Genomic DNA, 55,774 nt, shown 5'->3' on the forward strand with positions numbered 1-55,774 from the left:
ACGTACTCCGAGATCGCGGCGGTCGCGGCGACCCGCTCCGCGCTGTTCGGATCGCAGGGCTCGGCGAACATCACCCGGAACAGGGCCGGGCGGTCCAGCGCGAAACGGACGTAGGCGACGGCGACCGCGGCCAGTTCGTCCGGGGTCGTGGGCGAGGGGTGCGCGGCGAGCAGGTACTCGGCGAGTTCACGGTAGCCCTGCGCGGCGACCGCGGAGACCAGGGCCTCGCGGTCCGCGTAGTGGCGGTAGGGTGCCGTCGCCGAGACACCGGCCCGTCGCGCGACCGCCCGCAGGGACAGCCCGGCACTGCCGTCCTCCTCCAGCAGCTCCCGCGCGGCACGCAGACAGGCCGCGCGCAGATCGCCGTGGTGATAGGTGCTGCCCGCCTGCGACATTTGCCACACTCCCTCAAGTTTACATCGCTTACATCGTCGACCTAATGTGAACGATGCATACATCGTAAGCGGTAAAGATCGAGAGGGGAACTCGGATGACCAGCGAGCTGTTCTCGTCGTTGTCCCTGCGCTCCGGGCAGGTACTGAACAACCGGATCGCCAAGGCGGCCATGGAGGAGAACATGGCCGGCGACGGCCAGCTCCCGGACAAAGCGCTGTTCGGGCTGTACCGGCGGTGGGCCGCCGGCGGCACCGGGCTGCTGATCACCGGGAACGTCATGGTGCACGCCGAGGCGCTGACCGGCCCCGCCGGCGTCGTGCTCGACAAGGCCGCGCCACTGGAGCCGTTCACCGAGTGGGCCCAGGCCGCCAAGTCCGGTGGCGGAGCGGTCTGGATGCAGATCAACCACCCCGGCCGCCAGATCGGGTCCGACATGCCCGGCGTCGTCTGGGGCCCGTCCGCGGTCGCCGTCGACCTGGGCAGGCACAGCAGCCGTTTCGGCAAGCCCGTCGCCATGACGCCGGAACAGATCAAGGCGACCGTCACCCGGTACGCCGTCACCGCCCAGCGCGCCGAACAGGCGGGCTTCGACGGCGTGGAGATCCACGCCGCGCACGGCTACCTGCTCTCGCAGTTCTTGTCCCCGCTGGTCAACAAGCGCACCGACCAGTGGGGCGGATCGCTGGAGAACCGGGCCCGGATGCTGCTGGACGTCGTCCGTACGGTGCGCGCCGCCGTGTCCCCGTCGTTCGCGGTCGCGGTGAAGCTGAACTCCGCCGACTTCCAGCGCGGCGGCTTCGACGCCGACGACGCCCGCCAGGTGATCCAGATGCTCGCGCCGCTCGGCGTCGACCTGGTCGAACTGTCCGGCGGCAGCTACGAGAGCCCGGCGATGTCCGGCCGCCCCGCCGACGCCCGCACCCAGGCCCGCGAGGCGTACTTCCTCGACCTGGCGAGGGACCTGGTCGAAACCAGCCCGCTGCCGCTGATGCTCACCGGCGGCATCACCCAGCGGTACACCGCCGACAAGGTCCTGGAGAGCGGGGTGGCGGTCGTCGGGATGGGCACGGCCCTCGCCGTCACCCCCGACCTGCCCGAGCGCTGGCGCCAGGGCCGCGAGGCCGACGACCAGCTCCGGCCGGTCACCTGGTCCGACAAGGCCCTCGCCTCGGCGGCCGGCATGGCCCAGGTCCGCCACCAGATGCGCCGCATCGCCCGCGGCAGCCGCCCCACCCCCCGCACCCACCCGGCGATGGCCCTCCTCGCCGAGCAGCGAAACCAGCGACGGGCCCTGCGCCGCTACCGTGCCTGGCTCTCCGCGTCACAACGCCCCGCGTGAGCGTGCCGCCGAAGGGGCCGCCGCGAAGACGGGAACGCCTGCGGCCTGGTGCACGACCAGTAGAACAGCGGACCGAGATCCGGTCGCACCTCGCCCCGTCCGAACTACCGGGCTGCTTGGCCGCTTGGCCGTTTCCGACCGCCCCGGCTTCTCGTGGCAGGCCCGCCGTTCACGAGACGTCAGCCGCTACGGTGCCACCCTTCGAAGGTCACTGGTCCACCGCTTCCAGGTCGTAGGGCGGCACCGGCCACTCGGGCATCCAGTCCGTCTCGATCTCACCCGCGAGCATCCGCGGAAGCCATTCGCCGAACTCCATGTCCGTGTCGTGCCAGTCGTGCCAGTTACGGCGGAACGCCGACACCGTCCACCTCCCGCCGCCCTGGTGAACCAGGAACAACTGGTCCCCTTCAACGGTGTTTCCCCAGAGAAGCGCTCCCCCCGGCGACGGAAGCACCTTGCACGGAACCGTGCTCGACTTCTCCATCCGGGCTGCCATGAGATCCGCGTACCCCCGCAGGCTGCGTCCCCCGCAGAGAAGCAGGTACTCGCAGACCACGACATCACCGAAACCACCGGCGATCTCCACGAAATCGCGGGGGAACGTCACACCCCAGTCGGCCGCGACCTCTTCCAGCGCCGCCTTGCTGTCCGGACGACTCGGCCGCCCGAGCAGCCGCGTCAAATCCGGTCCCTGGTGCAACCCGCTCATGGCACATCCCCATCTGACAGGAGCCACCGCAAGCGGTGGCATTGTTCCGGATCACGCGTTCCTCCGGCACGGCACGGCGTCCCGGGTGTCGTACCGCGGCATCCCCCGCCGGCACGTGGGGCGGCTCGGTCCGCGCGGGGTCGTTCTCGCCGGCCCGGTGTCCGAGCCCTGCGGCGGGCCGTGTCACGGCGCGGCGTACCCGGGCACCGAAGGCCAGCGCACGGTCAGGACGACGGACTCGTCCTCCGCGATCCAGGAGTGGTCGACTCCCTGGCCCCAGACGACGTAGTCGCCCTGCTCCTCCAGGAGCACGCTGCGGCCGGGGAACTCCAGGCGGAAGCGGCCCGTGACGAGGACCAGGAGTGCGGTGCGCACCTCGCCCTGCACCCACTGCGTTCGCTGTTCGCCACGTGCGTGGACGCCCCATTTGACCTCGACGGCCTGACTGTACCGGGGGTCGTCGGGCTCCTTGAAGTGTCCGAGCAGCCATCCCCGGTCCAGTGCCGCGTCCTTGCCCGCCTTGCCCACGTACACGCTGTCCGCCATGCGTCGGAACGCTAACAGCCGGCTGTCGTGCCGCTCTGGGCGGAGTGCCGGGCCGGCGCCGCTCAACGGAGCGTGTCGAGAAGCAGGTTCGCGGCCGTCTCCGCTCCGTCGGTGCGCAGTCCGGCGCCCAGTGCCCTGGCCCGCGCCCGCGTCTCGGGTGCGAGGGCCGTCTTGAACGCGACGCGCAGGGTGTCGGCGGCCGGATCCGGTTCGTCCAGTGCCGCGCCGATGTCCAGGTCCGCCACCCGCCCGGCCCAGTACGGGTTGTCCGCCAGTTGGAGGGCCACGACCACCTGCGGCACGCCCGCCCGTGCGGCCGTCAGCGTCGTGCCCGCGCCGCCGTGGTGCACGACGGCGGCCACCCTGGGGAACAGCTGCTGGTGACTGACCTCGCCGATGGCGAAGCAGTCGTCCCGGGCCTCGGGCAGGACCAGGTCCGCCCAGCCGCGGGAGACGAGCACCCGGTACCCCTGGGCAAGGCTCGTCCCGACGGCCTTGCGGGCGATGTCCGGCGACGGGCTGATGCTGCCGAACCCGACGTAGACCGGCGGCTCCCCCGCGTCCAGGAACGCCACCAGGTCGGCCGGGAGCGGGCGTTCGTCCGGCAGCGTCCAGGCGCCCGTCTGTACGACGTCGAGGCCCGGCGCCGGCCACCACGGTCCCAGGACCGGGTCCGCCGCCAGCCACGGCCGGTCGGTGTACACGTGGTCACGGACGTTGTCCACGGGCGGCAGGCCGATCGCTGCCCGGTGGTCGTTGAGCACCTCGCCGAACTGCGCGTTCACCTGGCGGGCGTCCCGTTCCCACAGCGCGAGGTTGTCGTCCGCCGCCGGCTCGGGCCAGCCCGGTCGCGGTGGCGGGGCGTGGTGGGGCGACGGCAGGTTGACCGCCGAGTAGCACGCGTACACGTAGCGGATGCCCGCGGCCTCGGCCACGGACCGCGCGGCGATCTGCGCCAGGCCGGCCGCCACCAGCACGTCGCAGCCGTCGGCCGCCGCGGGGAAGGCGTCGAACTGGGTGCCGACCATCTCGGTCCGGTAGCGGGACAGTTCCGCCGCCGTCGGCAGAGCCGTCCCGCGCATCAGTTCCCGCACCGGCGGCCCCACCGGCACCAGTTCCACGCCGATTCCGGCCAGCCGCTCCGCGAACTCCGCGTCGGGCGGGGCGCACATGCGCACCTCGGCTCCGCGTGCCTGCAACCGCACCGCGAGGGCCACCAGCGGTTCGACATCGCCTCGCGTCCCGTAGGTGGACAACAGCACCCGCATCCAGCGCCCTCTTTCGCTCTGACTTCCCCTGCGTTGCAGCCCTTGCCGTACGTGTGTGACACCGGAGGCGGCGGAGGTTCCGCGAGCACCGTGGTGCTGGATACCCAGGCACGTCGTGCTCCATGCGGGCGCGGTAGGGGCCCTCGCGGGGCGACGGCCGTCTCGCCTGGAGCCGCCCCGGTAATTACGGTGATCGCGAGCATGTCCGCACACAACTGCAAGGCGCGCAAGGTTCCCCGGTCGACAACAGAATCCGAGAGCCACTCCATGCATCGTTCTTCCGCGCCCGTCCCCGATGTCTCGATCATCCTGCCCTGCGCCGGATTCGGAACGCGTTTCAGCGCGCCCTACCCGAAGGAGCTGCACTGTCTGGCCCCCGGGGTCACCGTGCTGGACCGCAGCCTGGAAGCCGTCGTCGAACTGGCCGACAGCGGCCTCAACGTGCGTGTGGTCGTCGTGTTCGGAACACACAAGCTCGACACCGTGGGTTATCTCGCCCGCTATGCCAAGACCTTTCAGATGGTCTTCGTCTACCAGGACGAGTCGCTCGAACCGGGCCTCGAAGGCGCGATCCGCTCCGGTCTGCCGATGACCCGGGGGCCGGTGGCCCTGGTGCTGCCCGACATCGTCCTGACCGGGCGGGACAGCGCCGACAGCCTTCTCGCCGCCCTGCGATGCGTGGAGGTGACGGGGTGGAGCGTGGTGGCCGCCGAAGAGCGGGATCCCGGCACGCTGCGGCAGATGGGCGCGCTCGCCGTGGCCGAGGAGGGCGGCGTCATGACCGTCGGGGCGGCCACCGACAAACCGTCGGACCCGTCGGGCTTCAACGCCTTCTGGGGCATGGTGGCGGCCAGTGCGGACGAAGCGCACCGGTTACCCGACGTGGTGGGCAAGGGAGTGGACAGCCCGCTGCCGGGTGCGATCGCTCTCATGGTGGAGGGGATCGTCAACTACAACACCTCCGCTGGCTGACCGCCCGACTCCGAGGTGTCCGAGGCGTAGGTGTCCCAGACGTAGGTGTCCCAGACAGGAGAGCGTGCGATGGCGGATGACACGGACGGCACAGAGCGCGGCGGCGGGGCCGATGCCGAGCGGTTGCGGCTGGCCGATGCGGACACGGGGCGGGTGGCGTGGCGGCGCTGGGGGCCGTATCTGAGCGAGCGGCAGTGGGGCACGGTGCGCGAGGACTACAGCCCCGGCGGTGACGCCTGGTCGTACTTCACCCATGACCAGGCCCGGTCCCGGGCCTACCGGTGGGGCGAGGACGGCATCGCGGGTGTCAGCGACGACAAGCAGCGGCTGTGCTTCGCGCTCGCGCTGTGGAACGGCCGGGACCCGATCCTCAAGGAGCGGATGTTCGGCCTGACCAACGCCGAGGGCAACCACGGTGAGGACGTCAAGGAGTACTACTTCCACCTCGACTCCACGCCCACCCACTCGTACCTGAAGTACCTCTACAAGTACCCGCAGGCGGCCTATCCGTACGACGACCTCGTGCGCGTCAACCGGGACCGCGGGCGCCACGACCCCGAGTACGAGCTCCTCGACACCGGCGTCTTCGACGAGGGCCGCTACTTCGACGTGTTCGTGGAGTACGCCAAGGCCGGTCCCGAGGACCTGCTGATCGAGATCACCGCGCACAACCGCGGGCCCGACGAGGCCGCGCTCCATCTGCTGCCGACGCTGTGGTTCCGGCACACCTGGTCGTGGGCGGGCGGCAGCGCGGTGCCCGGCCTGCGGCACACGGACGGCGCGATCCTCGCCGGCCACGAGGAACTCGGCTCGTACCGGCTGTACTTCGAGGGTGCGGCGGACACCCTGTTCACCGAGAACGACACCGACAACGAGCGGATCTTCGGCAGCCCCAACGCCACCCCCTACGTCAAGGACGGCATCGGCCGGTACGTCGTCCAAGGCGAGCAGGACGCGGTCAATCCCGAGCGGACCGGCACCAAGGCGTCCGTCCACCACGAGCTCACCGTGCCCGCGGGCGACAGCGTCACCGTACGGCTGCGCCTGACCGGCACCGAACTCACCGATCCCTGGGGCGACTTCCAGCAGGTGTTCGACATGCGGCGGGCCGAGGCCGACATCTTCTTCGAGGGCGTGGTCCCGGACGGTCTCGGCGAGGACGAGCGGCGGCTGGTGCGGCAGGCGCTGGCCGGGATGCTGTGGAGCAAGCAGTACTACTACCTCGACGTGGAGCGCTGGCTCGCCGAGCACGGCGTCGACCCGCTCGCCGCCGACCCGCGCGTCCGCAACAGCGCCTGGTACCACATGGTCAACGACGAGATCATGTCGATGCCGGACACCTGGGAGTACCCGTGGTTCGCGGCCTGGGACCTCGCCTTCCACACCATCGCGCTGTCCATGGTCGACATCGGGTTCGCCAAGTCGCAGCTGGAGCTGCTGCTGCGCCGCCTCTACCTGCATCCCAACGGGCAGATCCCGGCGTACGAATGGAACTTCGGCGACGTCAACCCGCCCGTGCACGCCTGGGCCGTTCTCTTCGTCTACGAGCTGGAGAAGCAGCGCACCGGCCGCGGTGACCGCGTCTTTTTGGAGAACGCCTTCCAGAAGCTGACGAAGAACCTCTCCTGGTGGCTCAACCGCAAGGACGCCGACGGCAACAACGTCTTCCAGGGCGGTTTCCTCGGCCTGGACAACATCGGGGTCTTCGACCGCAGTGCGCCGCTGCCCACCGGCGGCCACCTCGACCAGGCCGACGGCACCGCCTGGATGGCGCTGTACTGCCAGAACCTGCTGGAGATCGCCGTCGAGCTGGCGGCGGAGAACCCGGTCTACGTCGAGCAGGCGCAGACGCTGTTCGAGCACTTCGCGTGGATCGCGGTCGCCATGAACCGCATCGGCAAGGACAACGCGAGCCTGTGGGACGAGCAGGACGGCTTCTTCTACGACGTGCTGCGGCTGCCCGACGGCAGCGCGACCCCGCTCAGGGTGCGCTCCATGGTCGGTCTCGTGCCGCTCGTCGCGACCAGTGTGGTCGGTGCCTGGACCGACCGCCGGTTCCCGGAACTCGTCGAGGGGGCACGGGAGTTCGTGCGCCGGCATCCGGCCGTGGCGGGCCTGGTCGCCTCGCACGACGTCCTCGGGTCGGGGGCGGCGGGGCGGCACCTGTTCGCGTTGTTCGACGAGGACCGGCTGCGCCGGATCCTGGCCCGGATGCTGGACGAGGAGGAGTTCCTCGGCCCGCACGGCATCCGCTCGCTCTCCCGGTACCACGCCGACCACCCGTACACCTTCGACGTGCACGGTCAGACCTACGGGGTCGGCTACCTGCCCGCCGAGTCCGACTCGGGCATGTTCGGCGGCAACTCCAACTGGCGCGGCCCGGTGTGGTTCCCGGTCAACGTGCTGCTCGTGCGCGCCCTGCTGAACCTGCACGCCTACCACGGCGACGACTTCACCGTGGAGTGCCCGACCGGCTCCGGGCGGCAGCTGAACCTGTACGAGGTCGCCCGCGAGATCTCCGGCCGGCTCACCTCGACCTTCCTCAGCGACGCGGACGGCCACCGCCCGGTGCACGGCACCCGGCCCGAGTTCGCCAAGGACCCGCACTGGAAGGACCTGATCCTGTTCTACGAGTACTTCCACGGTGACAACGGGGCCGGCCTGGGCGCCTCCCACCAGACCGGCTGGACCGGCCTGGCCGCGGTCACCGCCACCCTGTTCCATGTCGTCGGCGCGGGAGACTGGGGCGCCCTGCGCGAGGAGCCGCTGTCATGACGGTGATCTACGAGATCAACACCCTGGTCTGGCTGGGCGAGTTGAGCGGTCGGTACGGGCGCCGGGTCACCCTCGGGGACGTGCCCGGCGAGGTCTGGGACGAGGTCGCACGGCCGGGCATCGACACCGTCTGGCTGATGGGCGTGTGGGAGCGCAGCCCGGCCGGGCTGGAGATCGCTCTCGCGGACGACGGCCTGCTCGCCTCCTTCCGCGCCGCGCTGCCCGACCTCACCGAGGCGGACATCGCCGGATCCCCGTACTGCGTGCGGAACTACGTCGTCGACGAGGGCCTCGGCGGCCCGGACGGGCTGGCCGCGGCACGGGCCGCACTCGCCGCACGCGGACTGCGCCTGATCCTGGACTACGTCCCCAACCACGTGGCCCCCGACCACCCCTGGCTCACCGGACGCCCGGACTGCCTGGTCCGGGGCACGCCGGACGACCTGACCCGCGATCCCGGGGCCTTCCTGGCGGCGGGCGGCCAGGTGTACGCGCGCGGCCGGGACCCCTACTTCCCGCCGTGGCCGGACGTGGTCCAGCTCGACGCCTTCAGCGAGCAGCTCCGGGCGGCGACGGTCCAGACGCTGGTGTCGATCGGCGACCAGGCCGACGGCGTGCGCTGCGACATGGCGATGCTGCTCATGAACGACGTGTTCGCGAAGACGTGGGGCGACCTGGCGGGAGCGGCCCCCGAGGCGGACTTCTGGCCGTACGTCATTCCCCGGGTGCGCGAGCGCCACCCCGGTCTCCTCTTCGTCGCCGAGGCGTACTGGGACCTCGAATGGGCCCTCCAGCAGCAGGGCTTCGACCACTGCTACGACAAACGGCTCTACGACCGCCTGGTCCACCAGGACGCCGGGTCCGTCCGCGCCCACCTCGGCGCCGGCCTGGCCTACCAGCGCGGGCTCGTGCGGTTCCTGGAGAACCACGACGAGCCCCGGGCCGCCGCCACCCTGCCGGGCGACCGGGAGCGGGCGGCGGCCGTGGCGGTGGCCACCCTGCCCGGCGCGACCCTCTGGCACGAGGGCCAGTTCGAGGGCCGCCGGGTCCGCCCGCCCGTCTTCCTCTCCCGCCGGCCCCAGGAACCGGCCGACGCGTCCCTGAGTGATTTCTACTGCCGCCTGGTGGCCGCCGCGGCCCCCGTCCGCGAGGGCGACTGGCAGTTGCTGGACTGCACCGGCTGGCCGGACAACGACACCCACCACAACCTGCTCGCCTGGTCCTGGACCACCGCCCGGGACCACTGCCTCGTGGTGATCAACTACTCCGGGGAGCCGGCCCAGGGGCGGGTTCCCCTGCCCTGGACCGGACTCCGGGGGCGCTCCTGCCGGCTGACCGGGCTGCTCGACGGGAGCGCCTACGACCGGGAGGGCGCCGAACTGGCCGACCCGGGCCTGTTCGTGGCGCTCGACGCCTGGCAGTGGCACCTGCTCTCGCTCCCCCGCTGACCGGGAGGCCGCCGACCGTCTGGTCGGCGGCCGGGGCCGGTGCCGAGCACTGCGCCGGGTGCGCTCAGCCGGTGTAGCCGGTCACGTCGCCGATCCAGGTGATGAAGTCGGCCGGGTCCTCGTCGGCGCCGTGGGCGGCGTCCCAGTACATGAGGGCGTTGACGTCGTCGCCGAGGTTCGCCAGGCTCAGGGCCAGGTTGCCGACGATCGTCAGCGCGGTGTCGGTGTCCTTGGTGCCGGTGCGGATCCACCAGTACTTGGCCCGGTCGTCGTTGGACTCGCCGATGAAGTACATCGGGTTCATCATCTCCAGCTTGCCGGGGATGTCGCTGTCCAGGGACGAACCGCCGCTGCCGCTGGTGTCGTTGGCCAGGCTGTAGTCGGTGAAGTGCCGGGCCTCGGTGGTGTCGACGCCGAACTCGTTGTTCTCGCCGGCCGACAGGTCGAAGGCGTCGAAGGCCGGGGCGTCCTTGCCGCGGGATCCGACGTGGTCGAGGTAGTCGGACCAGGAGAACGTGGCCGACGAACCGTCCCAGGTGATGAAGGTGTTGGCGGACAGGTAGGTGGTCCGGTCGTCGTCCGAGAGGTCCGCCAGGTAGCTGGTGGCCGCCGGTTCGAGGTAGGTCGCCAGCAGGTAGTCGTCGAGGTTGTCGGCCGTGACGGTGCCGTAGTCGTCCGCCGTCAGGGCGAGCCCGGACTGGTACGTCTCGAACAGGGTTTTCAGGTCCGCGGAGACGTCCTGGTCCACCTCCTCGCCGCTGCTGAGCGTGTTGGTGCCCCAGTTCCACTCATAGGCGCCGTCGGCGTTCTCCAGGTCGGTGATGGGGCACCAGGCGCCGGTCGCGTAGACGATGTCGTCGGCGTCGGCCGCACCGAGTTCGCTGAGCAGGTCGTCGTAGAGCGAGCTGCCGCCGGAGGCGCCCAGCAGGGCCGACAGGGCGCCGCCGGCGCTGGTCCCGGCCGTCACTATCCGGTCGGTGTCGCCCGGGATGGTGCCCGCGTTGTAGCGCACGTACCGGATCGCGGCCTTGAGGTCGACGATCGCCGCCGGCGCGGTGCCGTAGTAGTCGCCGCTGGAGTCCACCAGGGTCCGGCCGCGCGCGCCCGGCTCCACCGCGACGTACCCGGCCGCGACGGCCAGTTGCGCCCGGCTGCTGCTCACGCCCGTGTTGGTCGACACCGAGGACGGGAGGTAGCCGCCGATCGAGTTGGAGACGAGGATCGGGGCGTCGGTGGCGTCCACGGCGGTGCCGTCGATCGACACCGGGACGCTGACGGTCAGGCTCTGGTAGGTCTCGTCCACCGGGTCGGTGACGTAGGTGACGGCCGACCAGAAGTGGTAGGTGACCTCCTTGTCGCCGTCGTCGGTGGAGATCGTCGTCGTGATCTCGGTGTACGCGTCGGGGTCGAAGGCCAGCGAGTCGGCGGCAGCCGCGCCGGACGACGCGGTCGCCGCCGACGCGGTCGTGCCGCCGGTGATCCCCACTGCCGGAACGGCGACCGCGGCCGCGGCAATTCCCTTGATCAGGGCCCTGCGGTTCATCTTGTGCGTCATTTCGTGTCTCCTTCGCGAGGCGCAGCAGTTTCCGAACCGCGGGCGACGGCATGACGGGATTTCTTCGCCGATGGGAGCGCAGGTGCGGGTGTCCGGAGAGTTCTGAAACTGCTTCACGGGGCGCTTGTCTCGATCTCGGCAGCGAACGTAATTCATTGCCGACAATATTGTCGGCAATTCCGGCGACTCCACGGTCAACCCATAGAGACCGCTGCGCAGCCTGAGATTCCTGAAATCACGCTGCGGGCATCGCGCGATGGTCAAGAGTGCGTCACATGACCGCGGCGGCTGAGCGGGCGGGAGCCGTCCGACGTACTGAAGGAGCAGGTAGACGCGACTCCGACGAAGGGCACCTTCCTTGATCCCGCGACGCATCGGCCCGAGCCTCGCCCTGGGGCTCGCCTCCGCCTTCCTGCTGGGGGCGTGCGGCTCCTCGAACGACACCGGCGCCGGGAGCACCGCACCGGCCGCCCCGGTCACGTCGGCGACCCCGGCCGCGTCGGCTCCGGCCACCGCCACGCCGGCCGCCGGCGCAGGCGACGCGAGCGGGCAGCCTGCCACCACCGCAGCCGTGCTCACCGGGTCGGCCCAGGGCCTGGGCAGCATCGTCACCGACGACAAGGGGCGGACCCTCTACCGCTACGACAAGGACCAGCCGAACCCCTCCAAGTGGACGTGCTCCGGCACGTGCACCGAGACCTGGCTGCCGGTGATCGTGCCGGAGTCCGTGCAGGCCTCGGGGGTGGAGAAGAGCCTCCTCGGCACGGTCCACCGGAACGGCGAGACCCAGCTCACCCTCGCCGGCTGGCCGCTCTACCGGTACGTGGGCGACACGGCGGCCGGGCAGACGAACGGCCAGGGAAAGGACCAGGAATGGTACGCCGTCACCCCCTCCGGCCAGAAATCGACGGCGACGGGCTGACCGGCCGACGGCCCGGCCGGAAGAAGCCGTCCGGGCCTTTCCTCAGCCGCCGGAACGGGCCGCGACAAGCGATTTCCAGGACCTGTTCCGTTTGAACGGAATTTCGAAGACCGTGGAGAACAGCCACGCCGAGAGGACCGAGACCGGCAGGCCCACCGCCAGCGTGAACCAGAACGTGGGCAGTCCCGGCGCCACGAAATGCGGGGCGACCCGGCGGATCACGGCCAGCACGATCGGAAGATGGATCAGGTACAGGCTGTAGGAGAACCCGCCGAGGCCGTGGACGGGGCGCGCGGTCAGGAGCCGTACGAGGACGGCGGGCCTTCCGGTGGCGACCGCGGCGAGCAGCATCGTCATGGCGGGGGCGACGGCGAGGTCGATCCAGAAGTAGTGGTTCACCGTCCAGGCCGAGCCGCGGACGGCGCCGAGGACCAGGACCGGCAGGGCGGCCAGGACGGCGAACCACCCCCACGGCAGTCGTCGTACCCGGTCCGAGGCGGAGACGATGCCCGCGCCCGCGACCCCCGCGGCGAACACCGGGGCGAGGTGGGGTGCGAGCCAGTTGTCGCCCTCCACCGGGTTGGCGCCGGGCGCCGTCAGACCGAGGACGACCACCGGGACAGTCACCGCCGCGGCCAGGGCCGCCGCGCCCCAGCGCCGGCGGACGAGGAGGAGCAGGGGGAAAAGCAGGTAGAGCTCGGCCTCCACCCCTATCGACCAGAACGCGCCGTTCGGCGTCGGGGCGGTGAGGATGTCCTGGGCGACCAGGCCGTACACCAGGACGGTCGCACCGGTGGGCGGCCCGAGGTGCGAGGCCGGCACCACGAACCACGAGACCAGCAGGCTCAGGGCCAGCGCCGCCCAGTACGGCGGCAGGATGCGCCAGGCGCGCCGGCGCAGGAACTCACCGACACCGGACGGCCGCCAGCCGTGCCGGGCCGGGGAGATCGCCAGGGAGAACCCGGACAGCACCAGGAAGAAGACGACGGCGAGGCGCCCGAACATCAGCCCGCCCAGCCACGGTGGCGCCGAACTGTGCGGATAGCCCGGGAAGGTGTACAGCCAGCAGTGGAACAGCACGACGTACAGCGCGGCCAGGCCGCGGAGGCCGTCCAGGCCCCGCACCTGCGGACGAACCTGCGCTCCGGCACCGTTGCCGCTCTCCCCCCGGCGCACGGGGACGACCGGCTCCAGGGTGCTGCCGGCCGGGCGACTCGAATCCACTGAAATGGCGCAACCCTTCCTCCTGGCACCGGCTGCCGCGTGTGTCGGTGCCGTCGGGCAGCACCGCGCCGCCCCCGGGGACAGGTACGTGGCCCCCGGCCGGGCCGTTCAACGGTCCGCCGCGGGGGCGCCGGCCGCCCGGCGCCTTACGGAGTCGTGACGTGCGGGCGTGGGCGCGTGGTCCGGGGGCCGCGCGCGCCTAGCGTGGCCCCCATGCGTGTACTGGTCACCGGCGGTGCCGGGTTCATCGGGTCCCATGTCGTCGAGGCGCTGACCGGGCGCGGGCACGAGGCGCTCGTGTTCGACGTCCGGGACGACCCGGGCGCCGACGTGCGCAGCCCGGTGGCGGTGGCGAAGGCCCTCGCGGGCGTGGACGCGGTCTGCCACCAGGCCGCGATGGTCGGCCTGGGGGCCGGGTTCGGCGACGCGGCGGAGTACGTCTCCCGCAACGACCTCGGCACGGCCGTACTGCTCGCCGCGATGGCCGAGGCGGGGGTGGGGCACCTCGTGCTCGCCGGGTCGATGGTCGTGTACGGGGAGGGGCGCTACGAGTGCCCGCGGCACGGTGTCGTACGGCCCGGACCGCGCGCGGTCGCCGACCTGGACGCGGGGCGGTTCGAGCCGAACTGCCCGGTGTGCGGTGACGAGTTGACGCCGGGGCTGGTGGGTGAGGACGCGCCCGTCGATCCGCGCAACGTGTACGCCACGACCAAGCTGGCCCAGGAGCACCTGGCCGCCGCCTGGGCCCGGTCGACGGGCGGCTCGGCGGTGTCGCTGCGCTACCACAACGTGTACGGACCCCGGATGCCCCGCGACACGCCCTACGCGGGCGTCGCCTCCTTCTTCCGTTCCTCACTGGCCCGGGGCGAGGCGCCCCGGGTGTACGAGGACGGGCGGCAGCGCCGGGACTTCGTGCACGTCCGGGACGTGGCCGCCGCCAACGCGACGGCGCTGGAGGCGGGCTCCGCGCCGGGTGTGCTGACCGCGTACAACACCGGAAGCGGCGAGCCGCACACCGTCGGCGAGATGGCCCGTGCGCTGGCCGAGGCGCACGGCGGGCCGCAGCCGGTGGTCACCGGGGAGTACCGGCTGGGCGACGTACGGCACATCACGGCCGACTCCGCGCGGCTGCGCGCCGACCTGGGCTGGAAGGCCGAGGTCGGGTTCGCGGAGGGGATGCGGGAGTTCGCGCGCGCCCGGTGAGGGCCGGGCCCGGGACACGGAGCGGGACGGGGCACGGGGCGGTCCCGGACACGGGGCGGTCCCGGACACGGGGCGGGACGGGACACGGGGCGGTCCCGGACACGGGGCGGGACGGGACACGGGGCGGTCCCGGACACGGGGCGGTCCCGGACACGGGGCGGGACGGGACACGGGGCGGGACGGGCCCTCGCCACGGGCCGCCGGGAGCCCCGGACGGTCGGGGGCCCGGACGGACGGGGGCCCGGACGGACGGGGGCCCGGACGGACCGGTGCCGCCGCCCGCGACACAGACCGGTGGTGCTGCCCGCGATCAGGAGGCGGCGGCGGGCAGCACCACCTCGAACCGGCAGCCGCCGGGGATGTTGTGCACGGTGGCCCGCCCGTGGTGGGCCTCCACGATGCCGCGCACGATGGCGAGGCCGAGGCCGGCTCCGGCCGGCGGGGTCCGGGCGTGGGTGCCGCGCCAGCCGGTGTCGAAGACGCGGGGCAGGTCCTCGTCGGGGATGCCGCCGCAGCCGTCCGTGACGGACAGGACCACCGCGCCCTCGGCCGACCGCTCGGCGGCGACCGCGACCGTGCCGTCCGGGGGCGTCCGGCGGATGGCGTTCACCAGCAGGTTGCCCAGCACCCGGCTCATCTCCTTGCCGTCCACCTCGACCGGCACCGGCTCCACCCGGTCGCCGACCAGCCGTACGCCGTACTCCCGGGCCAGCGGGTCGACACCGGCGAGGGCGTCGCCGACCAGGTCGTACACGGACATCCGGCTCGGGCTCAGGGCGAGCGTGCCGGCGTGGATGCGGGAGAGCTCGAAGAGGTCGCCGACCATCTCGTTGAGGCGCTCGACCTCGGTGCGGATCTGCTTGTGGTAGCGGCCGGGGTCGGTGGCGACGCCGTCCTCCAGGGCCTCCGACATGGCGCGCAGGCCGGCCAGCGGGGTGCGCAGGTCGTGCGAGATCCAGGCGACGAGTTCCCGCCGCGAGGTCTCCAACGCGCGTTCCCGCTCCCGGGACTCGGCGAGCTTCGCGCTCGTCGCGGCCAGCTCGCGGCTCACCTCCGCCAGTTCGGCGGTGGCCGGGACCGGCGGCGCGGCGAAGTCGCCGTCCTCGCCGAACGAGCGTGCCGCGAGGACGAGGTCACGGCTGCGGGCGACGACCCAGCGGCCCAGTATCAGCGCGGTCGCCAGCGACACCGCGGCCGCCATCGCGACGACCGTCGTCACCACCGACAGGTCGTGCGAGGAGAGGAACATCGCCCAGGCGACGGCCAGGGTGCCGGCGAGCATCGCGACCACGCCGACGGCGGCGACCACCGTGAGGGACGCGGTCAGCGAACGGCGCCGCAGCAGGCGCAGCGCGGCCGCCCCGAGCAGTCCGGTGCCCGCGGCACCGGCGAAGGCGTACAGGGCGATGAGGAGTGTGTCGCGCATGTCAGGCCGCCCCTTCCCGTCCGGCCGGGCCGTGCTGGTGGTTCCGGCCGTCCTGGCCGTCCTGGCCGTCCTGGCCGCTCCGGTCGTGCTCTCCGTTCGGCTCGAAGCGGTAGCCGACGCCCCACACGGTCTGGATCAGCCGCGGCCGGGCCGGGTCGTCCTCCACCTTGGCGCGCAGCCGGCGGACATGGACCGTGACGGTGGACAGGTCGCCGAAGTCCCAGCCCCACACGGCGCGCATCAGGTCCTCCCTGCTGTACGCCCGCCCCGGGTTCCGCAGGAAGAAGGCGAGGAGGTCGAACTCGCGCAGGGTGAGGGCTAGTTCGGTGCCGTCCTTGGTGGCGCGCCGGGCGCCGGGGTCCAGGGTGAGCCCGGCGGACGAGAAGGACCGGTCGGTGGGGGCGGGGCGGCTGCGGCGCAGCACCGACTCCACCCGCAGGACCAGTTCCCGGGGGCTGAAGGGCTTGGTGACGTAGTCGTCGGCGCCGACCTCCAGGCCGAGGATGCGGTCGTCCTCGTCGCCGCGCGCGGTGAGCATGATGACCGGGACGGGGGCGTGGCCGCGCAGCCGCCGGCAGACCTCCAGGCCGTCCATGCCGGGCAGCATCAGGTCGAGCACGACCAGGTCGGGCCAGTGGGCGGCGGCACGGGTCAGGGCGGTGGGACCGTCGCCGGCGTGGTCGACCAGGTACCCGGCGCGGTCCAGGTACCCGGCGACGATCTCGGCGACGGTCGGATCGTCGTCCACGACCAGGACCCGGGCGGCACCGGCGGTGACCCCGGCCTCGGTGAGCTCGTACGGCTGCTGCATGCCTCCACCCTCGCACCGGGCCGTCGCGGGTGTCGCGGCCGGGCGCGGGCCCGGGCCGGGACGTCCCCGTTTCGTAAGAAACCGCGGAGGCGGGGGCGCCGGTGACGCCGGGCGCCGACGTCCGCGTTTCGTAAGCAGTCGAGGCCCGGAATGTCCGGTCTGCGTTCGTAAGGTGAAGGCCGTGACCACCTCACCTTCCTCTCCCTCTCCGTCCCCGGCCCCTCCCCCCGCGGCGGACGTGGACGTCGTCCTGCCCTGTCTGAACGAGGCAGCGGCCCTGCCCTGGGTGCTCGGCCGGATCCCGGCGGGCTGGCGGGCCCTCGTGGTGGACAACGGCTCCACCGACGGCTCGGCGGACATCGCCCGGTCGTACGGGGCGACCGTCGTCCACGAGGCGCGGCGCGGCTTCGGCGCGGCGTGCCATGCGGGGCTGACCGCGGCGACCGCCGGCATCGTCTGCTTCTGCGACTGCGACGCCTCGCTGGACCCGGGCCTTCTCGTGCCGTTCGTGCGGGAAGTCCTCGACGGCGAGGCGGACTTGGTGCTGGGCCGCCGGCGACCCGAGGGGCGCGGCGCGTGGCCCGCGCATGCCCGCGCGGGGAATCTGGCGCTGGCGCGGATGCTGCGGCGCCGCACGGGGCTGCGCCTGCACGACCTCGGTCCGCTGCGGGCCGCTCGCCGCGAGGGGCTGCTCGCGCTGGACCTGGACGACCGGCGCAGTGGGTATCCCCTGCAGATGGTCGTGCGTGCCGCCGACGCGGGGTGGCGCATCACCGAGCACGAGGTGGCGTACCTGCCGCGCACCGGTACGTCCAAGGTGACGGGGACCTGGCGCGGCACCTTTCAGGCGGTGCGGGACATGAGCCGGGTGCTGAAGGAACAGCCCCGGGTGCGGGTCGGCGGGGGCTGATCGCGCAGTCCCCGCGCCCCTCACGGGGCGCGGCGTCCGCCGCGTCCCGAGCCGCCGGCGGCATCGCAGTCCCCCCCCCGACCGCGGGCAGTCGTGCCTCCCCGGCGCCTTGAGTGCCCGGCAGGTGCCCCCGGGGCGGCACGCCGGCAAGCGAGACCCCCAGCCCTCCCCCGCAGCCCCCGAGGAACCCTCACATGACCACCCTCCTAGTCATCGCCAAGGAACCCCGCCCCGGCAGGGTCAAGACCCGGCTCACCCCGCCCTTCTCTCCCGCGCAGGCCGCCGCCCTCGCCGAGGCCTCGCTCGCCGACACCCTGGACGCCGTGGCCGCGGCCCCCGCCGCCCGCCGCGTGCTGGTGCTCGACGGGGAACCCGGCCCCTGGCTGCCGCCCGGCTTCGACGTCGTGCCGCAGTGCGGCGGAGGGCTGGACGAGCGGCTCGCGGACGCCTTCGCGCACTGCTCAGGCCCGGCCCTCCTCATCGGGATGGACACCCCCCAGGTCACCCCGGCCCTGCTCACCGTGGACTTCGCGGAGTGCGACGCGTTCTTCGGCGGCGCCGAGGACGGCGGGTTCTGGGCGCTGGGGCTGGCCGACCCCGACCCGGCCCTGCTGCGCGGGGTGCCGATGTCGACGCCGGAGACCGGCGCCGTCCAGCGGCGGCGTCTCGTCGGCGCCGGGCTACGGGTGTGCGACCTGCCCCGGCTGCGGGACGTGGACACCGCGGCCGACGCGGCCGCCGTCGCCGCCCTCGTCCCGCACGGCCGGTTCGCCGCCCTGCTGTCCCGGTGCGCTGCGCACAGCGGAACGGACCGCCGATGACCACCTCACCGCCCGTCCCCCGGACCGGCTGGACCGGCCGGACCGGCGCCGACCCCTACGCCGCCGCGCTGCACGCCGGGCACGGCCCGCTGTTCCTGCGCCGCACCGACGGGTGGCTGCTGCCCCTGGACGTCGAGCGCTGGTGCGCACGGGCCGACCCGGTCGACCGGGCGGTCCTGGACCGCTGCGAGGGCGCGGTCCTGGACATCGGCTGCGGCCCCGGGCGGCTGGTCGCGGAACTCGCCGCCCGGGGCCGTCCCGTCCTCGGCATCGACGTCAGCGCGGCCGCCGTGGACCACACCGTGCGGCTCGGCGGCCAGGCGCTGCGCCGCTCGGTCTTCGAGCCGCTGCCCGGCGAGGGCCGCTGGGGCACCGTCCTGCTCATGGACGGCAACGTCGGCATCGGCGGCGATCCGCGCGCCCTGCTCGGCCGGGTGGGCCGGCTGCTCGCCCCCGGGGGGCTGCTGATCGCCGAGACCGCGCCGGTGGACGTCGACGAACGCGCCGACGTCCGCCTCACCGACGCCCAGGAGACCGTCGGCGCCCCCTTCCGCTGGGCACGGCTGGGCACCCCGGCCCTGCTGCGGTACGCGCGGGGCTGGGAGCCGGAGGCTCAGTGGGCGACCGGCGGGCGCCGCTTCGCCGCCCTGCGCGACCGCCGTGCCAGCAGGAGCGCCGAGCCGCCGAAGAGCACGGCGGTGATCAGCAGCCAGCGGGCCAGGTAGCCGTCCGTGGAGAGGCCGGTGGCCGACCGGTAGTGACCGGCCACCATCCCGCTGATCAGCGGGAACCACACCAGCAGGAGCAGCGCGGAGAGCGCGGCCGGCACCCGGACGTACATCGTCCACTCCCGGTGCCCGGCGGCGCCCAGCCCCCGCGTCACCGTCCGGTCGGCCAGCGCGTACAGCGGCAGCAGGACGAGGTCGTGCAGCAGCGCCGCGCCCACCACCCACAGCGCCACGCCGAGCCAGTCGCCGGCCAGCAGCCGTACCCCGGCATAGACGGCGAGCGCGAACGAGCAGGCGAGGAGGAGGATCTGCAGGGGGCTGCCGATGACGGGGCGCGGGCGCATCACAGGTCTCCGAAGGTCATCCGGGCCACCCACTTGGTGTTGAGGACACCGGGAGCGGCGGGCACGATCACGCGGGCCGGGTAGCCGTGGTCGGGGGACAGGTCCTCGCCGTTCACCTGGAGGGCGAGCAGGGAGCGCGGGTCGGCGACCTGGTTGGCGCGCAGGGCCGCGCGGCGGAAGGCGCCGTGCCGCTGGATCGACTCGACGAGCACGTCCGGCGGTTCGGTGTCGTAGCCGACGAGCGCGGCGAGGTCGCGCAGCCGCACCCCGCGCCACCACTGGTCGGCGGTCGACCAGCCCTCGACGCAGGCGATCGGCAACGCGGAGCTGTGCAGGGGCAGTCGGAGCAGTTCGGCGCGGCTGAGGCGGACCGTCCGGCCGTCGCGTCCGGTGACGACGAGCCGCCACGCGTCCGCCCCGGTCTCCTGTGCGTCGATCCCGGCGTACGCGGCCGTCTTGTTGATCTGGAAGCCGTCCGGACCGCTGCCCGGGTCGGCGCCGCCGTGCGGGGCGAGCAGCGCGGTGCGGCGCCATACACCCCCGATGCTCTGCCCGGCGGTCGTGACGAGCAGCAGCAGGGACGCGCCGCCCACGAACCACAGCGCGCCGCGCCGGGAGACGGTGGGCGGGTCCGGCCGGGGGGTCGCCAGCTCCGCTTCGTCGCGGTTCCCTCGGCGTTCGCGGACCGCCCGCAGCGCCGTCGGCGTCTTCAGTGCCGCGTGTGCCAGGAAGGCGGCGAAGAACACCCAGGCGCCGTAGAAGTGCAGGGGGTAGAAGGAGCCGGGGAAGACGTAGTCGAGCTGGACGTTGAGGACGCCGGTCGTGAACTCGAAGAGGCCGCCGCCGACCAGCAGCAGCAGCGAGACCCGCTCCAGGGCGTGGGCCAGCGAGCGGGCCGGGGGCAGCGTGAACAGCTTCGGCACCACCGACCACAGCTTGGCGAGCAGCACCGGGATCAGGACGATGCCGAGGGTGACGTGCAGGCCCTGGGTGACGCGGTAGAGCCAGTACGGGTCCGTCGGCCAGGAGAAGAGGTAGAAGCCGAGGAGGCCCTTGTCCGGGGTCTGGTCGTTCACCGGCGCCAGGTCCGGGTTGTACGCGGCGTACGACAGCAGTCCCGTCACGAACAGCACGGTGATGCCGGCGAGCAGCACCAGGCCGAGCACCGAGGTGAACCAGGTGCCGCGCAGCGGGCTGCGCCAGAAGCCGGGCGAGGTGGGGAGCCGTGGATCGTCGGGTCGCATGGTCCGACCGTAGGCCGGGGAAACCCCCGGAACGGGTGCGCGACCCATGACGAAAGTCTGACGTCAGCCGCTTGATCCACACTCCGTGCCGGTGTCCGGCCTAGCGTTCCGGTGTGACCCGCGCCCCGCACCGTGATCGGCACGCCGATCCGTCCGCCGACCCGTCCGCCCGTCCGTCCGCCGGCCTCTCCGCCGATCTGCTCGCCGTGCTCGCCGCCGCGCTGCTGGTGCTCGTCGCCGTACTGGTCGGCCGGCACCTCCAGGACACCTACCGCAACCTGTTCGTGCACTGGCCGCCGCTGTTCGCCGACTGGGACCCGCACGTGGGTCCGGGCACCCCGGCCGCCCTGCTGGTCGCGGTCGCGGTGGTGGCGTACGGGCCGAACCTCGCCGTGCGGCTGCCCTGGCGCGGGCTGCTGGGCGCGGCCTGGGGTGCCTGTCTGGCCTGGACGTGGTCGCTGGCGCTGGTCGACGGCTGGCAGCGGGGTGTGGCGGGCCGGCTCACCAGCCCGAACGAGTACCTGACGGTCATCTCCCGCTTCCACGACATCCCGGCGACCCTGCGGGACTTCACCCACCACATCGTCAGCGGCACCCCGTCGCCGTGGCCCGCCCACATCGCCGGGCATCCGCCGGCGGCCACCCTCACCTTCGTCTACCTCGACCGGATCGGGCTGCACGGCGGCGGCTGGGCGGGCGCCTGGTGCATCACGGTCGGGTCGACGGCCTGCGTCGCCGTGCTGGTCGCGGTGCGGGCCCTGGCCGACGAGCGGCTCGCCCGGCGGGCCGCGCCCTTCCTGGTGATGGCCCCGGCCGCGGTGTGGGTGGGTGCCTCGGCGGACGGGTACTTCGCGGCGGTCGCCGCCTGGACGGTGGCCCTGCTGGCGCTCGCGGTGACCGGCCGGTCCGTGGCCTGGGCGGCGGGTGCGGGGCTGCTGTACGGGCTGACCTGCTACCTGTCGTACGGCCTGACGCTCTTCGCGCTGGTCGGGGCGGCGGTGCTGGTGCTCGGCCGGCGCCGGGTGCGGGCCCGCCCGGTCGTGCTCGTGCTGCTGGTGGCGGGGGCGGTGGTCGTCCCGTTCGTGTTCACCCTGGCCGGGTTCGACTGGTGGCAGGGGTACCGGCTGCTGGTCACCCGCTACTACCAGGGGGTCGGCGGGACCCGGCCGTACGGCTACTGGGTGTGGGCCAACCTGGCCTGCACGGTGGTCATCACGGGCCTGGCGACGGCGGCCGGGCTGCGGCGGGCGGGAGCCGTGCTCGTCCACCGCCGTACCGAGCCCGTCGCGCGGCGGCGGCTCGCCTTCCTCGTGGGCGCCGCCCTGCTGGCCCTGCTGCTGGCCGACCTGTCCGGGATGAGCAAGGCGGAGACGGAGCGCATCTGGCTGCCGTTCGCGATGTGGCTGCTGCCGGCCTGCGCGTTCCTGCCCCGGCCGCGCGCCTGGCTCACCGCGCAGGCACTGCTCGGGCTGCTGCTGAACCACCTGCTGTTCACCGGCTGGTGACGCCTTCGGCCGGGTCCGGAAGGACCGACGGCCGCAGGTCCGCCGTCCGGGCCTCCGCCGCCGCGGAGAGCTGGGCGAGGAGGGTCGCCAGCGCCGCCCCGTCACCGAACTCTGCGAGCAGCCGGGCCTGGTCGCCGTGGACCCGGCGGGCGGCACGTCCGTGCAGGTCCTCGCCGCGCGCGGTGAGGTGGAGCAGGACGCGGCGGCGGTCGTGGGGGTCGGGGCGGCGGTGGACGAGGTTGTCCGCGACCATGCGGTCGACGAGCTTGGTCAGGCTGGGCGCCGGCATCAGGGCGTGCTCGGCTATCTCGGACATGGGGTGCCCCCGGCCGTCCCCGACGAGCGACAGGACCCGCCACTCCTCGACCGTGCAGTCCTCCTCGGCCAGCACCGCGGCCAGCCGCCGCACGACCCGCCGCTCGGCATGGCTGAGGAGGTGGGCGAGGTCCGGCGAGGAGGGTACGGACGGCATTGCCGGTGTCCTTCCGGTAGGTCTACTCTGCGCGCAGAATACGAGTCTTGGCGACGGCGCCGGGGCCCGGGACCGGAATCCGCGTTCCCCATGCCCGCACGGAGGTGGCCGATGCGTCCGGCGCCGCCGAACGACGGGGGCGGCACCCTGCTCCTCGCCCTGGTCGTGCCGTTGCAGGGACCGGCGGGGGTTCTCGGGCCGTCCTGCGAGTCGGCCGCCCGGCTGGCCGTGGAGGAACTCAACGCCGCGGGTGGGGTGTTGGGCCGGGAGGTCCGGCTGGTCACGGTGGACGGCGGGGCGCCGCCGGCCCGGGTGGCGGCCGAGGTCGGGGCGCTGGTCTCGCTGGGTGCCGTGGACGGGGTGGTGGGCTGGCACACCTCGGCGGTACGGCAGGCGCTGCTGCCCCGGATCGCGGGCCGGGTGCCGTACGTCTACACCGCGCAGTACGAGGGCGGCGAGCGGACCCCCGGCGTCTTCCTGACCGGTGAGACCGACGTCGCCCAACTGCTGCCCGCGATGCGGCTGCTGGCGGAGGCGGCCGGGGTGCGGCGCTGGTGCACGGTGGGCAACGACTACGTCTGGCCCCGGGTGACCGCGCGGACCGCACGGGCGTACGCGCGGGAGTGCGGCGGGCGGGTGCGGGACGAGGTGTTCGTGCCGCTGGGGACGGAGGGGTTCGGGCCGGTGCTGCGCCGGATCGAGCGGTGCGAGGCGGACGCGGTGCTGATGCTGCTGGTGGGCGCGGACGCGGCCCGCTTCAACCGGGCGTTCGCCGGGTACGGGCTGCACCAGCGCTGCCTGCGCCTGAGCACCCACATGGACGAGAACATCCTGCTGGCCACCGGCGCCGACGGCACCGACGGGCTGTGGGCGGCGGCCGGGTTCTTCGAGACCCTCGCGACCGCCGAGAGCCTCGACTTCGGCGCCCGGCACGCGGCCCGGTTCGGGGTGCACGCCCCGGTGGTGGGGAGCCTCGGCGAGTCCTGCTTCGAGGGGGTACGGCTGCTCGCGGCGCTGGCCGAGCGGGCGCGGTCGCTGGAGGTGCGGGCGATGTGCGCGGTCGGGGACGCGGTGTCGTACGAGGGACCGCGCGGTGCCGTCCGGCTGCGCGGCAACCATCTCGCCCAACGGCTGTACCTGGCACGGGCGGACGCCTTCGACTTCCACGTCGTCGCCCAGCTCTGAGCACAACTCGCCCCCGGGAACCAATACTTCCCACGGGAAGTATCAAGCTTTGTCTTTTAAAGCAGGTGAAACGTTCGGGAAACAGCGCGCCGCGACTCTTCCGTGCAAACGACCGGGGACGAGAGAGGGCAGAGTCGTGACGGAGATCGTCGGCAAAGAGGCGCCACCGGCCGTGGCGGACGGCGGGACGGACCGCGGCACGGACGGCAAGCGCACGTACAACGACTGGGCGCAGAACGACACGCTCGAGGACTACTCGCTGCGGTACGCGCCGAAGTCCTTCCGCCGCTGGACCCCCTACGTGGTCGCCACCACCGCACTGGGCGGCATCGCCTATCTCGCGGACTTCGCCATCGGCGGCTCGATCGCCATCTCCAACGGCTTCTCCAGCGCGCTGGTGGCGATCCTGACCGCGGCCGTGGTCATCTTCCTCACCGGCATCCCGATCTCGTACTACTCGGCCAAGTACTCCATCGACATGGACCTGTTGACCCGGGGCGCGGGCTTCGGCTACCTCGGCTCGACGCTCACCTCGGTCATCTACGCCAGTTTCACCTTCATCTTCTTCGCCCTCGAAGGCTCGATCATGGCGCAGGCCCTGGAGCTCGGCCTGCACATCCCGCTGGCCGTCGGCTACCTGATCTGCTCGGTCATCATCCTGCCACTGGTCATCTACGGCATGACCGCGCTGTCGAAGATGCAGGTGTGGACGCAGCCGGTCTGGCTGGTGCTGATGGTGGCGCCGTTCGTGTCCGTCGCGATCCAGGAGCCGGGCAGGTTCTCGGAGTTCACGCACTTCGCGGGCAACTCGCCGACCGGGTCGAGCATCAGCATGCTCGGGGTCGGCGCGGGTGCGGGCGTCGCGCTGTCGCTGATCGCACAGATCGGCGAGCAGGTGGACTACCTGCGGTTCATGCCGGACAAGACGCCGGAGAACGGCCGCAAGTGGTGGGGTGCGGTGCTCTCCGCCGGTCCGGGATGGGTGGTGCTCGGGGCCGCCAAGCAGCTCGGCGGCGCGTTCCTCGCCTTCTACATCGCCGGCAGCGTGGGGCTCACCAAGGCCAACGAGCCGATCCAGCAGTACGTGTCCGGTTTCAAGACGTTCGCGGCGCCGATCGCGCTGGGCCTCGCCACGTTCTTCGTGATCCTCTCCCAGATAAAGATCAACTCGACGAACGCGTACTCCGGTTCGCTGTCCTGGTCGAACTTCTTCTCCCGGCTGACGCACCGTCACCCCGGGCGCGTGGTCTACATCTTCCTCAACGTCGGCATCGCGCTGGCCCTGATGGAGGGCGGTGTCTTCGGCTTCCTCAACACCGTACTGGGCTTCTACTCCAACGTGGCGATCGCCTGGATCGGCGCGGTCGTCGCCGACCTGGTCATCAACAAGCCGCTGAAGCTGAGCCCGTCGTACATCGAGTTCAAGCGGGCGCACCTGCACAACTTCAACCCGGTCGGCTTCGGCTCGATGCTGATCGCGTCGGCGGTCTCGATCGCCGCCTACTTCAACGCCTTCGGCGCGTACGGCAAGGCGTACTCGCCGTTCATCGCGCTGTTCCTGGCGATGGTGCTCTCGCCGCTGTTCGCGGTGCTGACCAAGGGGAAGTACTACATCGCCCGCGTCGACGACCTCGAAGAGCCGCTGCTCGGCCCGGACGGGCTGCCGTCGGCGGCCACGCTGACCTGCACGGTGTGCACCACCGACTTCGAGCGGCCGGACGTGGCGAACTGCCCGTTCCACTCCGGGGCGATCTGCTCGCTGTGCTGCAGCCTGGAGAAGGACTGCCACGACTCCTGCAAGACCGGCCCGGTCGCGCTCGCCATGCCGACGGTGCGGTCCGCGGACTGACCCGCCCCCGGAGGACTACCGCTCCGGCTCGTGCCCTTCGGCGCGGGCCGGAGCTCCTGTCTGCAGGCCGTCCATCAGGAGCCTGATCTGGCGGTCGGCCTGGCCCTTCCAGTCGCCGGCCGCGTCCAGCCGCAGCAGACCGCCCATGGCCCGGACCACGTCGGCCGTCTCCATGTCGGACCGGAGCGTCCCGGCGGCGACGCCCGCGGTGAAGAGCGTGCCGATGGTGTCGTAGACCTTCGAGTACGAGCCCTCCGTGCCGCCCGAGCGCAGCGCCTCGGACATGTGCTGCTTCGTGACGAGCAGCCCCGCCAGCCGGCCCATGAACTCGCGCAGCGCCCGGTCCGGCGCAAGGGTCGCGAGGAGGTCGGCCGCGTCGGCGCACACCTGGTCCACCTCGTGCTCGTAGGCCGCGAGGACCAGCGAGTCCCGGGTCGGGAAGTGCCGGTAGAGGGTGCCGATGCCGACCCCGGCCGCCCTGGCGATGCTGTCCAGCGGCACGTCCTTGCCGGTGCGCGTGAACTCCTCCAGCGCCGCCGCCACCAGCTTCTCGCGGTTGCGGCGGGCGTGGGCGCGCACCGGCCGCGCGGGTCCCTGTTCGTTCATGCCGTACTCCCCTCCAGGCCGGTCACCGTACCGGGCATCCTGCCCACTTGCTTACCGGAGGATCCTCCACTAACGTCGTTGCTACCGGAGGATCCTCCGGTAACTGTCATCGTACGCACTGCGCACATCGAACGGAGTCCTGCCGTGAACACGGTTTCTCTCGGTGACCTCACCACCTCCGCCCAGGGGCTCGGCTGCATGGGCATGAGCGAGGGCTACGGCCCGACCAGCTGGGACGACGCGATCGCCACCATCCACCGCGCCCTCGACCTGGGCGTCACCCTCATCGACACCGCCGACGCCTACGCCTTCGGGCACAACGAGGTGCTGGTGGGCCGGGCGCTCGCGGGCCGCCGGGACGAGGTGCAGCTCGCCACGAAGACCGGCATCGACCGCATGGGCGCCGACACCTGGGCACTGCGCGGCGACCCGGGCTACATCAGGCGGGCCTGCGACGCCTCCCTGCTGCGGCTCGGCGTCGACCACATCGACCTCTACTACCTGCACCGGCCGCCGCAGAACGCCGAGATCGAGGAGTCCGTCGGCGCCATGGCGGAGCTGGTCAAGGAGGGCAAGATCCGGCACATCGGCCTGTCCGAGGTGACCGGCGAACTGCTGCGCCGCGCGCACGCCGTGCACCCGGTCACGGCGGTGCAGAGCGAGTACTCGATCTGGTCCCGGGACGTGGAGGCGACCGTCGGGGACGCCCTGCGCGAACTGGGCGTCGCCCTCGTGGCGTACTCGCCGCTCGGCCGGGGCTTCCTGACCGGCACGGTCGACGTCGCCGCACTGCCGGCGAGCGACGCGCGCCGGCGGCTGCCCCGGTTCCGGACGACGGACAACGAGGCGATCGCGGACGCCGTCCGCACCCTGGCGGCGGCGAAGGGCGTGGCCCCGGCGCAGCTGGCGCTGGCCTGGGTGCGGGCCCGGAGCGCGCACCTCGGGGTGCCCGTGGTGCCGATCCCGGGCACCAAGCGCGTGAAGTGGCTGGAGCAGAACGTGGCCGCCGCCGGCATCGAGCTGACCGCCGACGAGACCGCCACGCTGGACGGGCTGGCCGCGCAGACGGTGGGCGGCCGCTACTGACCGACCTCTCGTGTGACCGCCCTCACACGGTCCGGTTCGAACTTCTCCGTCTCCGCGGCGTCCTGCCGATGTCCACGAACCCGCCGGACCCGGAGAAGAACATGACCACGCCCCTGACCGATCCCCAGGCCGACCCCCTGGCCGCCGGAACGCACACCGTCGAGATCGACGGCCTCGTGCAGCGGTACCACGTGCACGGCACGGGACCGGTGTGCGTCGCGCACTCCGGCGGACCGGGCATCGACTGGGAGTACCTGCGCATGCCCGAGCTGGAGCGGCACCTGACGGTCGTCTACCCGGAGCCGGTCGGCAGCGGCGGCTCGGGCCGGCTGCCGTCCCACCCCGACGGCTACACGCGGGCCCGTTACAGCCGGTTCCTCGGTGCGCTGATCGACCGCCTCGGCGTCCCCGAGGTGCACCTGCTGGGCCACTCGCACGGCGGCTTCGTCGCCCAGTACCACGCCCTGCACCACCCCGGGCGGCTCGCCGGGGTGATCCTGTACGAGAGCCTGCCGGTGACCGGCCCCGAGCACACCGCCGAGACCGTGCGGCAGGTCGAGGCGTTCGCCGAGCGGAACGCCGGGAACCCCGGGCTCCCCGAGGTCCTGGCCGCCTTCCAGGCCATCCCCACCGCCACCGACGACAAGGCGCACACCGCCGTCGCCCAGGGGCTGTTCCCCGCCTACTTCGCCGACTACTGGGGCCGGGAGCGGGAGTTCGCGCCCGTCCGGGCGGCCGTAAGGACCACGTACGTCTCCGGGCTGGCCGAGGACCTGTCCCCGATCCTCTTCGACGACCGCGCCGACCTCGGCGGCCTCACCGTTCCCGCGCTCGTGCTCGCCGGCCGCCACGACTTCATCTGCGGAGTGCGGTGGGCCGGGGAACTGCACACCCTGATTCCCGGTTCGGAGCTGGTGGTCCTGGAGAACAGCGGGCACTTCGGCCACCTGGAGGAGCCGGCGGCCTTCGCGGACGCGGTGACGCGCTTCGCGACGGCCACCCGCCAGGCGATGCGGGCCGCCGCTTCGGCGGCGGCCCGGACCGCCCCCGCCGGGGCGGCTTACCATGAGGCGTGTACTCCTGGAGTGAGGCCCTCGTCCTGACCTCGGCGAGCGCCTGGGACGAGCTCTTCACCGGCCTGCACGGTGCGAGCCGGATCAGTGTGCCGGACCGTGAGGCACCGTGGAGCGCGCGTCTGGAGTGGCAGCGGTCGACGGCGTACGGCGTCGCCCTGTGCGCCGGCGGGCGGGAGACGGTGCAGCGGGAGACCCGGCACATCCGGTCCGATCCCCGGGGGACGTACGAACTCCTCGTCCCGCTCGCCGGAACCGCCTGGGTGGAGCAGGGGCCGTCGGCCGCGGAGATCGGGGCCGGCAGCATGGTGCTCTGCGACATCGACCGTCCGATGACGTTCGCGCACGACGCGGACTTCCTGTCGGTCGCCTTCATCATGTCCGGCGCGGACATCGCCGGACGCAGCCGGACCGCGGCCGGCGAACCTCGGTTGCTCGGCGCCGAGCGCGGACTGGGCCGGATCGTCCGGGAGTTGGCCACCACGCTCCACGAGGAGCGCGCGGAGCTGTCGGAGCGCACCTTCGACCTCGCGTGCGACCGGCTGCTCGACCTGGTGTGCCTGGCCGCGGAGGGCGGCACCGACACGGCGCCCGCCGGACAGCGGGCGACGGTCGAGGCCGCGATCCGCCGCCATGTCCGGCGGCACGCCTGCGAACCGGACCTGGACGTCGTCGCCGTCGCACGGGCGCTCGGCTGGTCCGTGCGCTATGTCCAGCAGGTGCTCCAGGAGGCCGGCACCACGGCCCGCGACCTGATCCGGCGCGAGCGGCTGAACGCGGCCCGCGAACGGCTGGCCGGCCCGGCCTGGGCCTCGTACTCGATCGCGCAGATCGCGCACTCCTGCGGTTTCGGCAGCCACGCGTCGTTCGCGACCGCGTTCCGCGCGGAGTTCGGGACGACACCGAGCGAGGCCCGGCGGCGGCACGCTAGCTGAAGTAGCGGCGCGGGTTGTCGACCAGCATGGTGGTCAACTGGTCCTCGGTGACGCCCGCTCGACGCAGCGCCGGGAGGACCTGGTCGTGCAGGTGGGTGTAGTGCCAGTCGGGCGCGATCTGCTCCTTCACGCCTGGCGGGAACCAGTCGATGTGGCAGGACGCGTCGTGGGACAGCACCATCCGCCCGGCGAGCCCCTCGGCCGCGAGGGCGGCGACGGTCGCCACCCGCTGGTCGCCGGGGAGCAGGATGTCGAGGCCGAAGCGGTCCATGCCGACATAGGAGCCGTTGTCGATCAGTTCGTGCAGGTAGTCCAGGTCGGCGGTGTCACCGCTGTGGCCGACGACCACCTTGCCGAGGTCCGCGCCCGCGCTGCGCAGGATCTCCTGGGCGACGAGGCCGGTGCGGGCACCGGCGTTGGTGTGCACGGTGATCGGGGCGCCGGTGGCCAGATGGGCCTGGGCCACCGCGCGCAGCACCCGCTCGACGCCCGGGGTGAGCCGGTCCTCGATCGCGCACTTCAGGAAGGCGGCCCGGATCCCGGTGCCGGCGATGCCCTCGGTGAGTTCGCGGACGAAGAGGGCGGTCATCCCCTCGGCGCCGCCGAGCATGGTGCCCGGGCCGTGGTAGCGGAAGTAGTCGGGGACGTCGGCCAGGGTGTAGATGCCGGTGGCCGCGACGATGTTGAGGTCGACCTGCTCGTTGACCCGGGCGACGCGCGCGACGTCGCGGCCGAGACCGATGCACGTGGGGTCGACGATGGTGGTGACGCCGGTCGCGGCCAGCGCCTTGAGGCGGCTCACGGCGTCGTCGACGCGCTCCTGCTCGTCCCAGGTCTCCGGGAGGCTCTGCCGGAACTCCTCGCTGAGCACGAAGACGTGCTCGTGCATCAGCACGGTGCCGAGTTCGTCGGCGGGTACCGGACCGCGGACGGTCTGGACCGCCTGGACCGGGGAGTCGGTGGTCATGGGTTGTCGTCGCCTTCCTGCGCATGACGTGGGAAGGCCGACCTTTCCAGCACGGGGGCGGCACCGTCTTTCCAGTCGGCGCACGGTTCTTTCGCGTCGGCGTAGTCCGCCGCCATGAGCGGCAGGGAGAGATGGGCCATGTCGCCGGGCGGGGGCGTGCGCAGCGACCACAGGGGCGGAGGGGTGCCGTCGGCGACCGCGGCCGGGGCGTCGGTCAGGTTCATGCGCTCGCGCAGCCGGCCGTAGAAGTCCATCGCCGCGAGCCGGACCACCCGCAGCCGGGTCGGGGCGGCGTACACGCCGACCCAGTCCCCCGGCTGCAGTACCCCCCGCACCTGGCCGTCGACGCTGACCGCGGCCTGTCCCGAGCGTTCCAGGACGCGCAGGCCGACCGCTTCGTTCGGGGCGGTGACGACCGAGCGGTTGAACGTCATGTGCGGGGCGACCGGGGTGAAGACGAGGGCCTCGGCGCAGGGCGAGACGACGGGGCCGCCGGCCGCGAAGCTGTAGGCGGTCGAGCCGGTCGGCGTCGCCACCAGCAGCGCGTCGGCGGAGTAGGAGGCGAGCAGCCTGCCGGAGACGTAGACGCCGACGGAGACCTGGCGGTCCCGGGACAGCTTCTCCAGGACGATGTCGTTGACCGCGGCGACGTGCAGCGGGACACCCCAGTCGGTGTCCTGCTCGCAGTCGGTGCGGACCTGCGGCGGCGGCAGCAGCGGCCCGCGGCCGTACTGCATCAGCCGCTCCATGTCGGCCGGCACCTCCAGGCGCCGGGAGGCGCGCATCGTCAGCAGGAGTCTGCTGTCGACGGTGTAGCGGTCCTCGCGGATCGCGTCCAGCGCCTCCCGAACCGAGCAGACCGGCACCTCGGTCAGGAAGCCGACCCGGCCCAGGTCGACGCCGAGGACCAGCGCGTCGTTGCGGGCGGCGAGCCGGGCGCCGCGCAGGAAGGTGCCGTCCCCGCCGAGGGTGACGATCAGGTCGGGATCACCGGCGGCCGCGACCTCCTCCCCGGAGTGGTGCCGTCCGCCGTCGTGCCACACGTCGATGTCCGTGCACCGCACGTCGTGCTCCGCGGCCCACGCCCGTACGGCACGGGCCGCGTCCACCGCCTCCGCACGCCCGCCGTGCACCACCAGTCCGAGCCCGTTCACCGTCATCTCCGCCTCCAGGACACCACCGTGCGCAGCCGCTGCTCCCACGCTGTCACGGCACGGGCGGATCTGTCGGGCGGAGCGGGATCACAGTCCCAGGGAGATGGCCAGCCGGGTGAGCTCGGCGGTGGTGTTGATGTCCAGCTTGGCGCGGATCCGGCGGAGGTAGGCGTCGATCGTGTGCCTGGAGAGCCCCATCTGCCGGGCCGCCTGGAGGTAGGTGCAGCCCGCGGCGATGTGCTTCAGCGTCTCGCGCTCACGCGGGGCCAGCGCGGCGGCGGTCTCGGTGTGCTGGGTGAGTGCGGTGAAGCTCATGAGGGTTCCTTGACCGATCGATCCGATAGGGGCGATTTGTCCGTTTACAAAACCCTCACAAGCCGACGTCATGACGGTGTCCCCCGACTGTCACAGGCGCGTCACAGCAACCTCCCGCGGGCGTGGCGGCGGCGGTCCGGGCCGGCCGCGGCGGCGGATTGGTGCTCCGTGCCGGCCGGGATCATCCTGGGGAGAGAGCCGGCCGTGCAGGTTCCGCGAAGGATGAGCGGCGATGGAACGACCTCCCACCCCTCCCAGCCACCCGCCGCAGACGTACGCCGTGCCCCGGAGGGCCCGCACCGCCTCGGTCACGGTCGACGAGCAGGGTACCGTGACCGGCTGGAGCGACGGGGCCCGGCTGCTGCTGGGCTACCCGCCCGCCGAGATCCTGGGGCAGCCGGCCGCCCGGCTGCTCGCCGAGCCGGACCGGAGCGCCTGGCGCAACGCGGCGGACGTACCGCGCTGGAGCGGCATCGTGGCACTGCGCCACAGCGACGGGCACCGGCTGGAACGGGACGTACTGGTCCACCGCAGGCCCTCCGGCGAACGGCCGGGCGGCACGGAGTGGCTGGTGGTGTCCGCGGTGAGCGGCCCGGCGGAGGCCGCCGCCGGGCAGGCGCTCGGCGAATGGGCCTTCCAGCAGTCGCCCTGTGTCTCCGCCGTCTTCGACGAGGAGCTGCGGCTGGCACGGGCCAGCGTCGCGACGCAGCGCACGCTGTCGCTGGCGGAGGGGATGATGCGGGGGCTGCGGCTGACGGACGTCGTGCCGTACGAGGGCAGCGCCGAGGCCGAGGTGAGCATGCGGCGGGTCCTGGACGGAGCCGGACCCCAGGAGGTCCGGCTCCATCTGGATCCGGCCGACCCGGAGCGCACCTGGCACGCCCGGCTCACGCCGCTGGCGGACTCGGGCGGCCGGGTGCGGGCGGTGGCCCTGACGGCCCACGCCGACGCGCCCCAGCAACTGGTACGGCGCCGGATGCTGCTGCTCGGCGACGCCGGGGTGCGCATCGGCACCAGCTCCGACGTGCAGCGCACCGCGCGGGAGCTGACCGAGGTCGCCGTCCCCGACTTCGCCGACGTGTGCGCCGTGGACCTGCTGGACGCTCTGCCGCGCGCGGACGCGCTCGCCCCGGGGCACCCGCAGCGGCCCGGCGCGCCGCCGCCCGACGGCGTCGCCCTGCGCCGGGCCGCCGTACGGTCGCGGCCCGGCACCGCTGCGCTCCCGCGGCCCTCCGGCGACGTGCTGCGCTGCCCTCCGTGGTCGCCGTCGGGCCGGTGCCTGGCCGAGGGGCGGGGCAGGGTGCACCCGGGCGACGACGAGGCCGTGAGCCGCTGGGAGCGGGAGGATCCGCAGGCCGCCGGGTGGATCCGGGAGAGCGGGACGCACTCGCTGCTTGCGGTGCCGATCAGGGCGGGCGACAGCACCTTCGGCGTGGCCCTGTTCGGACGGAACCGGCGGACCGAGCCGTTCGACGCGGACGACCTGTGGCTGGCCGAACAGCTCGCGGCGCGCACCGCCACCGGCATCCAGAGCGCCGCACGCGCCCAGCGGCAGCACACCACCACCATGACGCTGCAGCGCAGCCTGCTGCCGCAGACCCTGCCCGAACAGGCGGCCCTGGACATCGCCACCCGCTATCTGCCCTCGGTCAGCCAGGCCGGGGTGGGCGGCGACTGGTTCGACGTCATCCCGCTGTCCGGCACCCGGGTCGCGCTCGTCGTGGGCGACGTCGTCGGCCACGGCATGCGGGCCGCCGCCACCATGGGGCGTGTCCGCACCGCGGTCCGCACCCTGGCCGACGTCGACCTGCCGCCCGACGAACTCCTCAGCCACCTCGACGACCTGGTGGTCCATCTCTCCGCCGAGGAGGCCGGTGCCGACAACGCCGCCGAGACCGCCGGCGGCGTCGGCACGACCTGCCTGTACAGCGTGTACGACCCCGTCACCCGGCGGCTCAGCGCCGCCCGGGCCGGCCACCCGCCGCCCGCCGTGGTCACCGCGGGCACCGTCCGCTTCCTCGACATCCCGGCCGGTCCCCCGCTCGGCCTCGGCGGCCTGCCCTTCGAGTCGTACGAGACGGAACTCCCCGAGGGCAGCCTGATCGCCCTCTACACCGACGGCCTGCTCGAACCCCGCGAGCACGACATCGACGACGCCCTCGACACGATGTTCGCCGCGCTCGGCCGCCCCGCCGAGACCCTGGAGACCGTCTGCGACCGGGTCCTGACGTCGATGCTCACCCACCGGCCCGACGACGACATCGCCCTGCTCGTCGCCCGTACCCGGGCCCTGCACGCCGACCGGGTCGCCACCTGGGAGCTGCCCTTCGACCTCGCCGCCGTCGCCGAGGCCCGCAAGCTGGCCACCGAGCAGCTGGCCGAGTGGCAGCTGGAGGAGGCCGCGTTCGTCACCGAGCTCGTCGTCAGCGAGATGGTCACCAACGCGTTCCGGTACGGGCGCCCGCCCGTCCGGCTCCGCCTGATCCACGACGACCACACCCTCACCTGCGAGGTCTTCGACTCCAGCAACACCGCCCCGCACATGCGCCGGGCCCACACCTACGACGAGGGGGGACGCGGGCTCCTCCTGGTCGGCCAGCTGACCAGGCGCTGGGGCACCCGGCACGGCGGCACCGGCAAGACCGTCTGGGCCGAGCAGCACCTCGCCGAGGGCTGAGGCTCGGCCGCGGGGCCACCGGCCGCTGTCACCGACTTCGGCTGCGACTGCGACTGCCGACAGCGGTCACCGACTTCGGCTGCGACTGCCGACAGCGGTCACCGACTTCGGCTGCGACTGCCGACAGCGGTCACCGACTTCGGCTGCCGACTGCGGCTGGCTGCTATCGGCGGAACACCGGGCGGGCCCAGGCCGGCGGGTGCGGGGCGTCCTCGGTCGGGTCCGCGGTCTCCCGGACGACGGTCGGGGTGCGGACCGTCCCCCGGCCGACCGTCGGGGCGCCGTCGGCGTCCCGGTGGACGGCGGGCTGCCCGGCCGGTCCGGGGCCGTACGCGGCGCACCGCAGCGCCGCCACGAACTCCAGGCAGGAGCCGTACCGGTCCTCCGGGGCCTTGGCCAGCGCCCTGGCGAACACCTCGTCGAGCGCCGGCGGCAGCCCGGCCCGTACCTCGCTCAGCGCGGGCGGGGCGTCGTACTGGTGCGCCCACAGCAGCGCGATGTCCTCGTCCCGGACGAACGGCGGACCGCCGGCGAGCATCTCGAAGACGACGCAGGCGAGACTGTAGAGATCGCAGCGCCCGTCCACCGGGCGCCCCGAGATCTGCTCCGGTGCCACGTAGTCCAGGGTGCCGACGAACTCGCCGACCGTCGTGAACCCCGTCAGCGACAGCGACTTCTTGGTGAGCCCGAAGTCCGTGAGGTAGACGTGCTCGGGGTGCTCGCTGTCCGTGCCCCGCGCCACCAGCACGTTGCCGGGCTTCACGTCCCGGTGCACCAGGTCGTGCTCGTGCGCCGCGTCGAGCGCGGAGGCGACCTGGGCGGCGATCCGCAGCGCCGCGTCCACCGGCAGCACGCCCTCCTTGTCCAGCAGGGCGCGCAGGTCGGGCCCCGAGACGTACCGCATCGCGATGTACAGCACGCCGTCCGTCTCGCCGGCCTCGAAGATCGGCACGATGTGGGGGTGGTCGATGGCGGCGGCGACCCGTGACTCGTGCGTGAAACGGCGGCGGAAGGTGTCGTTGCGCACCATCTCGGGGGCCAGCAGTTTCAGGGCGACGGTCCGGTCCAGGCGCAGGTCCCTGGCCCGGTAGACGACGGCCATGCCGCCGCGCCCGATCTCGCCCTGGACCTCGTAGCCCGCGATGCGCGTCGCCATCACCCACATCGTATCCAGCGGCCCCGTGGCCCGCGAGCAGACCGGGCTCCGCCGATTCGGACCGGATGGAGATCAGAAGGGACGGGTCAGAAGGGGCGGGTCACAGGGGTGCCGCCTGCCAGCCGGTCCAGCGCGTCACGGTCACGAGGACGACCGCGCCGGCCGGCGGGTGTTCCCGGTACTGCGGGTACTTCGCGCCCAGCGGCCCGACCAGCGCCGCGTCGGCGGGAACCACGACCGCCTCGCCGTCCGCCCGGACCCACCACAGGCGGTCCCAGTTCTCGTCGTACGCGTCCGCGAGCAGGCACACGGACGGCTGCGCGGCGATGTTGCGCAGCCGCTTGAGGCGGGTGGTGGTCTTGGGTTTGTGGTCCACCGCGGTGACGATCCCGTCGGCGCCGTGCAGGGCGAAGACGACCGGCACCAGATGGGGGCGGCCGTTCCCGTCCACGGTCGCGAGCCGGGCCACGCGGGCCGCGGCGAACCGGCGTCGTGCCTCGCCCCCGGCCAGCTCCGGCACCGCGCGCCCCGTCCCGGTCAGGCCCGGCGCAGCGCGTCGAGCACGTCGTCGTCCGTCAGCTGCCCGAAGTCGTCGTACCACTGCCCGACCGCGCTGAACACGGCCGGGCGGTACGGGCAGACGACGAGGTCGGCCTCGGCGGCGAGCGCGTCCAGGGAGTCGGGCGCGCCGACCGGGACGGCCAGTACGGTCCGCGCGGGTCCCCGGCCCCGTACGTGGCGCAGTGCGGCGCGGGCGGTGCAGCCGGTGGCGAGGCCGTCGTCGACGACGAGCACGGTACGGCCGCGCAGTGCGGGCGGCGGGCGGCCCTCGCGGTAGCGGCGCTCGCGGCGGCGCAGTTCCTGCCGCTCCCGCTCGACGACGGGGGCGAGGGCGTCCTCGCTCAGGTCGAGGTGGGCCAGGGTCGCCGGGTCCAGGAGCGGCGGGTCGTCCCCGGCGATCGCGCCGACGCCGAACTCCTCGTGGTACGGGGCTCCGATCTTGCGGACGACGAGCACGTCGAGCGGGGCCGACAGCTCGCGCGCCACCTCGGCGGCGACGGCCGCACCGCCCCGGGGCAGCGCCAGCACGATCGGGTCGGGCAGGGCACCCTCGTCGCGCAACTCGCCCAGCACGGCGGCGAGTTCGCGGCCCGCGTGGCTGCGGTCCCGGTAGCGCACGGTTCGTCCTCTCCGGGCGGGGTCGGGGGCTCCTTCCTCCATGCTCACACCCGGAGGCGCCGAAGGCCGAGTCCTCCCGAAGAATTCGAGCGCAACCTTCTAACAAAATAATCATCAAAATTGTCAACAATCCTGCGCCTCCTTGCCTACAGTCGGGGACTCGGAAGAGCCGCACAGCAACCCGCTGTACAAGGAGGTCCACGGGTGGAGATCAACCGCAGAACCGTTGTCCGGGGCGCCGCAGCCATGGCCGCGATCGGAATGGCCGAGGGCGCGGCAGGCAGGGCTTTCGCCGGCACCTCGTCGTCGAACGGCTCGTCGAGCACGGCGGCGGCGGACTCGGCGTACTCGCTGGAGTTCGATCCCACCGCCTGGTCGTACGACGAGGCCAACGACGTGTACTACCAACTCGGGAAGGTGTACGTCACCAACCCGGCCGCGACGGACATCGAGAGCCTGTCGGTCTACGTGCCGGGCGCCTATCTGAAGGCCACCGCGAACAGCGACGGCACCACGTACACCGCGACGGTCGACCCGAGGGGCACCGTCGGCGCGTACTCGGGACGCACGGCGCCGATCGTGATCCCGGTCAACACCCCCGGCTACGCCGCCCAGAAGCCGGCCACGTCCTACAGCTACAGCAGCGTCTCGCAGTACCTCGCGGCCGGGCACATCTACGTGTGGCCGGGCCTGCGCGGCCGGGACAGCTCGACCGGCACCCGCTCCGACGCGGCGCCCTGGGGCGTGACCGACCTCAAGGCGGCGGTGCGCTTCCTGCGGTACAACCGGAGCGTCCTGCCCGGCAGCACGGACGACATCGTCCTGTTCGGCATGAGCGGCGGCGGCGCCCAGGACACCGTGGCGGGCGCCTCCGGCGACAGCCCCCTGTACCACCCGTACCTGCGCACGATCGGCGCGGCGATGACGGACGCCAAGGGCAGGCCCCTCAGCGACGCGGTCGCCGCCGTCATGGCCTGGTGCCCGATCACCAGCCTGCACGAGGCCAACCTGTCCTACGAGTGGAACATGGGCCAGTTCGCGTCGGCCGGCACGCGCGCGTCCGGCACCTGGACCAGCGCCTACTCGGCGGACCTCGCGAAGGCCTGGCCCCGGTACGTCAACCGCCTGGGGCTGCGGGACGAGCAGGGCAGGCACCTGAAGCTGACCGAGTCCGGCAGCGGCACCTACCTGGCCGGCAGCTACTACGACCACCTGGTGGAGGTGATCACCACCTCGCTGAACAACTTCCTGTCCGACACCACCTTCCCGTACACCATCACCACGATGGGCGGGCCGCCCGGATCGGGCCAGTCGGGCACCTCGACCACGTACGAGACGGTCGACGACTACATCGCCTACCTCAACACCGCCGGCACCTGGGTCACTTACGACGCCACGGCCAACACCGCGAAGGTGTCCGGCCTCGAAGGCTTCGTCACCAGCCAGAAGACCGCGAGCAAGCCGGTCGGCGCGTTCGACGGGTACTCCCGCGGGCAGACCGAGAACGGCGTCTTCGCGACGGGGCTCGACGCCCCGGCGCACTTCGCGCCGCTCACCCGTGACGTCGTCAGGGCGAACGAGTCGACGTACGCCACGTACTCCGACTGGAGCTCCGACTACGGCTCCGCGGCGTACGACGACGACTTCGCGAAGAGGGACAGCGTCGGCAAGGACATGGCCTGGCGGGCCGACGCGTACAACCCGCTGTACTTCCTCTCACCCGCCTTCGACGGCTACCGCCGGTCGCAGGTCGCGTGCCACTGGCGCATCCGCACCGGCATCATGCAGGGCGACACCGCCAACACCACCGAGATCAACATCCAGTTGGCCCTGCGCAACTACGGCATCCGCGACGTCGACTTCGCCACCGTCTGGGCCCAGGGACACACCGAGGCCGAGCGCACCGGCGACCCGACGACGAACTTCATCAGCTGGGTGGAGTCCGTCACCGGGAAGTGACCACCGGCCCGGACCACCCGGGCGCCCGACCACAGCACTTCGGCCGGGCGCCCGGCACCATGCCGTCAGAAGACGACCCACCACCCTTCGCGGGCCGCCTGCTCGGCCGTGTAGGACACGCCGTGCGCCTTGAGTCCGGCGGCGTCGAGGAGGGTGATCTCGCCGCCGTGGTTGCCCAGTCGGGCGCCGCCGGAAAGCGGCACGGCGAGGGCCGCGCCGGCGGCGAGGGGGCCGGCCGGTACCGGGGAGGCCTGGCCGACGCGGTCCAGGAGGCGCCAGCCGGTGAGGTCGACCGGAGCGGGCGAGGCGTTGAGGAGGGTGACGGTCTCCGCCTCGGGGGCCGGACCGGCCGGATTGACCAGCGCGGCGACGATCCGCACCGGCCGGTCGCCGGGCGCGGGCCGGGAGGTGTCGACGTCGGGGAGGGTGTGGCCGGTGGCGTCGTCGGTGTGCCAGGCCTGGCTCTGGAAGGCGAGGAAGATCCCCACCCAGCGCTCCGCGGCCTGCCCGGCGGCCGGGAAGCGGACGAGCAGCCCGCCGTCCTGCCAGACCCCGTCGTCGGCGCTGAAGCGGCCGCTGTTGCCCTGGTTCATGTGGATGTCGTGGACGCCGTTGCCGGGCAGGAAGCCGAACACCTTGTCCTTGACGCCCGCCTCGGGCCCCCAGCGCTCGCCGAACAGGTACAGCCGGGCGCCGGGGTCGTCGACGGCCCGCCGGACCCAGTGGTCGAGCAGGTCGGCCAGGTCGTTGTCGGGCCCGGAGCGGTCCGCAGGCAGGACCCGCATCTTCGCCGGGTCGAAGAGGTTGCCGCGGACGAAGTCGAGGTTGGGGCCGCCGGGCCCGGACGGCAGCGTGTTCCAGCCGCTCGCCAGGTCCGCCAGGCGGGCGGTGAGGGGGTGCCCGAAGTCGTCGTCGACGAGGTAGAGCAGTTCGGCGGGCTTCTCCTGCGAGAGGACGTTGACCGCGGCCCGGTAGTGGGTGCCGGACTCGTCGGTGAGGTGGATCTGGTAGTGCGGGCTGTCGGCGGCGCCCTCGCGCCGGGTGTCGACCGCCCGGGCGATCAGGACGCCATAGGTCTTCAACGGCATGATGACCAACTCCCCGTGAAGGCGGGCGGTTTGCCCGCCATGGCGGGGATCGTACGGGGCCGGGTCCGGCTCCGGCCCGGGTTGGACGAATCTGTCGGTCCTGTGAACATCCCGTGTGCGACCCGCGCACGGTGGCCGGTTCCCTACGATCGTGCCGTGGTCAACTTCCTCCTTCAGCGGACGGCTCCGCTGCCGATCGACGAGGCCTGGCGCCGGCTCACGGAGTGGTCCCGGCACGCCGACGTGGTTCCGCTGACCCGCGTCACGGTGCTCACCGATCCCCCGACCCACGCGGGCACGGTCTTCGTGGCCCGCTCCGGGTTCGGGCCGCTGTCGTTCGACGACCCCATGGAGGTGACCGTGTGGGAGCCCCCGCAGGACGGCGGCTCCGGCCGGTGCCGCCTGGTCAAGCGCGGCAAGGTGGTGCTCGGCTGGGCCGAGTTGCAGGTGCACCCCGGGCCCGGCGGCCGCACCCGGGTGGTCTGGCACGAGGAACTCCGCATCCGGGGGCTGCCGTCGCTCTTCGACCCGCTGGTCCGCCGGACCTCCCGGGCCGTGTTCGGGCGGGCGGTCAACTCGCTCCTCCGGCGGCCCTGACCGGGGCCCTGGCAGGGGGAGCTAGGCCACCGACCCGATCCGCCGTGCCGGGAGCGCCGCAGACGTCGCGTCGTGGTGGATCGGGGTGTGCGCGCCGGTCAGCGGGACCCCGGTGCCGCCCCGGCGGTTCGCGACGATCTCGGCCGCGATCGACAGCGCGGTCTCCTCGGGCGTACGGGCGCCGAGGTCCAGGCCGATGGGCGACCGGAGGCGGGCCAGCTCCAGTTCGGTGACGCCGACCTCGCGCAGGCGTTCGTTGCGGTCCAGGTGGGTGCGGCGGGAGCCCATCGCGCCGACGTAGGCCACCGGGAGGCGGAGGGCGAGCCGGAGCAGCGGGACGTCGAACTTGGCGTCGTGGGTCAGGACGCACAGGACGGTACGGCCGTCGACCCGGGTGCGCTCCAGGTACCGGTGCGGCCACTCGACGACGATCTCGTCGGCCTCCGGGAAGCGGCTCCTGGTGGCGAAGACGGGCCGCGCGTCGCACACCGTCACGCGGTAGCCGAGGAACCTGCCGACCCTGACGAGGGCGGACGCGAAGTCGATCGCGCCGAAGACGATCATCCGGGGCGGCGGGACGGACGACTCGACCAGCACCGTGAGCGGCGCTCCGCACCGAGAGCCCTGCTCTCCGATCTCCAGGGTGCCGGTGCGGCCCGCGTCCAGCAGGGCGGCGGCCTCGGCAGCCACCGTGCGGTCCAGCTCGGGGTGGGCGCCGAAGCCGCCCTCGTGGGCACCGTCGGCGTCCACCAGGAGCGCGCGGCCCTGCAGCTCCGCGGGCCCCGTGACGACCCGCGCGAGGGCCGCCGCCCGCCCGCCCGCGGCGGCGGCCAGCGCCGCCGCGACCACCGGCCGGACGGGGTCGTCCGCCCGGACCGGGGTGACGAGGATGTCGATGACGCCGCCACAGGTCAGGCCGACGGCGAAGGCGTCCTCGTCGCTGTACCCGAAGCGCTCCAGGACGGTCTCCCCGTCCTCCAGCGCCTGCCGGCACAGCTCGTACACGGCGCCCTCCACACAGCCGCCGGACACCGAGCCGACGGCGGTCCCCTCGGCATCCACCGCGAGAGCGGCACCGGGCTGCCGCGGCGCACTCCCCCCGACCGCCACCACCGTGGCCACGGCGAAGTCACGTCCGTCCGCGACCCACCGGTTCAGCTCCTCGGCGATGTCCAGCATGTCCGGATCTCCTTCCAACAAGGTCAGGGACAGCGCGCCCCGAAGGGGCGCTGGGGTCCCCCCGGCCGAAGGCTGGGGGAGGAACTGCGCGACCGGCCACGACGGACCCGCACCCGACCACGGGCCCGTCACGGCGCTCCCGGCGGAGCGACCTAGTGGACGCCCAGCCAGCTCTCAATGGGATTGAGGGCGAAATAGACCAGGAAGATCCCTGTCAGGCCCCACATGAATGCCCCGATCTCCCGCGCCCTGCCCTGAGCTGCCTTGATGGCGGTGTACGAGATCACACCGGCGGCCACACCGGTGGTGATGGTGTACGTGAAGGGCATCAGGACGACCGTCAGGAACACCGGAATGGCGGTGGCCCGGTCGGCCCAGTCCACGTGCCGGGCGTTCATCAGCATCATCGCGCCGATGACCACCAGGGCGGCCGACGCGACCTCCTGCGGCACGATCGCGGTGAGCGGGGTGAAGAACAGGCAGGCCGCGAAGAACAGGCCGGTGACGACGGAGGCCAGACCCGTACGGGCCCCCTCGCCGACGCCGGTCGCCGACTCGATGAACACGGTCTGCCCGGAGCCGCCCGCGACGCCGCCGATCGCGCCGCCCGCGCCGTCGATGAACAGCGCCTTGGACAGGCCCGGCATCCGGCCCTTGTCGTCGGCCAGTTTCGCCTCGGTGCCGACACCGATGATGGTGGCCATCGCGTCGAAGAACCCGGCGAGCACCAGAGTGAATACGATCATCGCGACCGTCATCGCGCCGACCTTGCCCCAGCCGCCGAACTCGACGTGCCCGAAGAGCGAGAAGTCCGGCATGGAGACGGCGGAGCCTTGCAGTTCGGGGGCGCCGTCGGCCCACTGCTCGGGGTCGACGACCCCGAGGCCGTTCAGCACGGCCGCCACGACGGTGCCGCTGACGATGCCGATCAGGATCGCGCCGGGCACGTTCCGGGCCTGCAGCATGAAGATCAGCAGCAGGGTGCCGGCGAAGAGCAGCACCGGCCAGCCGGTCAGTTCACCGGCGGGGCCGAGGGTGACCGGGGTGGCCTTGCCCTGGTGCACGAAGCCGGACTTGTAGAAGCCGATCAGCGCGATGAACAGGCCGATGCCCATGGTGATGCCGTGCTTGAGCGCGAGCGGGATCGCGTTCATGATCATCTCGCGCAGGCCGGTGACGACCAGGAGCATGATGACGACGCCGTACATCACGCACATGCCCATCGCCTGCGGCCAGGTCATCTGCGGGGCGACCTGCGAGGAGAGCACGCCCGAGACCGAGAGGCCGGCCGCGAGCGCCAGCGGCACCTTGCCGACGAAGCCCATCAGCAACGTGGTGAAGGCCGCCGCGAACGCCGTCGCGGTGATCAGCGCCTTCTGGCCGAGCGTGTCCCCGGCCGCGTCCTTGCCGGACAGGATCAGGGGGTTGAGCAGGAGGATGTACGCCATCGCCATGAAGGTGGTGACGCCGCCGCGCACTTCACGCGCGACGCTCGATCCACGCCGCGATATGTGGAAGTACCGGTCGAGCCAGGACCGTCCGGCCGGGACGCGGGTGCCTTCGCCCGCGTCTTCGGCCGTCGCCCTGGGTTCGAGTGACTGCTGGGTCATGGTGCCGTCTCCCAAGGTTCACAGGGGCCCCCGCGCATGCCGATGCCTTCGGCGGCGCACGGGATTTGGGAAGTGCATGACCCGGGGGACGGCCCGGAGGTGCACGCTTGTGGGTTCGGCGCCGGGTGGTCGGACAACTGCCCGGCGCCGGGCTGCCGTTCGGCGGTGTTACGCGTTGCCCGTCAGGTGTTCCGGGCGGACCGGTGTCCTGTTGAGCTCCAGGCCGGTCGCGTTGCGGATCGCCGCGAGGACCGCCGGGGTCGAGGACAGGGTCGGGGCCTCGCCGATGCCGCGGAGCCCGTACGGGGCGTGGTCGTCGGCGAGTTCGAGGACGTCGACCGGGATGGTCGGCGTGTCGAGGATGGTCGGGATCAGGTAGTCCGTGAAGGACGGGTTCCTGACCTTCGCGGTCTTCGGGTCGACGATGATCTCCTCCATCACCGCGATGCCCAGACCCTGGGTCGTACCGCCCTGGATCTGGCCGACGACGGAGAGCGGGTTGAGCGCCTTGCCGACGTCCTGGGCGCAGGCCAGCTCGATCACCTTGACCAGGCCCAGCTCGGTGTCCACCTCGACGACCGCGCGGTGCGCGGCGAAACTGTACTGGACGTGGCCGTCGCCCTGCCCGGTGTGCAGGTCGAAGGGGACGGTCGGCCGGTGCCGCCACTCCGCCTCGATCTCCACGGCCTCGTCGCCGAGGACGTCCACCAGGTCGGCGAGGACCTCGCCGCCGTCGGTGACGACCTTGCCGCCCTCCAGGAGCAGCTCGGCGGTGGCCCAGGCGGGGTGGTACGTACCGAACTTGCGGCGGCCCAGCTCCAGCACCCGCTCGCGGACCAGCTCGCAGGAGTTCTTCACGGCGCCGCCGGTGACGTACGTCTGCCGCGAGGCCGAGGTCGAACCCGCCGAGCCCACCTGGGTGTTGGCCGGATGGATGGTCACCTGCGCCACACCGAGCTCGGTGCGCGCGATCTGCGCGTGGACGGTCACACCGCCCTGCCCGACCTCCGCCATCGCCGTGTGCACGACGGCGACCGGCTCGCCGCCGGCCACCTCCATCCGCACCCGCGCGGTCGAGTAGTCGTCGAAGCCCTCGGAGAAGCCGACGTTCTTGATGCCGACCGCGTACCCGATGCCGCGTACGACGCCTTCGCCGTGCGTGGTGTTGGACAGACCGCCGGGCAGCTGCCGTACGTCCGCGCCCTCGCTGCTCTCCCACTGGCGCTCCGGCGGCAGCGGCATCGCGGTGACGCGGCGCAGGAGTTCGGCGACCGGGGCCGGCGAGTCCACCGGCTGGCCGGTCGGCATGATCGTGCCCTGCTCCATGGCGTTCAGCTTCCTGAACTCCACCGGATCCATGCCGAGTTGCCCGGCGACCTTGTCCATCTGCGCCTCGTAGGCGAAGCACGCCTGGACCGCGCCGAAGCCGCGCATCGCGCCGCAGGGCGGGTTGTTGGTGTAGAGGGCGATGGCCTCGATCTCGACGTCGTCGACGACGTACGGCCCGATACCGAGCGAGGAGGCGTTGCCGACGACGGCCGGCGAGGCGGAGGCGTAGGCGCCGCCGTCGAGCACGATCCGGCATTTGACGTGCGTCAACTTGCCTTCGCGCGTTGCCCCGTGCTCGTAGTATAGGCGGGCCGGGTGGCGGTGGACGTGGCCGAAGAAGGACTCGAACCGGTTGTAGACGATCTTGACGGGCTTGCCGGTGCGCAGCGCCAGCAGGCAGGCGTGGATCTGCATCGACAGGTCCTCGCGGCCGCCGAACGCGCCGCCGACGCCGGACAGCGTCATCCGCACCTTGTCCTCGGGCAGGCCGAGGACAGGCGCGATCTGGCGCAGGTCGCTGTGCAGCCACTGGGTGGCGATGTAGAGGTGGACGCCGCCGTCCTCCTCCGGCACCGCGAGCCCGGACTCGGGGCCGAGGAAGGCCTGGTCCTGCATGCCGAAGTAGTACTCGCCCTTGACGATGACGTCGGCGCGCTTCGCCGCCTCGTCGGCGTCGCCGCGGATGATCGGCTGGCGGTGCACGATGTTGGGGTGCGGGACGTGGCCGATGTGGTGGTCGTCGCGGCCCTCGTGGACCAGGACCGCGTCGGGCGCGGTGGCCGAGGCCTCGTCGGTGATGACGGGCAGCTCGCGGTACTCGACCCTGATCCTGGCGGCCGCGCGGCGGGCGGTCTCCGGGTGGTCGGCGGCGACGATCGCGACCGGCTCGCCGTGGTGGCGCACCTTGCCGTGCGCGAGAACCGGGGTGTCCTGGATCTCCAGGCCGTAGTTCTTCACCTCGGTGGGCAGGTCGTCGTAGGTCATGACGGCGTAGACGCCGGGCTGGGCGAGGGCCTCGCTGGTGTCGATGGACACGATCTCGGCGTGCGCGACCGTGGAGCGGAGGATCTGGCCCCAGAGCATGTCCTCGTGCCACATGTCGGACGAGTACGCGAACTCGCCGGTGACCTTGAGGGTGCCGTCCGGGCGGAGCGTGGACTCGCCGATACCGCCCTTCGACCGGGAGCCCTGGGTGACCTTGGTGGGAGTGCCGAGCGGAGCGCTGTTGGTGGGCATGACGCTCAGACCGCCTCTCCCTGCCGGGCGGCCGCGAGGCGGACCGCGTCCATGATCTTCTCGTAGCCGGTGCAGCGGCACAGGTTGCCCGAGAGCGCCTCACGGATGTCCGCGTCGCTCGGGTTGGGGTTGCGCTCCAGCATCTCGTCGGCGGCGACGAGGAGGCCGGGGGTGCAGAAGCCGCACTGGACGGCGCCGGCGTCGATGAAGGCCTGCTGGACGGGGGAGAGTTGGGTGCGTTCGCCGGTCCGGGAGTCGGAGGGGGGCTTGGGCTGCCAGCCTTGCGAGGTGTCACGTGTGACATGTGACATAGCACTGTGCCCCGCCCCGCAGGCCCGCCGCTCCGCGAACTCCGCCAGCCCCTCCACGGTGACGACCTCCCGCCCCTCCACCTGCCCCGCCGCGACCAGGCAGGAGCACACGGGCACGCCGTCCAGCCGGACGGTGCACGACCCGCACTCCCCCTGCTCGCAGGCGTTCTTGGAACCGGGCAGGCCGAGCCGCTCCCGCAGCACGTACAGCAGGGACTCGCCCTCCCACACGTCGTCGGCTTCCTGCGGACGTCCGTTGACGGTGAAGTTGACGCGCATCAGGCGACCCTCCCCTTCTGCTCGGTGGTGCCGCGGTAGGACTCCCAGGTCCAGGTGAGCGTGCGGCGGGCCATCACGCCGACCGCGTGGCGGCGGTAGCTCGCGGTGCCCCGGACGTCGTCGATCGGGTTGCAGGCGGCGGCGCACAGGTCCGCGAACTGCTTGGCGACCGACGGGGTGATGATCTTCCCGTTGTCCCAGAAGCCGCCCTCGTCGAGCGCCGCGTTCAGGAAGTCCTCGGCGGTCTTCGCCCGCACGGGCGTCGGGGCGGCCGAGCCGATCCCGGTCCGTACCGTCCGCGTCTCGGGGTGCAGGGCGAGGCCGAAGGCGCACACCGCGATCACCATGGCGTTGCGCGTGCCGACCTTCGAGTACTGCTGGGGGCCGTCGGCCTTCTGCACGTGCACCGCTCGGATCAGCTCGTCCGGTGCGAGGGCGTTGCGCTTGACGCCGGTGTAGAAGTCGTCGATGGGGATGAGCCGGGTGCCGCGCACCGACTCGGCCTCGACCTCGGCGCCGGCCGCGAGCAGGGCGGGGTGGGCGTCGCCGGCCGGGGAGGCGGTGCCGAGGTTGCCGCCGACGCCGCCGCGGTTGCGGATCTGCGGGGAGGCGACGGTGTGCGAGGCGAGGGCGAGACCGGGCAGTTCGGCGCGGAGGTTCTCCATGATCCGGGTGTACGGGACGGAGGCGCCGAGCCGTACGCTCTCCTCGCCGACCTCCCATTCGTAGAGATCGCCGATGCGGTTGAGATCGAGGAGGTACTCGGGCCGGCGGTGGTCGAAGTTGATCTCGACCATCACATCGGTGCCACCCGCAATCGGCACTGCGGTGGGGTGCTCGGCCTTCGCGGCGAGCGCCTCCTCCCAGCTGGCGGGGCGAAGGAAGTCCATGACCGGCTCTCTTCTCCGTCTCGTGAGTCTCGTGAGTCGTGCGGATTGAGCCAATCCGTGTGCGGCGGGCCCGGCTCGTTCATGTCCTGTTAACGCGGAATGACGCCAGTACACCGCCCCTTACTCCAGCGGGGTCAGTCACTGAAACCATGAAGGAGTTGGCTGGCCAGCACGGGCATCTTGTAGATTCGTATGAACGGAGGTCATCAGTAACCTCTTGGTTTTCCTGTGGAAACGCAGGAAACGCCCTGGCGACCACCGGTGGCGGCCCGGCAGCCCTCGGTGACGGCCCGCGGAGGCGCCCGCCGGGCACCTCCCCCGTGACCCTTCAAGATTCATCGTAGATTTCGAGACACAGAACGGCGGCGACGAGATGCGGCTGCGCGCACTGCTGGACACCGATGCGCTGGGCCTGCGGCTGCTCGGCGGCGAGGACGAGCTGGACCGTACCGTGCGCGGGGTGATGACCACCGACCTGCGCGATCCGAGCCGCTACCTGTCCGGCGGTGAGCTGGTGCTGACGGGCCTGGCGTGGCGCCGGGACGCGGCGGACTCCGAGCCGTTCGTACGGCTGCTGGTGCAGGCCGGGGTGGTCGCGCTGGCGGCCGGCGAGGCGGAGCTGGGCGACGTCCCGGACGATCTGGCCGTGGCCTGCGCGCGCCACCGCCTCCCGCTCTTCGCGGTGCACGAGTCGGTGGCGTTCGCGACGATCACGGAGCATGTCGTACGGCAGGTCAGCGGCGAGCGCGCCGGGGATCTGGCGGCCGTGGTGGACCGGCACCGGCGGATGATGACCTCGGGCCCGGCGGGCGGCGGCCCGGACGTGGTCCTCGACCTGCTCGGCTCCGACCTCGACCTGCGCGCGTGGGTGCTGTCCCCGGCCGGCCGGCTGATCGCGGGCTCCAAGGTGTCGGGGCCGGCGCTGCCCGCCGAGGCCTGCGCCGGTCTGGCCGCCGAGCACCTGGCCGCCACCCGCACCGGCCGCCGCGGCCCGCACCGTGTCCTGCTCGGCGGCACGACGTACTCCCTCTTCCCGATCCGCTCCAGCGGCCGCTCCCCGCAGGGCGGCCGGGACGTGCGCGAGACCGTGCTGTCGGACTGGCTGCTGGCGGTGGAGGCGGACGCCGGTGACTGGCCGGAGGAGCGGCTGGACCTGCTCCAGGGCGTCACCCAGCTGATCGCCGTGGAGCGCGACCGCCGGGACGCGGCCCGCACGGTGCGGCGCAGGCTGGCGCAGGAGGTGCTGGAGCTGGTGCAGACGGGCGCGGCCCCGGCCGAGATCGCGGCCCGGCTGCGGGTGGCCGCGCCGGTCCTGCTGCCCGGGCTCGGTGCCGCCCCGCACTGGCAGGTGGTCGTGGCCCGGGTCGAGTGGGAGGGCGGGGAGGTCGAGGGCGGCCCGGTCGCGCAGTCCCTCCTGGAGGAGATCCTGGTCGACCCGCTGGCGACCGGCCCGGAGCCCTCCGACCGGATAGCGGTGGCGCACACCGGCGACGAGGCGATCGCCCTCGTGCCGCTGCCGGCCGTCACCGCCGAGCACGACGGCTCCGAGTCCGGCATCCACGCCGACGCCCTCCTGGAGGCCGTACGGGTCCCGCTGGCGGCGGGCCTGGACGACGACGGCCGGGTCACTCTCGGCGTCAGTGCGGCCGTGCACTCGGCGGAGGGGCTGCGCGGCGCGCTGGAGGAGGCCCGGCACGCCCGCCGGGTGGCCGCGGCCCGTCCGGGCCGGGTCTGCGCGGCCGGTCATCAGGAACTGGCCTCGCACGTCCTGCTGCTCCCGTTCGTCCCCGACGACGTCCGCCGCGCCTTCACCGCCCGTCTCCTGGATCCCCTGCGCGACTACGACCGCCGTCACCGGGCCGAGCTGATCCCGACCCTGGAGGCGTTCCTCGACTGCGACGGCTCCTGGACCCGCTGCGCCACCCGTCTCCACCTGCACGTCAACACGCTGCGCTACCGCGTGGGGAGGATCGAGCAGTTGACGGGCCGGGACCTGTCCCGGCTGGAGGACAAGCTCGATTTCTTCTTGGCGTTGCGGATGAGCTGAGGTCACGCGGGCGTGCGACCGGCTCGTGCCAAGTGCCGCCGCCGTCCCACGACTTTGTGAAATTATTCACCCACCCTCTTGGCCCCGCGCGGCGATCGGTGCTGGAATGCGGCCACCACTTCACTGCTCGACGGCGCGCAAGGGGAGGGCAACGTGGCGTACTCCGCCATGTCTGGGAACGGAACGACCGACGGTGACGATCCGCTCCAGACCGCGGTATGGCGGCTGCGCTCGCGGGCCTGCTGGGCCGACGCGGCGGCTCTGCTGCCGTCGGACACGCCGACGTACACCCTGCAGCGGGCGGGGCTGATGGTCGAGCGGTGTCTGTACACCGAGGGGGGCTGGGAGGAGGCCGAGGACGCGCTGCGGACGGCGGAGGCGGTGGCCCGGACCGACGAGGAACGGGGCGCGGCGGCCTGTGAACGCGGCCAACTCGCCTACGCGGCTACGCTGCACGGGGTCCGCGACCGGGCGGACGAGGCGCGGGCCGCGCTCGGCAGGGCGGCGGCGCTGATCCCGCCGGGGGCGCCGGGACGGGCGCTGCTCGACTTCCGCCGGGGCCTGCTGGCGGAGAACCTGACCCGCTCCCCGCAGGCGGCCCGCGCCGCGTACCGCCGGGCCCATGCGGCCGCCACCGCCCATGCCGACCCGCTGCTGCTCTCCTTCACCTGGCGTCATCTGGCCGGACTGGCGCTGCGTGAGGGGGAGTTGGCGGAGGCGCGGCACGGTTTCGCGGAGTCGCTTCGGATCAGGGAGGAGCTGGGCTACCTGGTGGGCACGGCTCCGGCGCTCGCGTCCCTGGCCGACACGGAGTCCGAGCCGGAGGCGTCCCGTCTGCGCGAGGAGGCCGGCCGCCTGTTCCGCCTCCTGGGCGGTGTCCCGACCTGGCTGGCGAGGCAGCTGACTCCGCCCGCACCGGGGGCGGCGACCGCCTGAGGCCCGACTCAGAGGAAACTGAGAGTCTGCTGTGACAGCGTGACGCGCCCCGACCCTCACAGGAGCGCTTCGCCATGAGCACCGTCAACGGGCTGCCTGCCCATGTCCTGCTGGTCCACATCGTCGTCGTCCTGGTCCCGCTGACCGCCCTCGCCCTGGTGGCCGCCGCGCTGTGGCCGCGGGCGGCCCGGCGGCTGGGCGTACTGCTGCCGGGGCTCGCCCTGGTCGCCCTGGTCAGCGTGCCGTTGACGACCCAGGCCGGCGAGTGGCTGGAGCGGCACGTGACCGAGGACACCCTGGTCCGCCGGCACACCGAACTGGGCGACGGTCTGCTGCCGTGGGCCCTGGGTCTGTTCGTACTGGCCACGGTGGTGTGGTGGGCGACGCGGGGCAGCGGTCAGGAGCAGGCCCCCGGCAGGGGTGCCCGCTGGTCGGCGCTCCCGGTGCGGATCGTGGTGGGCGTGCTGTCGGTGGCCGTGGCGGCCGGCGCGGTCGTCGACGTGTACCGGATAGGCGATTCGGGCGCGAAGGCGGCGTGGCACGACGCGTACCAGAAGTCGGCGCAGGGCAGCTGAGCCGTGCCGGGGCGGGGACGCTTACCGGCGCCGGCCGGGTGCCTCCCCCGGCCTTCGGCGGGGCGGCGCCCCTTCAGGGGCGCGGGGAACCGCGCGGTCCGGCCCCCGCGGCGCCGCACCCGGCACCCGGCACCCGGGCCGCACTCCTACGGCGCGCCCCCGCGCAACGCCACCCGCCGCTCAGCCCGCGTCGGCGAAATGCCCGGACGCCAGCCGTCGCACCGCATCCAGCTCCCCCGCGACCAGCGCCTCCAGCAGCGCCGCGTGCTCGGCCGCGTCCGCCATCAGGTCGGCGCGTGCCCCGTGCAGCGGAACCGCTCGGCGGTGCAGGTCCTCGGCGATCTGGACCAGTTGCTCGTTGCCCGCGAGGGCGAGCACCGCCCGGTGGAAGGCCCGGTCGGCCTCGGCGTACGTCGCCCGGCAGCCGCTCTCCGCGGCCCGTACCGACTCCTCGGCGAGCGGCCGCAACGCGGCCCACCGCTCGGCGGGTACGCTGCGCGCCAGCCGCAGCAGCACCGGTACCTCGATCAGCGCCCGTACCTCGGCCAGTTCCGCGAGCTCGCGGGCGCCCCGCTCGACGACGCGGAACCCGCGGTTGGGCACGACCTCGACCGCGCCCTCCTGCGCCAGCTGCTGCATCGCCTCGCGGACCGGCGTCGCGGAGACCCCGAACCGCTCCCCGAGCGCCGGTGCCGAGTACACCTCGCCGGGCGCCAGCTCCCCGCTGACGAGCGCGGTACGCAGGGCGTCGAGGATCTGCCCGCGCACGGACGCGCGCTGCACGGCGGGCCTGGAGTGCGGGATCGGGGGCTCGCTGTGAGTGTGCTCACCCCGGGCGGCGGGCTGGCCGTCGGGGAAACCGGGCGCCTTCCGTGCCGACTCCTCGGACCGTGACTGCGCCGGAACCCTGGCCGTCCCGGCGGGGGCCGGGTGCGCGCGCTGGTTCACAGGTCCTCCTCCGGCTCGGCGGCACTTGGGTCATTAACGGCGGGTTGTTACTTGTCCGTCAAGCACCTTAGGCGCACAAGGCGCTGGTTCAAATTTCCGAACGGGTGGGTAAGGTAAGGCATACTTATCTGAGTGTCGGCCCGCACCCGATCGGTGGTAGCCCATGTCCTCCCCCGTCTCCGCCGCCTACGCGCGCCTCACCGAGGTCTGCCCGGACCTGGCGGTCACGGAGCTGGGTCCCGGCGAACCGGCACCCCGGGGCGGCGACTGGGTCGGCGCCGCCGAGCTGGCGGCCGGCGGCCCCGGATTGGACGCGTTCCTGGCCTGGGACGAGGAGCAGATCCTGCGGGACGAGGGGAAGCCGGCCCGCCGCGACGTGGTCGCCACCTTCGGCCTGCACCGCTACGGCTGGGCCGCCTGTCTCCTGATCACCCTCCCCTGGTTCCTGGACCGCCGGGTCCCCCGCCTCCCCGCGACCGCGGTGTCGTACGACCGCACGGCGGGCCGGATGGCCGTGCGGGTCGATTCCTTCGCCTGCCTCCCGGGCGACCCGGCGGCGGCGCTGCCCGGCGCGGTCGTGGTGGCCGGCGAGGAGGCGCTGCGGGCCGAGGTGCGGGCGGCCGTCGCCGAGCACCTGGAGCCGGTCCTCGCCGGCTTCGGGCCGCGGATGCGGCGGCGCGGGCGCGCGCTGTGGGGGATGGCGACGGACGAGGTCGTCGAGGGGCTCTGGTACATCGCGGGGCTGCTCGGGGACGAGGCACGGGCCGTACGCGAACTCGAACGGCTGCTCCCGGGCGCGACCCGGCCGTACGTCGGCTCGGCCGCCTTCCGGGTGCTGTCAGGACCGGCCGGGCAGCCGCTGCCGACCCGGGACCGGGCGAGCTGCTGCATGTACTACACGCTGCGCCCCGAGGACACCTGCGCCACCTGCCCGCGCACCTGCGACGACGAACGGATCGCCAAACTCACGGCGGCCGCCGCGGCCTGAGTCCCCCTCAGGCCCCGCAACACCCACCCCCGGGGACACGGCACCCGCTGGCATCCACTAAGATCGCCGATGGCAAGATCACCCCTGCGCGGACAGGAAATTCACAACTTCCTCACTTGCCGCAGGAACTTTCCGAGGAACCACCCGTATGGGTAGTCTTACTCGAACTCAACTCCCGCCCCTCACGCGGCAGTTCGAGCAGAATGCCGCCCTGGGGCATCCCCTTGCACTTCCTTGGCGGCCTCTTGCCCCGAAACCCCCTGAGGGCCAGTGGGATTGGGCCACTATGGCGGGCGATACGCCCTATCCCAATGCAAGGGACCCCTAGATGAGACTGACCGACATATCGCTGAACTGGCTGCTTCCCGGCGCCGTACTGCTCCTGGGCATGCTGGTCGCGGTGGCGGTGCTTGCGCGCTCCAAGCGGTCCGGCGGGGAGCACGCGAAGGACGACTCGTGGGAGCGCAGCGAGGAGCGCCGTCGGCGCAAGGAGGCCATATACGCCACCGCCTCCTACGTCCTCCTGTTCTGCTGTGCGGCGGTCGCCGCGGCGCTCTCCTTCCACGGGCTGGTCGGCTTCGGCCAGCAGAACCTCAACCTGTCCGGCGGCTGGGAGTACCTGGTGCCGTTCGGCCTCGACGGTGCGGCGATGTTCTGCTCCGTCCTCGCGGTGCGCGAGGCCAGCCACGGTGACGCGGCGCTCGGTTCCCGGATTCTGGTGTGGACGTTCGCGGGCGCCTCTGCCTGGTTCAACTGGGTGCACGCGCCCAGGGGCGGCGGCCACGACGGTGCTCCGCAGTTCTTCTCCGGCATGTCGCTCTCGGCAGCCGTGCTCTTCGACCGCGCGCTGAAGCAGACCCGCAGGGCCGCGCTCCGCGAGCAGGGTCTGGTGCCGCGCCCGCTGCCCCAGATCCGTATCGTTCGCTGGATGCGCGCTCCCGTCGAGACCTACCGGGCCTGGTCGCTGATGCTCCTGGAGGGTGTGCGCAGCCTGGACGAGGCGGTCGAGGAGGTGCGCGACGACAAGCGGCAGAAGGAGGAGAACCGACTGCGCCGCCGCGAGGCGCACCGTCTGGAGCGGGCTCAGCTCAAGGCCATAAGCCGGGGCCACCGGGGATTCGTCGGGCGTGTCGGCAGGCAGGACGAGGTGCACCAGGTGGAGCGCGCCTCCCAGCCCACTGCGGAGCCTGCCATAGCGCCGGAGCAGCTGCCCGTACGCCAGCGGCCCTCCCTGCAGCCCGTCCGCAAAGGGTCTGACCCGATCACGGTCGACCTGACCGCGGAGGACGACACAATGGCGCTGCCGCGCCTCGACTCCCTGGAGCGCAAGCTCAAGGACCTGGAGCAGCAGTTCGGCTGACCGCCTGCTGCCGTACAGCACCTCGGGACGGGGGCGTGACCATGACGGTCACGCCCCCGTCCCGTTGTGCATACCGGCGCGCATCCGGCCCGGGGCCTGTCTTCGGTTGTGAGCGGCAGGCTTCGAGGGGGTCGCCGATCCCGATGGCCGCTGCGCGGGGAGGCGGTTCGGCGAGGTGGCTGTCGGGCGGCTCGTCGTATCGGGTGCTCGCGTCTTCCGGCAGAACGGGACACGGGCCCACGCGACACCGGCGTGGACGAAGCAGCTGCGGGCGTCCCGGGAATCCGTGCTCGGCGTGCGGGCTACGCCCGGCCGAGTTCGAGAACAGGGATCGTGCGCACACCGGCTGTCTGGCGTGCGTACTCGGCGAAGCCCGGGTAGCGCCGCGCCTGTTCGGCGTAGACACGGTCGCGTTCATCGCCGGCCAGATCGCGGACGGTCACCTGGTAGGCCTCGGTTCCGCGTTCGACGCTGCCGGCGCCGGCCTCCGCCAGGTTGTAGTACCAATCCGGATTGTTCGGCGCTCCGCCACTGGTCGCGAAGACATAGATGATGTCCGGCTCGGTCTCGTGCGGCAGATACATCACCGGACTGACGTACTCTCGTCGGCTCTTGCGGCCGCGGTGGTGCAACAGGACGATCGGAGCGCCTTCGAAGACCCCGCCGACCCTGCCCTCGTTCGCCCGGAACTCCGTGATGGTCTTCGTGTTCCAGTCCGGTGCCTCGCTCATGTCGAACTCCTGTTGGTCGTCGGTCGTCAGGATCGGGTGAAGCGCAGGTCGGCCGTCATGACGGCGGGTCCGCGCAGCATGCCGGCCCAGTTCCAGGACAGGCCGTACGCGGTGCGGTCCACCTCGAACCGGGTACTGAGCGTCACGGCGTCGGGTGTGGTCTCGGTGATGGTCGCGGTCAGTGTCTGCGGACGGGTGACGCCGCGGACGGTGATCCGGGCGTCGACGGAAACGGTCCTGCCGTCCGCCCCGAGCGTTGCCCGGCGCACTGCCACGGAGATCGTCGGGTGGTGCGCGGTGTCGAAGAACCGGTCGGAGCGCAGGTGCTCGTCCCGCTTGGCGTTGGCGGTGTCCAGGGACGCGGCGCCGATGGTGACGGTGCCGTCGGCGGACCCGTCGTCGTGGACCTCGGCCGCGCCGGACCGCGCGGCGAAGGTGCCTTGGACGGTTGCCAGGCCCCACATGGCTTTGTGGCTCACGCTGATCGTGGATCGGGTGGTGTCCAACGTGTAGGTGCCGGTTGCGATGGCGGTAGGGGTGGACATCGGGAAGTTCCTTTTCGAGGGTGGGTTTGTTGCCATGTAAACAACACTGCCGTCCACGCTATGCCGCGAAGGGTTACATGTCAACAAAACCAGGAAGCCCCCAGAAGTGGACGAAACCGCCTGTCCGTACGTGCCGACAATCTAGGTAGGCTCGACCGCATGGAGCAGGAGCGACTGAACGAACGGGAGACCCGGGCCTGGATCGGGTTCCAGCGCATGCGCATCGAGGTCAACGAGGTGCTTGCCCGTCGGCTGGCCCGCGACTTCGGGCTGACCGAGGCGGACTTCGTGATCCTGCTCAGGCTCTCCAGAATCCCGGAGCGCAGGCAGCGCGCCCGCGACATGGCAGCTGCGCTGCACTGGGAG

51 protein-coding genes (2 of these 51 cut by a window edge) are annotated in these 55,774 nt (G+C 72.7%); 24 read left to right on the forward strand and 27 right to left on the reverse strand.

Annotation, left to right across the window (positions count from 1 at the left end; translation table 11 throughout):
- Positions 1-395: the 5' portion of a TetR/AcrR family transcriptional regulator gene (locus ACIQVL_RS09935; RefSeq protein ID WP_403474972.1), read on the reverse strand. 202 nt of this gene lie to the left of the window's left edge; only the first 395 of its 597 coding nucleotides appear in the window; the start codon lies at positions 393-395; its stop codon lies beyond the left edge, outside the window.
- Positions 396-490: 95 nt separating this feature from the next.
- On the opposite strand from ACIQVL_RS09935, the gene ACIQVL_RS09940 reads away from it, so the two are divergent.
- Entirely contained in the window at positions 491-1,735 is a 1,245-nt protein-coding gene (locus ACIQVL_RS09940; protein WP_403474973.1) for an NADH:flavin oxidoreductase/NADH oxidase family protein, read from the forward strand.
- A 208-nt stretch (positions 1,736-1,943) separates the two neighbouring features.
- On the opposite strand, the gene ACIQVL_RS09945 is transcribed toward ACIQVL_RS09940, so the two are convergent.
- From ACIQVL_RS09945 to ACIQVL_RS09955, 3 genes are all read right to left on the reverse strand, one after another.
- The gene (locus tag ACIQVL_RS09945) at positions 1,944-2,444 is read right to left on the reverse strand and encodes a hypothetical protein (protein ID WP_403430023.1); all 501 of its coding nucleotides are present in this window, start codon (positions 2,442-2,444) and stop codon (positions 1,944-1,946) included.
- Between the two features lie 183 nt (positions 2,445-2,627).
- Complete coding sequence (locus ACIQVL_RS09950; RefSeq protein WP_403474974.1) at positions 2,628-2,990, reverse strand: signal peptidase I; 363 nt, start codon at positions 2,988-2,990, stop codon at positions 2,628-2,630.
- Between the two features lie 62 nt (positions 2,991-3,052).
- On the reverse strand, positions 3,053-4,258 hold the full coding sequence (locus ACIQVL_RS09955; RefSeq protein ID WP_403474975.1) for a glycosyltransferase: 1,206 nt from the start codon (positions 4,256-4,258) through the stop codon (positions 3,053-3,055).
- A 201-nt stretch (positions 4,259-4,459) separates the two neighbouring features.
- On the opposite strand from ACIQVL_RS09955, the gene ACIQVL_RS09960 reads away from it, so the two are divergent.
- The 3 genes from ACIQVL_RS09960 to ACIQVL_RS09970 all read left to right on the forward strand — a co-directional run bounded on the left by ACIQVL_RS09960 (position 4,460) and on the right by ACIQVL_RS09970 (position 9,453).
- On the forward strand, positions 4,460-5,230 hold the full coding sequence (locus ACIQVL_RS09960) for a hypothetical protein (protein ID WP_403430028.1): 771 nt from the start codon (positions 4,460-4,462) through the stop codon (positions 5,228-5,230).
- A 69-nt stretch (positions 5,231-5,299) separates the two neighbouring features.
- Entirely contained in the window at positions 5,300-8,005 is a 2,706-nt protein-coding gene (locus ACIQVL_RS09965) for an MGH1-like glycoside hydrolase domain-containing protein (RefSeq protein WP_403474976.1), read from the forward strand.
- A complete protein-coding gene (locus tag ACIQVL_RS09970; protein ID WP_403474977.1) occupies positions 8,002-9,453 on the forward strand; it encodes an alpha-amylase in 1,452 nt (483 codons plus the stop codon). Before ACIQVL_RS09965 ends, ACIQVL_RS09970 begins: the two co-directional genes overlap by 4 nt.
- 64 nt (positions 9,454-9,517) lie before the next feature.
- Here ACIQVL_RS09970 and ACIQVL_RS09975 read toward each other — a convergent pair whose 3' ends face one another.
- Positions 9,518-11,008: a subtype B tannase gene (locus ACIQVL_RS09975; RefSeq protein ID WP_403474978.1), complete on the reverse strand. Its 1,491-nt coding sequence runs from the start codon at positions 11,006-11,008 to the stop codon at positions 9,518-9,520.
- A 358-nt stretch (positions 11,009-11,366) separates the two neighbouring features.
- Between ACIQVL_RS09975 and ACIQVL_RS09980 the strand changes: the two genes are divergently transcribed.
- Positions 11,367-11,930 carry a hypothetical protein gene (locus tag ACIQVL_RS09980; protein WP_403474979.1) on the forward strand — a complete coding sequence of 188 codons (564 nt, stop codon included), beginning with the start codon at positions 11,367-11,369 and terminating at the stop codon, positions 11,928-11,930.
- A gap of 42 nt (positions 11,931-11,972) precedes the next feature.
- On the opposite strand, the gene ACIQVL_RS09985 is transcribed toward ACIQVL_RS09980, so the two are convergent.
- Positions 11,973-13,154 (reverse strand): acyltransferase family protein, encoded by a 1,182-nt coding sequence (locus ACIQVL_RS09985; RefSeq protein WP_403430036.1) that lies wholly within the window; start codon positions 13,152-13,154, stop codon positions 11,973-11,975.
- Between the two features lie 213 nt (positions 13,155-13,367).
- Between ACIQVL_RS09985 and ACIQVL_RS09990 the strand changes: the two genes are divergently transcribed.
- Positions 13,368-14,357: an NAD-dependent epimerase/dehydratase family protein gene (locus tag ACIQVL_RS09990; protein WP_403430038.1), complete on the forward strand. Its 990-nt coding sequence runs from the start codon at positions 13,368-13,370 to the stop codon at positions 14,355-14,357.
- A 310-nt stretch (positions 14,358-14,667) separates the two neighbouring features.
- Here the strand turns inward: ACIQVL_RS09990 and ACIQVL_RS09995 are convergent, their stop codons facing one another.
- Positions 14,668-15,783 carry a sensor histidine kinase gene (locus ACIQVL_RS09995; RefSeq protein ID WP_403430040.1) on the reverse strand — a complete coding sequence of 372 codons (1,116 nt, stop codon included), beginning with the start codon at positions 15,781-15,783 and terminating at the stop codon, positions 14,668-14,670.
- Between the two features lies 1 nt (position 15,784).
- Positions 15,785-16,594, reverse strand: coding sequence for a response regulator transcription factor (locus ACIQVL_RS10000; protein WP_403430041.1), 810 nt, complete (start codon positions 16,592-16,594; stop codon positions 15,785-15,787).
- A gap of 172 nt (positions 16,595-16,766) precedes the next feature.
- Between ACIQVL_RS10000 and ACIQVL_RS10005 the strand changes: the two genes are divergently transcribed.
- The 3 genes from ACIQVL_RS10005 (at position 16,767) to ACIQVL_RS10015 (ending at position 19,050) form a co-directional block, all read left to right on the forward strand.
- Entirely contained in the window at positions 16,767-17,504 is a 738-nt protein-coding gene (locus ACIQVL_RS10005; protein ID WP_403430043.1) for a glycosyltransferase family 2 protein, read from the forward strand.
- A gap of 194 nt (positions 17,505-17,698) precedes the next feature.
- Complete coding sequence (locus ACIQVL_RS10010; RefSeq protein WP_403430045.1) at positions 17,699-18,325, forward strand: DUF2064 domain-containing protein; 627 nt, start codon at positions 17,699-17,701, stop codon at positions 18,323-18,325.
- On the forward strand, positions 18,322-19,050 hold the full coding sequence (locus ACIQVL_RS10015; protein WP_403474980.1) for a class I SAM-dependent methyltransferase: 729 nt from the start codon (positions 18,322-18,324) through the stop codon (positions 19,048-19,050). Before ACIQVL_RS10010 ends, ACIQVL_RS10015 begins: the two co-directional genes overlap by 4 nt.
- Here ACIQVL_RS10015 and ACIQVL_RS10020 read toward each other — a convergent pair.
- The gene (locus tag ACIQVL_RS10020; protein WP_403430048.1) at positions 18,939-19,397 is read right to left on the reverse strand and encodes a hypothetical protein; all 459 of its coding nucleotides are present in this window, start codon (positions 19,395-19,397) and stop codon (positions 18,939-18,941) included. The genes ACIQVL_RS10015 and ACIQVL_RS10020 overlap by 112 nt on opposite strands.
- Positions 19,397-20,641, reverse strand: a complete 1,245-nt coding sequence (locus ACIQVL_RS10025) for a molybdopterin-dependent oxidoreductase (RefSeq protein WP_403430049.1) — start codon at positions 20,639-20,641, stop codon at positions 19,397-19,399. Before ACIQVL_RS10025 ends, ACIQVL_RS10020 begins: the two co-directional genes overlap by 1 nt.
- Before the next feature lie 113 nt (positions 20,642-20,754).
- Between ACIQVL_RS10025 and ACIQVL_RS10030 the strand changes: the two genes are divergently transcribed.
- On the forward strand, positions 20,755-22,146 hold the full coding sequence (locus ACIQVL_RS10030; RefSeq protein WP_403474981.1) for a hypothetical protein: 1,392 nt from the start codon (positions 20,755-20,757) through the stop codon (positions 22,144-22,146).
- Here ACIQVL_RS10030 and ACIQVL_RS10035 read toward each other — a convergent pair.
- On the reverse strand, positions 22,133-22,618 hold the full coding sequence (locus tag ACIQVL_RS10035; protein ID WP_403430051.1) for a MarR family winged helix-turn-helix transcriptional regulator: 486 nt from the start codon (positions 22,616-22,618) through the stop codon (positions 22,133-22,135). The two genes, ACIQVL_RS10030 and ACIQVL_RS10035, sit on opposite strands and share 14 nt — an antisense overlap.
- A 111-nt stretch (positions 22,619-22,729) precedes the next feature.
- Between ACIQVL_RS10035 and ACIQVL_RS10040 the strand changes: the two genes are divergently transcribed.
- Positions 22,730-23,803, forward strand: a complete 1,074-nt coding sequence (locus tag ACIQVL_RS10040; protein ID WP_403430053.1) for a substrate-binding domain-containing protein — start codon at positions 22,730-22,732, stop codon at positions 23,801-23,803.
- A gap of 136 nt (positions 23,804-23,939) precedes the next feature.
- On the forward strand, positions 23,940-25,652 hold the full coding sequence (locus ACIQVL_RS10045) for a hypothetical protein (RefSeq protein ID WP_403474982.1): 1,713 nt from the start codon (positions 23,940-23,942) through the stop codon (positions 25,650-25,652).
- 15 nt (positions 25,653-25,667) lie between these two features.
- Here the strand turns inward: ACIQVL_RS10045 and ACIQVL_RS10050 are convergent, their stop codons facing one another.
- Positions 25,668-26,258, reverse strand: coding sequence for a TetR/AcrR family transcriptional regulator (locus ACIQVL_RS10050; protein ID WP_403430056.1), 591 nt, complete (start codon positions 26,256-26,258; stop codon positions 25,668-25,670).
- A 198-nt stretch (positions 26,259-26,456) separates the two neighbouring features.
- On the opposite strand from ACIQVL_RS10050, the gene ACIQVL_RS10055 reads away from it, so the two are divergent.
- The 3 genes from ACIQVL_RS10055 (at position 26,457) to ACIQVL_RS10065 (ending at position 29,352) form a co-directional block, all read left to right on the forward strand.
- Positions 26,457-27,344: an aldo/keto reductase gene (locus ACIQVL_RS10055; RefSeq protein ID WP_403430577.1), complete on the forward strand. Its 888-nt coding sequence runs from the start codon at positions 26,457-26,459 to the stop codon at positions 27,342-27,344.
- A gap of 101 nt (positions 27,345-27,445) precedes the next feature.
- On the forward strand, positions 27,446-28,447 hold the full coding sequence (locus ACIQVL_RS10060; protein WP_403474983.1) for an alpha/beta fold hydrolase: 1,002 nt from the start codon (positions 27,446-27,448) through the stop codon (positions 28,445-28,447).
- Positions 28,417-29,352: an AraC family transcriptional regulator gene (locus ACIQVL_RS10065; RefSeq protein ID WP_403474984.1), complete on the forward strand. Its 936-nt coding sequence runs from the start codon at positions 28,417-28,419 to the stop codon at positions 29,350-29,352. The genes ACIQVL_RS10060 and ACIQVL_RS10065 overlap by 31 nt, the downstream gene beginning before the upstream one ends.
- On the opposite strand, the gene ACIQVL_RS10070 is transcribed toward ACIQVL_RS10065, so the two are convergent.
- The 3 genes from ACIQVL_RS10070 to ACIQVL_RS10080 all read right to left on the reverse strand — a co-directional run bounded on the left by ACIQVL_RS10070 (position 29,345) and on the right by ACIQVL_RS10080 (position 31,788).
- Entirely contained in the window at positions 29,345-30,319 is a 975-nt protein-coding gene (locus ACIQVL_RS10070; RefSeq protein WP_403474985.1) for a phosphotriesterase, read from the reverse strand. The two genes, ACIQVL_RS10065 and ACIQVL_RS10070, sit on opposite strands and share 8 nt — an antisense overlap.
- Positions 30,316-31,479: an NAD(+)/NADH kinase gene (locus ACIQVL_RS10075; RefSeq protein ID WP_403430579.1), complete on the reverse strand. Its 1,164-nt coding sequence runs from the start codon at positions 31,477-31,479 to the stop codon at positions 30,316-30,318. Before ACIQVL_RS10075 ends, ACIQVL_RS10070 begins: the two co-directional genes overlap by 4 nt.
- 81 nt (positions 31,480-31,560) lie before the next feature.
- Positions 31,561-31,788: a response regulator transcription factor gene (locus ACIQVL_RS10080; RefSeq protein WP_403430064.1), complete on the reverse strand. Its 228-nt coding sequence runs from the start codon at positions 31,786-31,788 to the stop codon at positions 31,561-31,563.
- Positions 31,789-32,020: 232 nt separating this feature from the next.
- Here ACIQVL_RS10080 and ACIQVL_RS10085 point away from each other — a divergent pair, with 232 nt between their 5' ends.
- Positions 32,021-34,465: a SpoIIE family protein phosphatase gene (locus ACIQVL_RS10085; RefSeq protein WP_403474986.1), complete on the forward strand. Its 2,445-nt coding sequence runs from the start codon at positions 32,021-32,023 to the stop codon at positions 34,463-34,465.
- Positions 34,466-34,628: 163 nt separating this feature from the next.
- On the opposite strand, the gene ACIQVL_RS10090 is transcribed toward ACIQVL_RS10085, so the two are convergent.
- The 3 genes from ACIQVL_RS10090 to ACIQVL_RS10100 all read right to left on the reverse strand — a co-directional run bounded on the left by ACIQVL_RS10090 (position 34,629) and on the right by ACIQVL_RS10100 (position 36,800).
- Positions 34,629-35,630, reverse strand: coding sequence for a serine/threonine-protein kinase (locus ACIQVL_RS10090; protein ID WP_403474987.1), 1,002 nt, complete (start codon positions 35,628-35,630; stop codon positions 34,629-34,631).
- Between the two features lie 91 nt (positions 35,631-35,721).
- Positions 35,722-36,141 (reverse strand): TIGR03668 family PPOX class F420-dependent oxidoreductase, encoded by a 420-nt coding sequence (locus ACIQVL_RS10095; RefSeq protein ID WP_403430070.1) that lies wholly within the window; start codon positions 36,139-36,141, stop codon positions 35,722-35,724.
- Between the two features lie 17 nt (positions 36,142-36,158).
- Positions 36,159-36,800 carry a phosphoribosyltransferase gene (locus ACIQVL_RS10100; protein WP_403430071.1) on the reverse strand — a complete coding sequence of 214 codons (642 nt, stop codon included), beginning with the start codon at positions 36,798-36,800 and terminating at the stop codon, positions 36,159-36,161.
- 204 nt (positions 36,801-37,004) lie between these two features.
- On the opposite strand from ACIQVL_RS10100, the gene ACIQVL_RS10105 reads away from it, so the two are divergent.
- Positions 37,005-38,759 (forward strand): esterase, encoded by a 1,755-nt coding sequence (locus ACIQVL_RS10105; protein ID WP_403474988.1) that lies wholly within the window; start codon positions 37,005-37,007, stop codon positions 38,757-38,759.
- A gap of 65 nt (positions 38,760-38,824) precedes the next feature.
- On the opposite strand, the gene ACIQVL_RS10110 is transcribed toward ACIQVL_RS10105, so the two are convergent.
- Complete coding sequence (locus ACIQVL_RS10110) at positions 38,825-39,847, reverse strand: DUF2278 family protein (protein WP_403430075.1); 1,023 nt, start codon at positions 39,845-39,847, stop codon at positions 38,825-38,827.
- Positions 39,848-40,003: 156 nt separating this feature from the next.
- Here ACIQVL_RS10110 and ACIQVL_RS10115 point away from each other — a divergent pair, with 156 nt between their 5' ends.
- Positions 40,004-40,444, forward strand: coding sequence for an SRPBCC family protein (locus ACIQVL_RS10115; protein WP_403474989.1), 441 nt, complete (start codon positions 40,004-40,006; stop codon positions 40,442-40,444).
- Between the two features lie 21 nt (positions 40,445-40,465).
- On the opposite strand, the gene ACIQVL_RS10120 is transcribed toward ACIQVL_RS10115, so the two are convergent.
- The 5 genes from ACIQVL_RS10120 to ACIQVL_RS10140 form a co-directional block, all read right to left on the reverse strand.
- Positions 40,466-41,623 (reverse strand): XdhC family protein, encoded by a 1,158-nt coding sequence (locus ACIQVL_RS10120; RefSeq protein WP_403474990.1) that lies wholly within the window; start codon positions 41,621-41,623, stop codon positions 40,466-40,468.
- 152 nt (positions 41,624-41,775) lie between these two features.
- Complete coding sequence (locus tag ACIQVL_RS10125) at positions 41,776-43,233, reverse strand: NCS2 family permease (protein ID WP_403474991.1); 1,458 nt, start codon at positions 43,231-43,233, stop codon at positions 41,776-41,778.
- A 168-nt stretch (positions 43,234-43,401) separates the two neighbouring features.
- Complete coding sequence (locus ACIQVL_RS10130; RefSeq protein ID WP_403474992.1) at positions 43,402-45,798, reverse strand: xanthine dehydrogenase family protein molybdopterin-binding subunit; 2,397 nt, start codon at positions 45,796-45,798, stop codon at positions 43,402-43,404.
- A 5-nt stretch (positions 45,799-45,803) separates the two neighbouring features.
- Complete coding sequence (locus ACIQVL_RS10135) at positions 45,804-46,388, reverse strand: (2Fe-2S)-binding protein (RefSeq protein WP_403474993.1); 585 nt, start codon at positions 46,386-46,388, stop codon at positions 45,804-45,806.
- A complete protein-coding gene (locus ACIQVL_RS10140; RefSeq protein WP_403474994.1) occupies positions 46,388-47,278 on the reverse strand; it encodes an FAD binding domain-containing protein in 891 nt (296 codons plus the stop codon). Before ACIQVL_RS10140 ends, ACIQVL_RS10135 begins: the two co-directional genes overlap by 1 nt.
- A 373-nt stretch (positions 47,279-47,651) precedes the next feature.
- Here ACIQVL_RS10140 and ACIQVL_RS10145 point away from each other — a divergent pair, with 373 nt between their 5' ends.
- From ACIQVL_RS10145 to ACIQVL_RS10155, 3 genes are all read left to right on the forward strand, one after another.
- On the forward strand, positions 47,652-49,325 hold the full coding sequence (locus ACIQVL_RS10145; protein WP_403430087.1) for a PucR family transcriptional regulator: 1,674 nt from the start codon (positions 47,652-47,654) through the stop codon (positions 49,323-49,325).
- A gap of 168 nt (positions 49,326-49,493) precedes the next feature.
- A complete protein-coding gene (locus ACIQVL_RS10150) occupies positions 49,494-50,261 on the forward strand; it encodes a hypothetical protein (protein WP_403430089.1) in 768 nt (255 codons plus the stop codon).
- A 74-nt stretch (positions 50,262-50,335) separates the two neighbouring features.
- On the forward strand, positions 50,336-50,836 hold the full coding sequence (locus ACIQVL_RS10155; protein ID WP_403430090.1) for a DUF2231 domain-containing protein: 501 nt from the start codon (positions 50,336-50,338) through the stop codon (positions 50,834-50,836).
- Positions 50,837-51,016: 180 nt separating this feature from the next.
- Here the strand turns inward: ACIQVL_RS10155 and ACIQVL_RS10160 are convergent, their stop codons facing one another.
- Complete coding sequence (locus tag ACIQVL_RS10160; RefSeq protein WP_403474995.1) at positions 51,017-51,784, reverse strand: GntR family transcriptional regulator; 768 nt, start codon at positions 51,782-51,784, stop codon at positions 51,017-51,019.
- 163 nt (positions 51,785-51,947) lie between these two features.
- Here ACIQVL_RS10160 and ACIQVL_RS10165 point away from each other — a divergent pair, with 163 nt between their 5' ends.
- Together ACIQVL_RS10165 and ACIQVL_RS10170 are read left to right on the forward strand one after the other, a co-directional pair.
- Complete coding sequence (locus ACIQVL_RS10165) at positions 51,948-52,772, forward strand: (2Fe-2S)-binding protein (protein ID WP_403474996.1); 825 nt, start codon at positions 51,948-51,950, stop codon at positions 52,770-52,772.
- Between the two features lie 328 nt (positions 52,773-53,100).
- On the forward strand, positions 53,101-54,132 hold the full coding sequence (locus ACIQVL_RS10170; RefSeq protein ID WP_403430095.1) for a DUF2637 domain-containing protein: 1,032 nt from the start codon (positions 53,101-53,103) through the stop codon (positions 54,130-54,132).
- Positions 54,133-54,434: 302 nt separating this feature from the next.
- Here ACIQVL_RS10170 and ACIQVL_RS10175 read toward each other — a convergent pair whose 3' ends face one another.
- Together ACIQVL_RS10175 and ACIQVL_RS10180 are read right to left on the reverse strand one after the other, a co-directional pair.
- Positions 54,435-54,863 carry a nitroreductase family deazaflavin-dependent oxidoreductase gene (locus ACIQVL_RS10175; protein WP_403430097.1) on the reverse strand — a complete coding sequence of 143 codons (429 nt, stop codon included), beginning with the start codon at positions 54,861-54,863 and terminating at the stop codon, positions 54,435-54,437.
- Between the two features lie 26 nt (positions 54,864-54,889).
- Positions 54,890-55,408, reverse strand: a complete 519-nt coding sequence (locus ACIQVL_RS10180) for a YceI family protein (protein WP_403474997.1) — start codon at positions 55,406-55,408, stop codon at positions 54,890-54,892.
- 159 nt (positions 55,409-55,567) lie between these two features.
- Here ACIQVL_RS10180 and ACIQVL_RS10185 point away from each other — a divergent pair, with 159 nt between their 5' ends.
- Positions 55,568-55,774, forward strand: partial view of a MarR family winged helix-turn-helix transcriptional regulator gene (locus ACIQVL_RS10185; RefSeq protein WP_403474998.1) — the start only. Its footprint extends 327 nt past the window's final position; 207 of the gene's 534 nt are visible here — the first part of the coding sequence; its start codon is at positions 55,568-55,570; its stop codon lies beyond the right edge, outside the window.

The organism is Streptomyces sp. NPDC090499 (genome assembly GCF_044769305.1).
Lineage (GTDB): Bacteria > Actinomycetota > Actinomycetes > Streptomycetales > Streptomycetaceae > Streptomyces.

Bases quoted from the DNA above. Each gene is read 5' to 3' on its own strand.
- ACIQVL_RS09940 (WP_403474973.1), top strand. From the start codon at position 491: ATGACCAGCGAGCTGTTCTCGTCGTTGTCCCTGCGCTCCGGGCAGGTA.
- ACIQVL_RS09945 (WP_403430023.1), bottom strand. From the start codon at position 2,444: ATGAGCGGGTTGCACCAGGGACCGGATTTGACGCGGCTGCTCGGGCGG.
- ACIQVL_RS09950 (WP_403474974.1), bottom strand. From the start codon at position 2,990: ATGGCGGACAGCGTGTACGTGGGCAAGGCGGGCAAGGACGCGGCACTG.
- ACIQVL_RS09955 (WP_403474975.1), bottom strand. From the start codon at position 4,258: ATGCGGGTGCTGTTGTCCACCTACGGGACGCGAGGCGATGTCGAACCG.
- ACIQVL_RS09960 (WP_403430028.1), top strand. From the start codon at position 4,460: ATGTCCGCACACAACTGCAAGGCGCGCAAGGTTCCCCGGTCGACAACA.
- ACIQVL_RS09965 (WP_403474976.1), top strand. From the start codon at position 5,300: ATGGCGGATGACACGGACGGCACAGAGCGCGGCGGCGGGGCCGATGCC.
- ACIQVL_RS09970 (WP_403474977.1), top strand. From the start codon at position 8,002: ATGACGGTGATCTACGAGATCAACACCCTGGTCTGGCTGGGCGAGTTG.
- ACIQVL_RS09975 (WP_403474978.1), bottom strand. From the start codon at position 11,008: ATGACGCACAAGATGAACCGCAGGGCCCTGATCAAGGGAATTGCCGCG.
- ACIQVL_RS09990 (WP_403430038.1), top strand. From the start codon at position 13,368: ATGCGTGTACTGGTCACCGGCGGTGCCGGGTTCATCGGGTCCCATGTC.
- ACIQVL_RS09995 (WP_403430040.1), bottom strand. From the start codon at position 15,783: ATGCGCGACACACTCCTCATCGCCCTGTACGCCTTCGCCGGTGCCGCG.
- ACIQVL_RS10000 (WP_403430041.1), bottom strand. From the start codon at position 16,594: ATGCAGCAGCCGTACGAGCTCACCGAGGCCGGGGTCACCGCCGGTGCC.
- ACIQVL_RS10010 (WP_403430045.1), top strand. From the start codon at position 17,699: ATGACCACCCTCCTAGTCATCGCCAAGGAACCCCGCCCCGGCAGGGTC.
- ACIQVL_RS10015 (WP_403474980.1), top strand. From the start codon at position 18,322: ATGACCACCTCACCGCCCGTCCCCCGGACCGGCTGGACCGGCCGGACC.
- ACIQVL_RS10020 (WP_403430048.1), bottom strand. From the start codon at position 19,397: ATGCGCCCGCGCCCCGTCATCGGCAGCCCCCTGCAGATCCTCCTCCTC.
- ACIQVL_RS10025 (WP_403430049.1), bottom strand. From the start codon at position 20,641: ATGCGACCCGACGATCCACGGCTCCCCACCTCGCCCGGCTTCTGGCGC.
- ACIQVL_RS10035 (WP_403430051.1), bottom strand. From the start codon at position 22,618: ATGCCGTCCGTACCCTCCTCGCCGGACCTCGCCCACCTCCTCAGCCAT.
- ACIQVL_RS10040 (WP_403430053.1), top strand. From the start codon at position 22,730: ATGCGTCCGGCGCCGCCGAACGACGGGGGCGGCACCCTGCTCCTCGCC.
- ACIQVL_RS10050 (WP_403430056.1), bottom strand. From the start codon at position 26,258: ATGAACGAACAGGGACCCGCGCGGCCGGTGCGCGCCCACGCCCGCCGC.
- ACIQVL_RS10055 (WP_403430577.1), top strand. From the start codon at position 26,457: ATGGGCATGAGCGAGGGCTACGGCCCGACCAGCTGGGACGACGCGATC.
- ACIQVL_RS10060 (WP_403474983.1), top strand. From the start codon at position 27,446: ATGACCACGCCCCTGACCGATCCCCAGGCCGACCCCCTGGCCGCCGGA.
- ACIQVL_RS10070 (WP_403474985.1), bottom strand. From the start codon at position 30,319: ATGACCACCGACTCCCCGGTCCAGGCGGTCCAGACCGTCCGCGGTCCG.
- ACIQVL_RS10075 (WP_403430579.1), bottom strand. From the start codon at position 31,479: ATGACGGTGAACGGGCTCGGACTGGTGGTGCACGGCGGGCGTGCGGAG.
- ACIQVL_RS10080 (WP_403430064.1), bottom strand. From the start codon at position 31,788: ATGAGCTTCACCGCACTCACCCAGCACACCGAGACCGCCGCCGCGCTG.
- ACIQVL_RS10085 (WP_403474986.1), top strand. From the start codon at position 32,021: ATGGAACGACCTCCCACCCCTCCCAGCCACCCGCCGCAGACGTACGCC.
- ACIQVL_RS10090 (WP_403474987.1), bottom strand. From the start codon at position 35,630: ATGTGGGTGATGGCGACGCGCATCGCGGGCTACGAGGTCCAGGGCGAG.
- ACIQVL_RS10110 (WP_403430075.1), bottom strand. From the start codon at position 39,847: ATGCCGTTGAAGACCTATGGCGTCCTGATCGCCCGGGCGGTCGACACC.
- ACIQVL_RS10120 (WP_403474990.1), bottom strand. From the start codon at position 41,623: ATGCTGGACATCGCCGAGGAGCTGAACCGGTGGGTCGCGGACGGACGT.
- ACIQVL_RS10125 (WP_403474991.1), bottom strand. From the start codon at position 43,233: ATGACCCAGCAGTCACTCGAACCCAGGGCGACGGCCGAAGACGCGGGC.
- ACIQVL_RS10130 (WP_403474992.1), bottom strand. From the start codon at position 45,798: ATGCCCACCAACAGCGCTCCGCTCGGCACTCCCACCAAGGTCACCCAG.
- ACIQVL_RS10135 (WP_403474993.1), bottom strand. From the start codon at position 46,388: ATGCGCGTCAACTTCACCGTCAACGGACGTCCGCAGGAAGCCGACGAC.
- ACIQVL_RS10140 (WP_403474994.1), bottom strand. From the start codon at position 47,278: ATGGACTTCCTTCGCCCCGCCAGCTGGGAGGAGGCGCTCGCCGCGAAG.
- ACIQVL_RS10145 (WP_403430087.1), top strand. From the start codon at position 47,652: ATGCGGCTGCGCGCACTGCTGGACACCGATGCGCTGGGCCTGCGGCTG.
- ACIQVL_RS10150 (WP_403430089.1), top strand. From the start codon at position 49,494: ATGTCTGGGAACGGAACGACCGACGGTGACGATCCGCTCCAGACCGCG.
- ACIQVL_RS10155 (WP_403430090.1), top strand. From the start codon at position 50,336: ATGAGCACCGTCAACGGGCTGCCTGCCCATGTCCTGCTGGTCCACATC.
- ACIQVL_RS10165 (WP_403474996.1), top strand. From the start codon at position 51,948: ATGTCCTCCCCCGTCTCCGCCGCCTACGCGCGCCTCACCGAGGTCTGC.
- ACIQVL_RS10170 (WP_403430095.1), top strand. From the start codon at position 53,101: ATGAGACTGACCGACATATCGCTGAACTGGCTGCTTCCCGGCGCCGTA.
- ACIQVL_RS10175 (WP_403430097.1), bottom strand. From the start codon at position 54,863: ATGAGCGAGGCACCGGACTGGAACACGAAGACCATCACGGAGTTCCGG.
- ACIQVL_RS10180 (WP_403474997.1), bottom strand. From the start codon at position 55,408: ATGTCCACCCCTACCGCCATCGCAACCGGCACCTACACGTTGGACACC.